Origin of the sequence: Micromonospora psammae (assembly GCF_036902725.1) — a bacterium.
Classification (GTDB): domain Bacteria; phylum Actinomycetota; class Actinomycetes; order Mycobacteriales; family Micromonosporaceae; genus Micromonospora.
Genome location: NZ_JBAKHM010000002.1, coordinates 451,681 through 508,429 on the forward strand (window position 1 = coordinate 451,681; position 56,749 = coordinate 508,429).

Here is a 56,749-nt window from a genome sequence, read left to right on the forward strand (position 1 = left end):
TGACCGTCTACCTGTCCTCCGAGGCGTATCGGGTCCAACCGCCGCGTCGACGGCAGGTGCCGGCCTCTCGTGACCTGTCCGGCCGCTCCGCGGCCGGACGCCTCTGACCGTTCCCAAGGAGTGAGTGTGCCCGTGGATCCGCGCAGGACGTTACCGCCGTACCGGATCAAGGTGGTGGAACCGATTCCCATCCTCGGTGCCGAGGAGCGCCGGCTGGCCCTTGAGCAGGCTGGCTACAACCCGTTCAACCTGCGCGCGGACCAGATCACCATCGACCTGCTGTCCGATTCGGGCACGGGCGCGACCTCGGCCCAGCAGGAGGCCGCCGCGGCGCTCGGTGACGAGTCCTACGCCGGGGCGCGGTCATGGTTCCGGTTCCTCGACGAGGTTGGCGACCTCACCGGGTATCCGCACATCCTGCCGGTGCACCAGGGCCGCGCCGGCGAGCGGATCCTGTTCACCAGCCTGCTCAAGCCGGGCCAGATCTGCGTCAGCAACACCCATTTCGACACCACCCACGCGAACGTCAAGCTGGTGGGGGCGGAGCCGCGGGACCTGCCGTGCCCGGAAGCGGCCGATCTCGACAGCTCCGAACCGTTCAAGGGCAACATCGACCTGGCCGCGCTGGAGAGCCTCCTGACCGGGCCGGACGGGCACCGGGTCGGGCTGGTCCTGATGACCATCACCAACAACGGTCTCGGCGCGCAGCCGGTGTCCATGGCCAACCTCGAGGCCGTCGGAGAGCTGTGCCGGCGCCACCGGGTGCCGTACTTCCTGGACGCGGCCCGGTTCGCCGAGAACGCGTGGCTGGTCGGTCAGCGGGAGGCCGCCTACCGGGACTGGACGCCGCGGCAGATCGCCAACCGCGCGTTCCAGCTCGCGGACGGATGCGTCGTGAGCCTGAAGAAGGACGGCCTGTCGGCGATCGGGGGATTCATCGGGCTGCGCGACGGGGACCTGCACGCCCGCTGCGAGGCGAACCTCATCGCCACCGAAGGTTTCTCCACCTACGGGGGACTGGCCGGCCACGACCTCGAACGGCTGGCGCAGGGGGTACGGGAGGTGGTCGACCCGGCCTACCTGGGGGCCCGTGCGGCATCAACCGCCCGGTTCGCCCAGCTCGTCAACGAGGCGGGGGTGGAAACGGTCCAGCCGGCCGGCATCCACGCGTTGTACCTCAACGCCGGCAGACTGCTGCCGCACCTGTCCGCGGACCAGTTCCCGGGTCACTCCCTGGGGTGCCAGCTGTACCTCGACGGCGGCATCCGCTGCGCCGAGCTCGGGTCGCTCTACCTCGGCGGCCTCGACGACCAGCACCGGCTGGTGACCCCCGCTCCCTTCGAACTGGTCCGGTTGGCCATTCCGCGCCGGGTCTACACCGACACCCACCTGGAGTACGTGGCCGCGGTCCTCGCCGACATCGCCAAGGATCCCGAGCGGGTCTCCGGGTACCGGATCGTCTCGTCGCCGCCTCTGCTGCGTCACTTCAAGGTACGACTCGAACCGCTCGCCGCGGCGACCGGACCGACCACGCGGGTCGGCCCCAAGCCCTGATCCGGCGGACGGGTTGACGGGACCCCTACCCACGCACCCCTGGCCTCGACGCCTCGCGCGTCGAGGCCAGGTGCGTTTCCGGCGACCCGGCCGCTCAGGTGCCGACCGGCAGGCGTGACATGGCGTGCCGCACCAGCGCGATCAACGCCGCCGTGCTGGACGACCTGTCCCTGGCGTCGCACCACAGCAGCGGAACGGCCGGATCCAGCTTCAAGGCCGCACGGATCTCCTCTTCGTTGTACAGGCACTCGCCGAAGAAGCGGTTGACGGCCGCCACGAAGGGGATGTCCCGTCGCTCGAAGTAGTCGATGGCGGCGAAGCTGCTGTCCAGCCTCCTGGTGTCCACCAGCACGATCGCGCCGATGGCACCCTGGGCGAGCTCGTCCCAGATGAACCAGAACCGGTCCTGCCCCGGCGTGCCGAAGAGGTACAGCACGACGTCCGGGCTGATGGTGATGCGTCCGAAGTCCAGAGCGACCGTCGTGCGCGTCTTGTCCTCCACGCCCGTCACGTCGTCCACGCCGACGCTCTCCTGGGTCAGGATCTCCTCGGTCGTCAACGGAGCAATCTCGCTGACCGACCCGACCAGGGTGGTCTTGCCGGTGCCGAAGCCGCCCGCGACAACGATCTTTACCGACCTGCGATCCACGTGTATCTGTCCCTCTTGTCTAGAGTCCCTGGAGACCTGCGAGAACCGCTTCCAGCAACCGGCGATCCGTGATCTTTTCCTGCGCCGGCGATCCGACCGCCAGGAAGCCCTGGTCAAGGAGCACGTCGACCATGATCTTGGTGATGGTGAGCGGCCGATGCAGGTAGGCGCCCACCTCAGCGATGGAGATCCACTTGTCGCATCGGCTGACGATCTCCCGGTACTCCGGCTCCAGGCGCGCCGTGTCGACCGGGAGGGCGATCAGCTGCGTGGCCAGGTCCAGGTTCGTGTTGCGCGGACTCGTGCGCCCGTTGACCAAGATGTACAGAGGCACGAGCTTGCCGGCCTCGACCTCGTCGTCACCGTCCCACACGTCGTAGGTCATGTCGTGCGCGCCTCGTACCGGTCGTCCGAGGCCAGGCCGGCCGCTCGCGCCTCGGAGCCGAGATACTCACCGATCCGGGTGACCAGGCGGCTCATCTCGTAGGCGACCGTGCCCATGTCGACGCCCTGCTCGCAGAGGACGGCCAAGCGCGCGTTCTGCCCGGCGGCGGAGACGAACAGGGTCTGACCGAGATACTCGATGATGACCTGCTGCACGACCCCGCTGTCGAAGCGCCTGCCCATTCCGGCCGCGACGCTGTGCAGGGAGGACGCGCCGGCGGCCAGCAGCTCCGCCGCGTCCTGCGGCAGCGACGTCGATTTCTGAACGATCAGCCCATCTGTGGACAGGACGACTGCGTAGAGGACGTCGGGCACCTCTACGAGGCCGTCCAACATCCAGGTCAGATCGTTTCGCCCAGTCGAGTTGGTCACGCTTTTCCACCTTGATCGTTTCTGGTTTTCGTTTCCCGACCCGCGGCCCAGGCCTGCTGGTACGCCGCGAGCCGGTCCCGAGCCTCCTCGGGAGACCGGGTGCGACCCGCCAGCCCGGGGGACGCGGTGCGCGCCTCGCCGTCATCCCGCAACTGCGGCACGATGTGCTGTTGCGGATCCCGCTGCGGCAGGGCCGGGCGGGCAGCGGCCTGCGGGCCGGGCGAGCCGGCGTCGACCACAGTGGCCGCCGAGGATCCTGACTGGCGAGGAATGCCGACACTGCGGTTCGCCTGGTGACCGCTCATCACACCGCCCGTCCTCTGTCGGCTCTCGCCGTCGCGTGGGGTAGGTAGTGCCGGGCGCGCCTCGGCCGGGCCGGCGCCGACGGCAGCGGGTGCCGGAGCCTGAACCCGGGGGCTGCCACCAGCGCCATTCGGCACGGTGCGCGCCGCTTCCGCCGCGGGACGGCGTACGCCGGCATCGGTGCTGTCCACCACCGGCCCGGCGTCCATGACGCGGTCGGGCAGCAGCACGATCGCCAACAGTCCGCCGTACGCCGAGGTACGGAGGCTCACCTGGACGCCGTCGCGCTTGGCCAGCTCCGCCACGACGTGCAGGCCGACCTGTGCCCCGTCCTTGAGCGCCGTCACATCCGGCGTGGGCGCGGTCGCCAGCAGCTCGTTCGCGCGCTCCAGAGCATCGGGTCGCATCCCCATGCCGGCGTCTTCGATCTCCACCGCGACCCCGCGCTTGACCTGGTTGCAGGTGACCCACACGGTGGTCGTCGGCGGAGAGAACGCCAGCGCGTTGTCCAGCAGTTCGGCCAGCAGGTGGATCGTTCCGGCGACCGCGTGCCCCGCCACCGCCATGTCGGGCGCGCTGCGCAGGGTGATCCGCTGGTACTGCTGCGCCTCGGCGAATGCCGCCAACAACACCCGCCGCAACGGCACCGGCTTCTGGAACCGCCGACCGATCTGCCCGCCCGCCAGGATGACCAGGTTCTCCAGGAAGCGTCGGGTCTGCGCGAGCTGGTGGTTGATGTCGAACAGGTCCGTCAACAGCTTCTCGTCACCGACCCGGTTCTGCAGGTCCTCGATGACCTTCAGGCCACGCTGCAGGGGACGCTGAGGACGGCGCGCGACGCCCATCAGCATCGCCATGCCGGCCGCCCGGGTCTTCGCCTCGTCGACCGCCGCGGCGGCCGCGGCCTGCATGGACCTGTTGATGACGTCCGCGACCTCGCCGATCTCGTCGCTTCCGTAGTCCTGGCTGGGAAGCTCGACGGCGAGGTCGACGCTCTCCCGTCGGCGTAGGCGTTCCATGATGGCGGGCAGGCGCTGATCCACGACCGCCGCGGCGTCGCGACCCAGTTGCGCCAGGCGCACGGACAGCGCCTGGTCCACCAGCACCTGCGACTGGCGCATCGCCCACACGATCGCGGCGATCGCGATGGCCAACGCGATCAGACTTCCCAGGGACGCGGCCAGCAGCTGGTTGTTGCCGGTACGCAGCGCCTCGGCGGAAACCTCGTTCGCCTGCGCGACGGTCAGGCCGATCAACTCGTCGGACACCTCACGGGTGAGGGTCTCCCAGGTGGCACTGTCGATGGGCAGGTTTCGGGGCACCTTGTTGTTGCGCCACTGGCCGGCGGAGACGATCGCGTCCTCCGCGACGGCGAGCCTCTTCCACGACTCACTCGCCACGAGCTTGTCGTAACGCGCGCGCGCGTCGGGCCGCAGGTGCGTAGCCACGTGCGACAGGCTGAAGTGGTAGGCGGACACCAGCCTGGCGAATTCCAGGTGGTCCTCCGGGGCCAGTGTCCGGGATCCGAAGGCGACGTCCATCGTCGACCCGGCCCGGGACATGAGGTCACTGGCCTGGAAGGTTTCGGTGGCCACGATGCCGCCCTGGGACGCCGTGGCATCGGGCACGATCCGCGCCTGGGTGTCGAAGAGGTCGGTCGCGGTGTTCAGCAGCCCGTTGTAGAAGTCGTAGACACGCTGCTGATCGGCCGACCGGGCGTCGACCCGGCTGCGAATGCTCGCGATCTGGTCCAGTTGGTCCGTCAGGGTCTTCCATTGGGTGGTGATGGACTGCGGGGCGTTGGCCAGCGCCGAGTCGGCGACCGCGCGAAGCGCCGCCAGCCGCTGATCGGTCTGCTGTCGCTGTTCGAGCAGGCCCTGCAGGTCTTTCGACGTCTGGGCCAGGTAGGCGACACTCAACCGCCGTTCCTGCTGGATCGAGGCCAGCGCGGGAACCGCGGGGATCGACACCTTGCGGACCCCGTTGGCCACTTCCCGGTTGTAGAAACCCTGGAAGACAAGGTATCCGGACGCCACGAGCCACAGCGCCAGGGCGACCACACTGGGGATGAGCACCAGCCTGATGATGCGCCGCTTGATGGATCGCTGCCGACCACGGCGTCCACCGGAGGTCCCTGTCCGAACGCCGCTGTCCGGGTCGCGCTGCACGCCCGCCCGGTCTGGCTGATTTTGCACTACTGGTATCCAATCACGGGCAGCCCAAAGTAGACAGCGAATCGATCCTGCCGTCGACGCCGTCGCGTACGCGACCATACCGGTGTGTCCGCTTTCGCACTACCCCGCCCGGCCCGGTGCTTGAAAGCCCTTTTCAGGTGCACTACTTGTCAACTTTCGGTCACCGCGTGCTCAGGTCGGTGTGTGCCGTCGCGGCGCACTTCCCGAGCCGCGTCGGGGCCGCCACTGTGGTCCAACTGCCCGACCAGGGTGGACAGTCGGCTCGCGCGGGTCTGGGCCGCCGGAGGGCCTGACGGGCCGTTCCGCGCGTACCACCGGCGCGGGCGGGCCCCCTGCTGCGCCGTGGCGGCAACAGGGGGCCCCGGGTACCGGTCAGGCGGGCAGGCGCCAGACCTGGTTGGCGCCGCCGAAGCAGTCCCAGATCTGGAGCCGGGTGCCGTCGGTGGAGCTGTTGCCGGTGGCGTCCAGGCACTTGTTCGCCTGCGGGTTGCGCAGCGTGCCGTTGGACTGGGCCTGCCAGACCTGGGCGCCGGTGCCGTTGCACTCCCAGAGCTGGACCTTCGCGCCGTTGACGGTGGAGCCGCTGGTCACGTCGGCGCACTTGCCGAGGGCGCGCAGGGTCCCGTCGGTCGCCACGGTCCAGTTCTGCGCGCCGGTGCCGTTGCAGGTCCAGAGCTGGACGGCGGTGCCGTTGGTGGTGCCGGCGCCGGCGACGTCGACGCACTTGCCGGCGATCCCGGTGATCGGGCCGGTACGGCCGCTGGGCGGCGGGGTGGTGCCGCCCATGACGGTGTCGTAGATCGCGCTGACCAGGGAGGTCGAGCCGGTGGTGTCCTGGGACAACTCCCAGTTCATCATTCCGCCGGCGTTGGCCAGCGCCCACTGGGTCTTGCGCTTGACGGTCGGGATGCCGTTGTAGCACTGCTGCGTCCCGGCGACCGTGGTGCAGTCCCGGTTGGCGTTGGCCGGGTCCATCGCGACCAGCGCCGAGTAGGTGTAGTAGCCGGGCCGGCTGTAGAAGGGGACCCCGAACACGGCCTTGCTGGCGGGCAGGCCGCGCGACTTCCAGAGGTTGATGCTGGCGACCGACCAGTCGTAGTTGGCGTGCGGGCTGCCGCCGTCGTACGCCATGATGTTCAGCCAGTCGACGTAGCCGAACACGGCGGTCGGCACGCCCTGCACGTAGGTGCCCTCGGAGACGACGGCGGCGGTGAGCAGCTTCCCCCGGCTGTGCAGGGCACTGCTCAGCTGCTGCATCAGCAGGCTGTAGTTGGTGGCCGAGGCGCCCGGGTCCGGGTACTCCCAGTCCATGTCGACGCCGTCGAGGTTGTACTGGTTGACGAAGTTGACCACGTTGGTGACGAAGTTGCCGCGGCTGCCGGCGTTGGCGGCGAGCGCCTCGAAGGCGGAGTCGTTGCCGTCGTTCCAGCCGCCGATGGCGATGGAGACCTTGACGTTGTTGGCGTGGCCGAGGGAGACCAGCGAGGAGAGCTTGCCGGGATTCTCCACCGGGCGCAGGCTGCCGTCGTTGTTGGGCAGTACGAAGGCGTAGTTGATGTGGGTCAGCTTGCCGTACTGGACGGTGTTGACGTCGCCGGCCCAGGAGGGCATGTAGCCGACGCTCTTGAAGTTGTTCGGCAGTACGACGGCCTCGGCGGCGGCCGGGGTCAGGACGAGGGTGGCAGCGGCGGTGACCAGCGCGAGCAGGCCGGCGGCGAGGGGAGAGCGGCGGCGGGGACGTGATGAGAACATCGAGGGCCTTCCCGTGGACGGGGCGCGGTGCGGTGCCGCCCGCAGGCGGCTGGCGCGGCCAGCCGCCGGACGGGACGTACGGCAGGAGACGGGGGACGGTCTTCCTCGAGGAAGCCAAATCTTAAAGAGTGTTAACTATCCGCGTCAACGAGGACGCTCGATGAAATGGGGAGGTCAGCCGGGCGGTCGGCCCTCGGCCCCGGCGCGCTTCCGCCTCGACGGCGGCCGACCGGGCCGGCCCCGAAGGGCCGCTACCCGCAGATGTCGACACCCAACGAGCCTGATACCTCGGTGAACCAGTGTGGCCCGGCGCGCCGGCACCGGGCTGGACGGGCCGTCTCGGGTCAGGAGTCCGTCGCGGGCCGGGCGGTGTCGTCGCCGCGGCGGCCGGTCGGCGGGTGGCCGGTCGGCTCCGATCCGGTCGGGGCGCGCAGGCCACCGACGAAGAGCGCGACGAGCTGCTGACCGACCTCGGCGAAGCTCAGTGGCCCGTCCGGGTGGAACCACGTGTGGATGTTGCCCAGGGCGCTGAGGAAGGTGTGCGTGATCACCGTGGCGGAGACGTCGGTGCGGACCACGCCGCTGGCCTGGCCCTCCCGGACCAGGTCCCGGAACAGGTCGTGGTAGCGGCGGCGTTCCCGGCGGGTGGCCTCGGCGTGCTCGCCGTCGAGCAGGTGCGCCGAGCGGGCCCAGACGGTGAGCTCGTCGAGGTGCTCGGCGGTGTGCGCGACGACGTCGAGGGCGGCGGCGCGCAGTCGCTGCTCCACCGGTCCGGCGCCACCGGCGATGTCGCGCAGCCGCTCGGTCTGCTCGGCGAGCAGCTCCCGGTAGATGCTGGCGAGCAGCTCCGACTTCGACCCGAACCAGTGGTACAGCGCCCCCTTGGTGACCGCCGCGGCCGCCACGATCTCCTGCACGCTGGTCGCCTCGTAGCCGCGCCGGGCGAAGAGTTCGGTGGCGGCCGCGACGATGCTCTGCCGGGCCGAGCCGCGCGGCGCCCGCCGCCGCACCGCGGCGGGGGTGGGTGGACCGGCGGTCGTGACGCTCACCGCGACTCCAGCTGGCGGCGGATCTCGCGCCGGGCGACGTCGCGTACGTGCACCTCGTCCGGACCGTCGGCGATGCGCAGGGTGCGGGCGCCGGCGTACATCGAGGCGAGCGGGAAGTCGTCGGAGACGCCGGCCCCGCCGTGCACCTGGATGGCCCGGTCCAGCACCTCCAGCGCGACCCGCGGCGCGATCACCTTGATGGCGGCGATCTCGGTGCGGGCGGCCTTCGCGCCGTACCTGTCGATCATCCAGGCGGCCTTGAGGGTGAGCAGCCGCGCCTGCTCGATCGCCATCCGCGACTCGGCGATCTGCTGCTGTACCACGCCCTGCCGGGCCAGTTCCTGGCCGAAGGCGACCCGGCTGGTCGCCCGCTGCACCATCAGGCTGAGCGCGCGCTCGGCCAGGCCGATGGCGCGCATGCAGTGGTGGATGCGTCCGGGGCCGAGCCGGGCCTGGGCGAGGGCGAAGCCGCCGCCCTCCTCGCCGAGCAGGTGCGACGCGGGCACCCGGACGTCGGTGAAGACCACCTCGCCGTGGCCGTGCTGGTCGTGGTAGCCGAAGACGGGCAGCGAGCGGACCACCTCGACGCCGGGGGTGTCCACCGGCACCAGGACCATCGACTGCTGGCGGTGGGTGTCGGCCGACGGGTCGGTCTTGCCCATCAGGATCATGATGGCGCAGCGCGGGTCGGCGATGCCGGTGGTCCACCACTTGCGGCCGTTGATGACGTACGAGTCGCCGTCGCGGACGATGCGGGTGGAGATGTTGGTGGCGTCGCTGGAGGCCACGTCCGGCTCGGTCATCGCGAACGCCGAGCGGATCTCCCCGGCGAGCAGCGGGCGCAGCCAGCGCTCCTGCTGCTCGGCGGTGCCGAACATGTGCAGGATCTCCATGTTGCCGGTGTCCGGCGCCGCGCAGTTGGTGGCCTCCGGGGCGAGTTCGATGGAGCGGCCCATCAGCTCGGCCAGCGGGGCGTACTCCAGGTTGGTCAGCCCGGAGAGGGCGGGCAGGAACAGGTTCCACAACCCCCGGCGGCGGGCCTCGGCCTTGAGCTCCTCCACCACGGCGGGCAGGTGGTGCCGCCGGCCGGCCGCCGCCAGCTCGGCCCGCTGGGCCGCGTAGACCGGCTCGGCCGGGTAGACGTGGTCGTCCATGAACTCCTGGAGTCGCTTGAGGTGCTCGGTGGCGCGGGCGCTCGGTTCGAAGTCCATCGCTGCCTCCCCATTGACGCGCGTGTCGGCGGCTCGCTACCGTCGCCGGACGCCGAACATACCGGCTGGTCGGTACGGCGTCCAGAGCATCGCGAGCGTGAGGAGCACCAGGGTGAGCGTGATGGACCGGTTCCGCCTCGACGGGAAGGTCGCCGTGGTCACCGGCGCCTCCTCCGGCCTGGGAGTGTCCTTCGCCCGCGCGCTCGCCGAGGCCGGCGCCGACGTCGTGCTCGGCGCCCGCCGCGTCGAGCGGCTGCCGGAGACCGGCGCGCTGGTGGAGAAGGCCGGCCGGCGGTACGCGGCCCGCGCCACCGACGTCAGCCGGCCCGAGGACTGCGAGGCGCTGGTCGCCACCGCGATCGAGCACTTCGGACGGGTGGACGTGCTGGTCAACAACGCCGGCGTCGGCACCGCCGTGCCCGCCACCCGGGAGACACCGGAGCAGTTCCGCGCCGTCGTCGAGGTCAACCTGATGGGCAGCTACTGGATGGCCCAGGCCTTCGCCCGGGCGGCCACGCACGGTGGGGCGATCGTCAACATCTCCAGCGTGATCGGCCTGCGCCCCGGCGGGATCCCGCAGGCCGCGTACGCCTCCAGCAAGGCCGGCGTCATCGGGCTGACCCGCGACCTGGCCGCGCAGTGGACCGGCCGCAAGGGCATCCGGGTCAACTGCATCGCCCCCGGCTTTTTCGCCTCCGAGATGAGCGACCAGCTGGAGCCGGGCACCTTCGAGCTGGTCAAGGCGCTGGCGCCGGCGGGCCGCCTCGGCGAGCACGAGGAACTCGCCGCCACGGTGATCTGGCTGGCCAGCGACGCCTCGTCGTACGTCACCGGGGTGACCGTCCCGGTCGACGGCGGTCTCGTGATGCCATGACGCCGCTGGGGGAGGGGAACGATGCACAGCGAGTGCAACAGCCCGGGCCCGACCGCAGTCCACCTCGCCGCCGAAGTCCTGACAGGACACGTCAAGCGTCACATCGCCGTAACGAAGTCATTGACCGACGCCGCTTGAAAAGTACACTCCCGGTGTAATAACGAGCCCCATGCTTCGCCCGAGCCGCCCAGCGAACCCTCCGTCGCCGCGTCCCCGCAAGAGGTGAAGATGAGCCCTCCACCCGGCATCGAGTTGGCCCTCCACGACGTCGGCGTACGCTTCGGCGGGCTGGTCGCGCTCGACGACGTCTCCCTGCGGGTGCCGCCCGGCCGGATCGTCGGGGTGATCGGCCCCAACGGCGCCGGCAAGACCACCCTGTTCAACGTGGTCTGCGGCTTCGTCGCACCGACCAGCGGCTCGCTCACCCTCGACGGCCAGCCGTTCCGGCCGCGCCCGCACCGGCTCACCCGGCTCGGCATCGCCCGTACGTTGCAGGGCGTCGGCCTCTTCCCCGGCCTCACCGTCTGCGAGAACGTCATGGCCGGCGCCCAGCACGCCGCCCGCGCCGGCTTCGCCGCCGCCCTGTTCGGCCTGCCGCGCAGCGACCGGGACGAGCGGCGGCTGCGGGCCGAGGCGCTCGACCTGCTCACCGAGCTGGGCGTCGCGCGGCACGCCGCCGCGGCTCCCGCCACCCTGCCGTACGCCGTGCGCAAACGGGTCGCCCTCGCCCGCGCGCTGATCGCCCGGCCCCGCCTGCTCCTGCTCGACGAACCGGCCGGCGGGCTCAGCACCGAGGACATCACCGAGCTGGCCGACCTCATCAGGGCGCTGCCCGACCGCGCGGACGGGGCCTGCTCGATCATGCTGGTCGAGCACCACATGGACCTGGTCATGACCGTCTGCCACCAGATCGTGGTGCTCGACTTCGGCCGGGTCATCGCCACCGGCACCCCTGAGCAGATCCGCGACGACCCGCTGGTGACCGAGGCGTACCTCGGCGCCGACGTGCCCGCCGAGGCGACCGGCACGGGGGTCGGGTCGTGACGGACATCCTCCAGGTCGAGCGGCTCAGCGCCGGCTACGGGCCGGTGCCGGTGCTGCGCGAGGTCACGCTCGACGTGCCCACCGGGACGATCGCCGCCGTGCTCGGCGCCAACGGCGCGGGCAAGACCACCCTGCTGCGGACCCTGTCCGGCCTGCTGCGGCCCACCGGCGGCCGGGTCCGCTTCGACGGCGAGGACCTGCGCGGCGTACCCGTCGAGCGACTCGTGCGGCGGGGCCTGGCCCACGTGCCGGAGGGACGCGGCGTCGTCGCCGAACTGACCGTCGAGGAGAACCTGCGCCTCGGCGGGCTGTGGCGCCGGGACCGGGCCGACGCCCGGCGCGCGCAGGACGAGGTGTACCAGCTCTTCGAGCCGCTGGCCCGGCGGCGGCGGCACGCCGGTCACCAGCTCTCCGGCGGGGAGCGGCAGATGCTCGCCCTCGGCCGGGCGCTGATCGCCCGTCCCCGGCTGCTGCTGCTCGACGAGCCGTCGCTCGGCCTCGCCCCCCGGGTCACCGCCCAGATCATGGCGCTGCTGCGCCGGCTCTGCGACAGCAGCGGCCTGACCGTGCTGCTCGTCGAGCAGAACGTGCGCAGCGCCCTCTCCGTCGCCGACCAGGGCGTGGTGATGTCGCTGGGCCGGGTCGTCATGGCCACCCCGGCGGCGCAGCTGCGCGACGACGAGCAACTCCGCCACGCCTACCTCGGGTTCTGACCGCCCGCCCCGTCCCGCAGGAAGGATCCGCGCTTGGACCGGTTCTTGTTCCTCACCTTCGACGGGCTCTCCACCGGCGCCGTCTACGCGGCGTTCGCCCTCGCCCTGGTGCTCATCTGGCGGGCGGCCCGTCTGGTCAACTTCGCGCAGGGCGCGATGGCGGTGGCGACCGCGTACGTCGGCTACGCCGTCGTCTCCGCGACCGGCTCGTACTGGCTGGGCCTCGGCGCCGCGGTGCTCGCCGGACTCGCGTTGGGCGCGCTCGTCGAACGGGTGCTGATGCGCTTCGTCGGCCACGCCAACCCGCTCAACGACGTGATCGTCGCCCTCGGCCTGGTGCTGCTGATCCAGGCGGTGCTCGGCATGGTCTTCGGCAACGAGTACCGGCCGACCGCGGTGCCGTTCGACACCGACGCGCTCACCGTCGGCGGGATCACCGCCGTGTCCCCGTACGACCTGTGGGTCCTCGGCGCGGTCGTGGTGGTCGTGGCGCTGCTGGCCCTGCTGTTCACCCGTACCCCGATCGGCCTGCGGATGCGGGCGTCGGCCTTCGCGCCCGAGGTGTCCCGGCTGCTCGGCGTGGACGTCTCCCGGATGCTCACCCTGGGCTGGGCGCTGGCCGCCGCGGTCGGCGCCCTCGCCGGCATGCTGGTCGTCCCCACCGGGCTGGGACTGCACCCGCACGCGATGGACCTGGTCTTCGTCATCGCGTTCACCGCCGCCGTGGTCGGCGGCCTGGACAGCCCCGCCGGCGCGGTGGTCGGCGGCCTGCTCGTCGGCCTGATCCTGTCGTACGTCACCGGCTACCTCGGCCCCGACACCACGCCGCTGGCCATCCTCGTCCTGCTGCTGGCGGTCCTCCTGGTCCGCCCCGGCGGGCTCTTCTCCAGCGTGAGAGCGAGGCACGTGTGACCGCGACCCGGCCCACCGACGTGTCCAGGACGGACCGGCCCTCCGGCGGGCCGTCGCCGCTGCGCCGGCTGCTGCCCGGCCCGCCGGGCATCCTCGCGCCGGGCGGGTCGACGCTGCTGCGCCACCTGATCCTGGCGGTGCTCGCCGGCACCCTCGTGGTGCTGCTGACCAACCAGCTGCCGCCGTACCAGAACCTCCAGGTGGCACGGGTCTGCGCGTTCCTCTGCGTCACCGCCGGCTACACCGTCCTGGTCGGGCTCAACGGTCAGCTCTCCCTCGGGCACGGGGCGCTGATGGCGACCGGCGCGTACACGGTGGCCCTGACGCGGCAGGCCTTCGACGAGCGGGCGGCGCAGGGCCGGTGGGTCCTGCCGCTGGCCCTGCTGCTCGCGGTCGTGGTGACCGCGGCGGCGGGACTGGTCATCGGGCTGGCCGCCGCCCGGCTGCGCGGGCCGTACCTGGCCGGCGTCACCCTCGCCGTCGCCACGCTGGTCCCGGCGATCACCACGATCTTCACCGGCGTCTTCAACGGGGAGCAGGGGCTGCGCTTCCCGGCCGAGACGCCGCCGGCGTTCCTCGGCCCGTACTTCCAGCCGGAGCGTTGGCTGGCCTGGGTGGCGCTGCTCGCCGCGCTGACCACCATGCTGCTGATGGCGAACCTGGTGCGCAGCCGGTTCGGCCGGTCGCTGCGCGCCGTCCGCGACGACGAGGTGGCCGCCCGGCTCGCCGGTATCCAGGTGGCCGGTATCCAGGTGGCCGCCTTCGTGGTGAGCGCCGCCTGCGCCGGCCTGGGCGGCGGCGTCTACGCGGTGCTGACCGCCACCGTCGCGCCCGGCAAGTTCTCCCTCGAATTGTCGCTGTTCCTGCTGATGGCGATCGTCATCGGTGGGCTGGGCAGCCTGGCCGGCGCGGTCTGGGGGGCGGTCCTGCTGGTGGCGTTGCAGGACCTGCCGAGCCTGCTCACCGAGACCTTCACCCTGCCGTCGGGCCTGGCCCAGCGGCTGGAGGGCAACCTCGCCCTCGCCGTGTTCGGTCTGATCCTCATCGTCGTCATGCTCGCGGCCCCGGGCGGTGTGCAGGGCGTCGCCCGCCGGCTCACCGCCCGTCTCGGGCCGCGTCGGCGGGCTCCGCGCCGCTGACCCGCCCCGGTTCCATCCGTTCGCACCGTCGCACCGGACAGGAGAACCAATGCATCCCATCACCCGCCGCGGTCTCGCGGCTGCCGCCGTCCTCGCCGTGCTGGTCGCCGCGTCGGCCTGCGCCAACGACGCGCAGCAGGCGGCCGAGAACGTTCCGGGCGTCTCCGACACCGAGGTCGTCATCGGCACCCACCAGCCGCTCACCGGCCCCGCCGCCCCGGGCTACTCGAAGATCTCCGCCGCCACCAAGGCGTACTTCGACCACGTCAACAGCAAGGGCGGGGTCAACGGGAGGAAGATCGTCTACAAGGTGCTGGACGACGGCTACAACCCCGCCAACACCGACAACGTGGTCCGCAAGCTGGTCCTCCAGGACAAGGTCTTCGCCCTGCTCGGCGGGCTCGGCACCCCCACCCACACCAACGTGCTGGAGTTCGTCAAGTCCCAGAAGGTGCCGGACCTCTTCGTCTCCTCCGGCAGCCGCAACTGGAACCAGCCCGACAAGTACCCGACCACCTTCGGGTGGCAGCCCGACTACACCGTCGAGGGCAAGATCCTGGCGACCTTCGTCAAGACGGAGTTTCCCGGGAAGAAGGTGTGCCACTTCGGCCAGAACGACGACTTCGGCCGCGACTCCCTCGTCGGCGTCGAGAAGATCCTCGGACCGGTGGCGGCCAAGCAGACCTACACCACCACCAACCAGCAGGTCGGACCCGCGATCGGGGCGCTGAAGGCGGCCGGGTGCGAGGTGGTGATCTCCGCGACCATCCCCGGCTTCACCGCCCTCGCCATGGGCCAGGCCGCCGGCCAGGGTTTCCGGGCCCAGTGGGTGGTGTCCAACGTGGGCGCCGACTACACCACGCTCGCCCGGCAACTGGGCGACAAGAAGGCCATCCTGGAGGGGTTGATCGCCGACAACTACCTGCCGATGGCGAACGACGCGAGCAACCCGTGGATCCAGGAGTTCACCAAGATCCACCAACAGTACAACGCGGCGAACCCGATCGACGGCAACGCCGTCTACGGCTACTCGATGGCGTACACGTTCGTGCAGGCGCTGCTGGCCGCCGGCAAGGACCTGACCCGGGAGAAGCTGGTCGAGGCGGTGCGCCGGGGCGGCTTCAAGGGGCCCGGCCTGACCCCGTTCCGGTACGCCGACAAGGTGCACGCCGGCTACAGCGGCGTCCGGATGAACCGGGTCACCAACGGCGTGCAGAGCTACTTCGGTCCGACCTGGACCACCGACGACGCCGACGGTGCGGTCAAGGAGTTCACCGAGGCCCCGAGCGCGCCGCCGGCCGACGCCATCCCGACCACCTGACCGCCGTGGGGGAGCGGACCACCCCGTCGGGGGTGGCCCGCTCCGCCGCAGGTCAGAAGTAGAGCCGGGCGAGCGTCCGGGCGACGCAGCACGGCTTGTCGCCACCTTCGCGTTCGAGGGTCACCTCGTTGGCCACCTGGAGGCCGCCCTGGACGGGCTGGACGTCGAGCAGGGTCACCCCGGCCCGGACCCGGCTGCCGGTGGGCAGCGGGGCGGGGAAGCGGACCCGGTCCAGGCCGTAGTTGACGCCCATGCGCACCCCGTCCACCCGGTAGACCTCGGCGCCGAGGGTCGGCAGCAGCGACAGCATCAGGAAGCCGTGCGCCACGGTGCCGCCGAAGGGGCCGCTCCTGGCCCGCTCGGGGTCGACGTGGATCCACTGCCGGTCCCCGGTCGCCTCGGCGAAGGCGTCGACCCGGTCCTGGTCGACCCGGTGCCAGTCGCTGTGTCCGAGGTGCTCGCCGACCGCCTTGGTGAGGTCGTCGGGAGTGGTGAAAACCCGCATCGTCAGTCCTCCGCTGCCGTCCAACTGGTGCACGTAGGGTGCACATTTACGACGTGCGCTGTCAACGGAAGGCGGTGGGCGACCGGCCACGGCCCCTCCGGTGGTGGGCGTCGATACACTGCCGGTGCAGATTTCTCCGGCGGGGCCGGTGTATCGACAGGGGGTCGTCACATGATCGACGTGGACGCCGAGGTGCCGACGCGGATGGACGGGCGGACGGCCCGCGCCGCGCGTACCCGCAGCGCCATCGTCGAGGCGCACCTGGCGCTGATCGACGAGGGCGACCTCCGGCCGACCGGGGAGCGCATCGCCGAACGGGCGGGGGTGTCGCTGCGTACCCTGTGGACCAATTTCAAGGACATGGAGGGGCTGTTCGCCGCCACCGGGCAGCGGGTCGACGAGCGTCAGGCCACGCTGTACCGGCCGATCCCGCCGGAGCTGCCGCTCGCCCGGCGGATCGCGGAGTTCTGCGCCCAGCGCGTACGGCTGCTGGAGGTGCTGGCGCCCTCGGCCCGCGCCTCCGCGCTCCGCGAGCCCTTCTCCCCGCAGCTGCGCCGCAACCGCGAGGCCGCCATCGCCCGGGTACGCGACGAGATTGAGCAGGTCTTCGCCCCGGAGCTGGCCTACGCGGGACCGGGACGCGGGCAGCTGCTCGACGCCCTCACCGTGGCCAGCACCTGGTCGACCTGGTCGATGATGCGCGACGCGATGGGGCTCGACGTCGACACCGCCCGGGACACCCTGGCGCGGACCGTCGGCGCGCTGCTCGTCGACGCCGTCGCCGCCGGCCTGCGCTGACCGGCCACCACCGATCGCGCCGGTGACCGCGGACCGGTCGGTGCTGGTCGACGCCCTCGAAGGGCCGCCGGGGAAGTGGTGGGCCGGCCCGGCGCGAGATGACCGGCCCGCTCGTTGCATGGTGGTAGTGGCTCCACCCGTGCCGGGCCGGCGACGCGGCGGTGCGCCGCGCACCAGGACCGTCTCTTTCGGAGGTCGCGTGTACCAGTCATCCGCCCGGGTCTTCGCCCGGATCGGCGCCACCGGGGGCACCACGGCCCCGTCGGTCGTCCTGGGCCGGGCCGTCGTCCTCGGCGCGAGCGTGGCCGGACTGCTGGCGGCCCGGGTCCTCGCCGAGCACGCCGACAGCGTGCTCATCCTGGACCGCGACGAGCTGGACGCGGGCGCCGGGCACCGCAGCGGGGTGCCGCAGGGCACTCAGATGCACGTCCTGCTCCCGGCGGGCATGCACCAGATCGAGCGGTGGTTCCCGGGCTTCTCCGGCCAGGCCCTGGCCGCCGGGGCCGCCCTGCTCACCGCCGCCACCCGCCGCAGCTACCTGGACGGCCGGCGCAAGGTCGGCGGCTCGGACGTCGACATGATCGCGGCCAGCCGGCCCTTCCTGGAGGAGCTGCTCCGGCGGCGCACGCTGGAGCTGCCCAACGTCACGCTGCGGCGCGCGCGGGTGACCGGCCTGACCTTCGACGGCGCGGCGGTCAGCGGGGTGTGCCACCAGAGCGCCACCGGCCCGGCCGTCGTCTCCGCCGACTTCGTGGTGGACGCCACCGGGCGGTCGAGCCGGCTCGGCGACTGGTTGGAGCAGGGCGGCTGGGAACGTCCGCCGATGCGCCGGATGCTCATCAACCTGCACTACGCGACGGCGACGTTCCGGCGTACCGAAACCGACGCGGTGCCCTCGGCGGTGCTGGCCGGGTGCACCGCGCGGCGCGGCGGCGACATCGCCGGCGCCGCGTTCTCCGCCATCGAGGGCGACCGGTGGATCGTGATGCTCGGCGGCTACGGCGACAGCCGGCCCGGCCGCGACGTGGGCGACCTGCTCCGCCGGTGCCGTGAGGACTTCCCTCCGGAGTTCGCCCGGGTGGTCGACAACGAGCTGCTCGGGCCGGTGCGGACCTACTCCCAGGCCGACAGTCGGCGGCGCGACTTCCACCGCCTCGGGCGGGTGCCGGGCGGGCTGGTGGCCGTGGGTGATGCGGTCTCCTCGTTCAACCCGATCTACGGGCAGGGCATGTCGTCGGCGGCGCTGCACGCCTCGTGCCTCTCGGCGTACCTGCGCTCCGGCGGTGACCCGCGGCGTCCCGCCCGGGACTTCCACGCCCTGCAACGCGTCGTCGTCGACGCCGCCTGGGGGATGTCGACCTCGGCCGACCTGGCCCGGCCCTCGGTGCCCGGCCCCCGGCCCCGGGGGCACCGGATCTCCCGGTGGATCTCCGACCAGATCGTGGCCGCGTCGGTGACCGATCCGACGATCGCCCGCCGCTTCGACGCCGTCGTCGAGATGCGCAGCCACCCGACCTCGCTGGCCCGTCCGGGAACCCTGGCCCGCGCGGTGCGGGTCAACCGGCAGGCGACGCGGTAACGGCGCCCGGCCGGCCGTGGCGGGCCGTGCGCTCCCGGGTCGGCGCGTATCCTCCGGCGGTGCCCCTGACGAACGAAGAGCACGACCAGCTGCTGGAGCTGTACCGCGAGCGGGTCGCCGGCTACGCGGGCGTGGACGACGACTATCCACGACGGTGGCGCGAGTGGTGCGTCCGGCTGCTCGACCTGGGCGGGGAACTGGTCGTACCGCCCGGGCCACCGGAGGCGGACCTCGACCAGCTCATCGCCGCCGCCCGGCCACACGGACCGGCCGCGCGGCAGGTGCCGGGCGAGGAGAACGGCTGCCACGCCAACGCCGCCATCCTCTGGACCGACGCGGCCGTGGCCGCGGTCGGCACCGGCTACGCCCTGTCCGCGGACGGGCTCTGGCGCCAGCACTCCTGGGGTGTCGACGCCGACGGAACGGTGGTGGAGACGACCTTCGAGCGGCAGCGGTACATGGGCCTCACCCTCACCGACATCCCCGCCCTGCAGTTCGCCGCGAGCAACGCCGGTAGGCACGTCGCGGCGGCACTCCGGGCACGAGGCCCGCGCGCCCGCGAGCTGGCCGCCCTGCTGCACACCGCACGCCAGGCGTGGCGGGAAGCCTGATCGGCGACCGGGGAGCGGGGTTCACCGGACCGGCACGGTGGCGGTGACGGTGGCCTGGTCGATCTCGCTGGTCCGGACGGTGAACCGCACCGTCCACTCGCCAGCGACCGGGAAGGTCACCTCCGCGCTGCCGTGATGCGGTTCCGGAGTGTCGACCGGCACCGTGATCGGTTCGATGCCCGCCGACGGCAGTGCCAGGGTGACCGTCCACTCCGCGACCGACAGCGCCTGCGCCTGCGGCGTGTAGACGTAGGCGTGCAGGGAGTTCGGCGCCCCCACCCGCACCGGGTACACGTCGAACTGGAGCGTGTACAGCTCGGTGGTCAGGGTCTGCGCCACGCCGTCGCGGACGGCCCGGGCGGCTTCGGCGCCGGCGGCCCGCCCGGGCGGGGTCTGCACCAGCGCGGCGGTGAGCGCCAGCACCACCGCCGTGGCGGCGAGCTCGACCCCGGCCGCCCGGGAGACCAGGCGGGGCCGCGCCGCCGCGACGCCACGGGCGACGAGGCGGCGCTGCCATCCGGCTACGGCGAGCACGCCCCCGAGCAGCGCCGCCTTGGCGCAGACCAGCAGCCCGTACCGGGTGTCGAGCAGGGCGGCGGGCCGGCCGAGTTCGGTCGCGGCCTGGGCCACCCCGCTGACGACCAGCCAGCACACCGCGACGGTCGCCCACCGCGACCAGATCGGCAGGATCCGCGCGAGCACCCGTTCGTGGGTGCCACGCAGCAGGAACACCACGAGGGCGAGCAGCCCGCCCAGCCAGACCGTCACCCCGGCGAGGTGGACGACCCCGACCGCGACGCTCACCGGCGGCAGGGGCGCGGCCATCGGGTGCCCCGCCAGCGGCCAGGTGACCAACGCGGCCAGCCCGACCCCCGCCAGGGCGGCCCGCCGCCGTCGACCGGCCCGGCCGGCCAGGACCGCGGGCAGCAGCGCCGCGGCGACGCCGAGCAGCGCCAGCCGGGCGGCGAGCGCCACGCCGACGGCGCCCGCGCCGACCGCTCGCAGGTCCGCGCCGGTCAGCGCGCCCACGGGTGCCCCGACCAGCTCCCCGGCCTGTCCCACCCAGGTCCCGGCCGTCGCCACCACCAGCAGACCCAACCCGGTGTACGCCATGACGGCCGCTCCCCGGCGGGACCGGCGTCGGGGCCAGATGGTGGCCGCCAGGAGCACCGGACCGACCGTGACCACCAGCCCCAGGTAACCGAGGTACTTGGCCACCGGCACCAGCGCGTCGCGGGGCGCGTCGTCCGCGTCGGCCCGGGGCTGCGGGGGTGTCGCCGACGGCGCGCCGGCCGAGTAGGTGAAGCTGCCCGCGACCGGGTGTCCGTCGGCGGAGACCACCCGGTAGCTCACCAGGTAGGTGCCCAGTGGCCGTTCGGGCACCCGCACCGGGATCCGCATCGTCGCGCCCTCGACGACGGGTTCACCGGTGTGGACCTGCCTGCCGTCGGGGCCCAGGACCCGTACCCGTCCCGACACGGGGGAGACCCGTTCGGTGAAGGTCACCAGCACCTCGCGCGGCGCGGCGCCGACCACCGCGTCGCGTACCGGGCTGGTGGCGACCAGCACCGCGTGCGCGGCGGCGGGGCGCGCCGGGGCCAGCGGCACGCAGAGCACCGCGAGCAGGAGTCCCAGCAGGACGGCGGTTCGGCTTCGCACGACAGATGGTTCGGACGCGGAGTCCGGAAGGTTCAACCGAGCCGGATGTCGGTGCCGTCGACCGACACGGCGGCGGGGGGCAGCGGCTGCCGGGCCGGCCCGCCCTTGACCGAACCGTCGTCGATGTCGAAGGCGCTGTTGTGGCAGGCGCAGACGATCGCGCCGTCCCGGACCTCGGTGACCGTGCAGCCCTGGTGGGTGCAGGTCGCCGAGAACGCCTTGACGCTGCCCTCCGTGGGCCGGGTCACCACCACGCCCTCGGCGGCGAAGATCTTCCCACCGCCGACCGGGATGTCGGCCACCGTGGCCAGCGTCCGGGGCTGCCCCGCCGCCGGCGTCGCGCCGCCGCCTCCCGCCGAGGGCGGCGGGCCGCCGGCGGCCGGGCCGGCCGGTTCGCCGTAGGTCTGGCAGCCGGCGAGCAGGGCGGTGACGCCCGCGCCGGTCCCGGCCAGCACCGCGCGCCGGGACGGGCAGCGGACGCCGCACTCGTCGGCCATGCCAATTCCTCCGTTTCGTTCCGTCACGTCCCCACCCCGAAGGTGGTGAAGTACCACAGCGACGAGGTCAGCCAGATGCCCGTCAGGGTGGTGAAGACCAGCCCGCCGACGACCGGCAGGACCCAGCCGGCGAGCCCGGGTCGGGGCAGGGCGAGCATCTTGGTGGTGAAGGCGCCGAAGAAGAGGCAGCCGAGCAGCGAGTGGGCCAGGGTCCGCGGGTCGTGGTCGGCGAAGCCGAGCGCGTACAGGCAGTGCACCGCCACCGGCACGGTCAGCAGGAACGCGACCCGGCCGGACCAGCGGTGCACGGTGCCGGCCCAGGACGGCGAGAAGCCGCCGAGCCGGCCCCACATGGCCAGCGCGGAGAGCAGTTGGACCGTGGCGAGGACGGCGGCGCCGCTGCCCAGCCACGCCTTCACCGCCAGCGGACCGGAGAAGCCGGCCAGGTTGACCGCGATCCCGGTCGGGGTGTGCAGCCGCCCGTACACCCCCATCGCCACGGCGACCGCGGCGCCGGCCAGCAGCGGGACCACCAGGCTCGCCGGTGGCGCCGCCACCGCGAAGCGCGGGAACTCGACGGGCGGGGTCCCGGCGGGCGGCCGGTCGGGCAGCACGGTCACCACCGGCACGGTGAGTTCCGGTCCGTCGGCGTCGGCGTCGGGTCTCGTGTCGGTCCCGAACCTCCGGCGGGCCGTCATCACTCACCCGCGCCGGGGTCGGTGACCACCGGCTCGGCCGTGACGGTCGTCCCGTCGACGATGGTGGTGCCGAACGCGGGGTCGAGCGGTGGCGCCGCCGCCGGGACGCCGTCTCGGGTGACGACGCCGATCTGCCCACCGTCGGGCAGCATGATCCAGCCGCCGTCCAGGCCGGCTCGGCGCTGCGCGGCGGTGGCCCGGTAGAGCACCGGGGCGGGCCCGGCGCTCGCCCTGGCCGTGAAGCTCCACCGCTTGTCGCCGACGACCAGCTCCCCGGAGGCCGTCCCGTTGGCGAGGTCGCCGGTGAGGGTGGCGTCCTTCTTGCCGGTCAGCTTCAACGTGCCATCCGTCGCGGTGCCCCGCAGCCAGATCTCCAGCCGTCTGCCGTCGCACACGTACGCCACGGCCTGGCCGTCCTTGGCGGTGATGGCGATGGTGGCGCCGCCGTCGAGCCGGCCGGTCCAGTTCCCGGTCACCTTAGCCGGGGCGGGCGCCGTGGACGGCGGGGCGGGCGCTGTGGTCGGCGGGGTACCCGCCCGTCCCCGCTCCTGCGACGGCTCGGCGGGGGTGGGCGGTTGGCCGGAGCCGGCACCCGGTGGGGCCGGGTCGGCAGTGGTGGGCGCGGCGGCGTCGGCCGCCGGCTTCGGTGCGGCCGTACGCGGCGCCGCCTGGGCGCTCATCGCGAACAGCACGGCGGCCGTCCCGGCCCCGGTCAGCAGCGTGAGCAACGGGGTGATGCGCTTCATGAGCAGCTCCCTTCTCCCGGTCGTACGGCGCGCGGGCTCCGGTCGTTCAATTCCGGGCGACATCGGTGTGACTTTCGCCGGCGGGCGCGGTGCGCCGGTCCGGGCTCCGGGCCGCCGTCGACCCGATGCGGCCGCGCCCCGCCGGTCCTGTCGGCGGTCGCCCACCCACCGTCATGCCAAGGCTTGATTCATGGCATAAATCGTGGTGTTGATGCATCCTGGGTGGGGCCGCCGGCCGGTGGCGCCCAGGAGAGGACGGCGGCGGACATGGACGCCAGACGCACCACCGTGCGCGACATGCGCCGCGCGAACCGTTCGGTGCTGCTCACCCGGATCTGGTTGGACGGCCCGCTCAGCCGGCACGAGCTCGGGCAGACCACCGCGTTGAGCCTGGCCAGCGTAAGCAACCTGGTCGGCGAGATGATCGGCGAGGGGATCGTCGAGGAGGCCGGCTCGGTCGAGTCCGACGGCGGACGCCCCCGGGTGCTGCTGCGCGTCGCCCCCGGCTACGGCTACCTCGTCGGCGCCGACGTGGGCGAGACGCGGGTGCAGGTCGAGCTCTTCGACCTGGCGATGACCGCGCTGGCCAAGGCCGAGTACCCGATCGCCGCGGCCGAGCCCGACCCCGACGACGTGGCGGCGCATCTGCTGCACGGGCTGCGGGCGGTCATCGAGCAGGCCGGCGTGGACCCGGGCGCGGTGCTGGGCTTCGGTGTGGCGGTCTCCGGCACGGTGGAACGGACCGCCGACGCGGTCGTGCACGCCCAGACCCTCGGCTGGGAGGGGGTGCCGCTGGGGGCCATGCTGCGGGCCGGGACCGACGTCCCGGTGCACGTCGACAACGGCGCGAAGACCCTCGGCCAGGCCGAGATGTGGTTCGGCGCCGGCCGGGGCGCCCGGCACGCGGTCATCGCCCTGGTCGGCTCCGGGATCGGGGCCAGCGTGGTCGCCGACGGGGTGGGCTACCGGGGCGCGCACAGCAGCGCCGGCGAGTGGGGCCACACCACCATCGTGTACGGCGGACGCCGCTGTCGCTGCGGCAACCTCGGCTGCCTCGAGGCGTACGTCGGCGCGGAGGGGGTGCTGGACCGGTTCCGGCAGGCCAACCGGGGGCGCCCGGCGGTCGGCGGCGACGAGGAGAGCGCCTTCGGTGAGTTGCTGCGCTCCCCGACCCGCACGGCGGCGAAGGTGCTCGACGAGACCGTGGGCTACCTCGGCGCCGGCGTGGCGACGCTGGTCAACCTCTTCAACCCGGAGCGGGTGGTGCTCGGCGGGTGGGCCGGTCTGGCGCTGGGGGAGCGGTTCCTGCCGCAGATCCGCGAGGCCACCGCGCGGCACGCGCTGCGCCAGCCGTACGCGCAGACCTCGATCGAGCTGTGTCAGCTCGGACCCGACGCGGTCGCGATGGGCGCGGCCACCCTGCCGATGGCCCGGCTGCTGCGCCAGGGCGGCGTGCCGCGCGGCGCCGTGGCCCGGGTGACCACGACGGTGCCGCCGCCGGCGCGCCGTCCCCGGTCGCGGGCCCGCTGACCCGCCGCGCCGGGCCGGCGGCGTGCGCCGCCGGCCCGGCTTCGGTCACGCCGGCAGGGTCCACTTCTGGTTGGCGCCGCCGGTGCACGACCAGATCTGCAGCTTGGTGCCGTCGGTCGAGGTGTTGCCGGTGACGTCGAGGCACTTGTTCGCCTGCGGGTTCACCAGGTCCCGGCCGGTGGTCCAGGTCCACCGCTGGGCGGGGCTGCCGTTGCAGGTCCAGAGCTGGACCCTCGTGCCGTCGGTGGTGCCGCCACCGGCGACGTCCAGGCACTTGCCCAACGCGCGGAGGGTGCCGTCGGTGGCGCGGGTCCACTGCTGGTTGGGGCCGACGTAGCAGGTCCAGATCTGCGCCGGGGTGCCGTCGGTGGTGTTGCCGTCGGTCACGTCGAGGCACTTGCCGCCCAGACCGGTGACCGCGCCGGTCGGCGCGCCGCCGCCGGACGGGGTGCCGGCCCAGGTGAAGGTGGCGGTGGTGCGCGCCGGCAGCGTGTAGGTGAAGGACTGGTTGCCCCAGACGACCTTGACCGACTGCGCCGAGGTGCCGCCGTTGTGGGCGATCAGCGCCTTGGTGCCGTCCGGGTTGCGCCAGGCGACGTTCTGCACGGTGCCGTTGGCGGTGGAGGCGATCCGGTACGCCCCGGGCCGGACGAACTTGGTGAGGTGCCCGGTGGTGTAGTACTCCACGGTGTAGTCGACCTGGCCGGCGCGGGCGCCGCCCTCCTGCACGCTGATCAGGCCGGTGCAGACGTCGCAGCCGCCGTTGTGCGGGCCCAGGTACTGGTTGAGCGCGAGGCTCCACTTGACCAGGCTGCGGCTCCAGTTCCGGGCGTAGCCGACGATGTCGGCCATGTCCTCGTTGTGCTGGTTGCCGATCCAGGTGCCGCCGGAGTGTTCGGTGCTGAACTGCGGCACGGCGGGGTAGTCGTTGTGGACCTGGGTGCCGACGGCCGGGTCGCCCCAGTAGCCGTGCCAGGCGATGCCGCCGAAGAGCGGGTCGGTGCGGACGGCGGCGTCGGCCAACAGCCCGGAGCCGATGGTGGCGTAGTCGCCGTAGTTCCAGTCGTGCACCATGACCTTGGTGGTGATCCCGGCGGCCCGGAAGGCGGGGTAGACGAAGTTCTTCGTCAGCTCGGCCAGGCCGGAGGAGTTCCAGCTCATGCCGGGATAGTTCATGGCGGTGGGATTGCCGGCCTGGCAGCAGTTCGGCTCGTTCTGCACCGAGAGGTAGTCGACCTTCACGCCGCGGGCCGCGTACGCCTGGATGGTCTTGACGAGGTACTGCGCGTAGGTGGCGTAGTGCTCGTACTTCAGCCAGCCCATCTGGTCCATCCGGCCGTTGTCCTTCATCCAGCCGGGGGCGCTCCACGGCACCACCTTGACCCGCAGTGCCGGGTTGAGCTGCCGGGCCTGCGCGGTGAGCAGTTCGACGTCGGTGTTGTAGCCGTTGGCGCCGAAGTCGCTCAGGTCGCAGCAGGTGTCGTCGAGGGAGACGTTGCCGGGCCGGGACAGGTCAGAGGCCCCGACCGGGTTGCGCACGAACGACAGCCCGATGCCGTCGGTCGGGCTGAACAGCCGGCGCATCACCTCGTCGCGGGTGGCGGCGCTGACCGGCCCGCCGCGCAGCAGGTAGGCGGTGGTGTCGGTGATCGAGGCGCCGCCGCCCTCGAACTGCTGGTAGCGGGTGTTTTCGTCGACGGTGACGGTGTGGGCGGCGCCGGCGGAGGTGGCGGCGAAGCTGATCGGGCTCTGCTGTTGCAGTCCCCGGGTGACGGTGCGGCCGCCGGCGTCGGAGGTGGTGGTGAGCCAGACGCTGACGCTCTCCCCGGCGGCCTGGGCCGGCGGTGCTGGGAGGGCGACGGTGCCGGCGGTCAGGCAGAGCGCCAGGGCGGCGGCTGCCGTCGCGCGGCCGGTGGTGGGGGCGGGGTACGGGCGATGTTGCCCTGAATCGACGACCATAACTGAGAAAACACCGATCGCGGTCTTGTGTCAAGACGTGAAAAAACTCCTAGGGCGCGGAGCTCTACGAGTGCTGGTTCGTCAGAGGCCGGGCCCACCATGCACGGCGCAACCCAGTGTTGTGCGGGTCCCCGGCTCAGCCGGGAGCCGGCACGCCCCACCACTCGCATACCGGGGTCCACCCACACTTGGCGGTGATCGACATGCCAGACAGGCGTTGGCCCCGCGCAAGCTGCGCGGGCGGCCGGAAAGTGGTCGTCACATGGCGCGTACCGACGTTCACCGACCCGAGCGAGTCCAGCAGCGACCCGCAGACCGTCGCTGGTTTACCGACATCCATGAACCCGGCTGCGGCCCCTGCGACCTTGACGAGTTCCTCGCCTCGCCCGATCGGAGCCGCACTCGCTGCTACCGGCAGCCGTCGACTCAGGCTCCGAACCTTCGCGGCTGTCAGCTCTGCACCTTCCAGTCGCACCGCAAGCTCGCCCGCCGGCAGGAGCGCGTCGCCTGGCGTTCGGTCCGTCGGCAGCGCTACTCGCCGAGCACCGCGGCGGCGAGCGCGACCTCGACGTGCCCCCGAGCCGCGGAAGGCTTGGTAGCAGAGGAGTGGCAAGCGGCACCAGGCCGCAGGTGTGATGGTCCGTTCCCTGTCCGGCCCGAAGGCGGACAAGCGCCCGTGGGTCGCCCGCGCTCGTTCGCCACCCCGGCCGGCCCTCGCGGGAACCCGTTGACCTCGCCAGACCACACAGAAATTGCTGACATTGCTTCCGCTTGGTGTACCAGCGTCAGCCCATGGTGACCCGCGACTGCTTCCCAAGCAGGCGCACTCGCCCGCTCCGCCCTCTCAGCCCGACGGCATCTGCTCAGCCTGGAGTCGGCATCAAACGATGCGATTGATCGACGTTAGGCGACGTGAATGATCCAAACGGTTGGCCCAAACTCGAAGTTCAATGGATATGGTCTCTTCGCAATCTATTCGCCGCAGGTGCCTTGAGCCCACAAGGAGCGTCATATGAGCGACGAATCCGACAAGGTGGATGGCCAGCGCAAAGCAATCCGTGAACACATCGAGAAGTACAAGCGCTTCAAGGTGCCCTACGAGCAGCAAACGGCACGTAAGACGATTGAACTGGCCCAGCGGGAGATCAGCAATCTGAGGAGGCGCAAGCCGAGCATCAAGGAATCATGGGAGGACAGCTGGCGCCCGTGATGGGTGATCGCGGCGTGCCGGCCGTCGCTCAGTCAGGCTGCGCCGGGCAGGTCCATCCGTCGACACGACCGTTACCGGGTTTGAGACCGGGACGTTGCACGCGCCCACTGGGGAAAACGACAAGGGGATGAGCAAGATGGGGATTTTCAGCAAGAAGAGAAGTGCCGCGATCAGCGCAGGCGAGATCGGCACCTTCACCTCACCCCATTCCCTCGCCGATACGCTGGCGGTGGCCTATGCAGGAATTGCCTCCCAACTGAGCGTCGCCGAGCGCGAGGTCCAGGCGCCGGGGATCGCCGCGTCCATCTATCTCAGCCGCCTGGACGCAACAGGTCTCACCGTGACGGCAGGTAACAAGATCGAGACCTACTTCCAGTTCCGCGTCGATCTGCAAACACACGGCAACGGCTGCAAGGGCCACGCCTCCTACGACCGGCCCATGTCAGAGATCAACAGATGGATGGGTAACGCGATCAAGCTATCGTTCGGCCTGCGGAGCGCAGTGACCGAATGCAGCATGCAGGTCGAGGATTGGCGGACCGGCTGACGGCAGGGCTTCCACCGGGGTCCGCGGCTTTGCTTTTGCTCTGGTGCGGCGCCCTCCTTGAGGTCGGCATCCAGGTGCGGGGGGCAGCGCGTGGGTGAGGCTCCCAAGGGTGCGGCGCTACGCGAGGTCCGCGAAGAGACCGGTCTGACGGGCTTCACCGTCGTCCGCACGCTGGGTGAGGTCGAGTACGACATCAGCCCGCTCCGGTTCGTGATTTGCCGTCGTCACGTCTTCCAGTTGGCGCTGCACGGGTGGGCGCCCGATCGGTGGGCGAGCCAGGAAGACCACGACGGTGAGCGGGAGCCGACCCGTTTCGAGCGTTTCTGGATACCTTTGGATGCCACGCGCATCCGCGGAGTTCGATCTCCTGCAATGGCGGACCTGCTGGTGTCCGGCGGGGACGGCCAGGGGAGTGCGTCGAAGATCGCTTATGTTCGCAACCTCGTTCAGGCTGATATGGCGGTCACTCCTGCGGTGAGGATCGGCCGGGCCGGTGGCTCGGGCCCAGGAGGCATGGGTAGCGTCCGTGGCATGCCTGAAGACACCTTCCGCTCGGTGGAGATCGAGCGCACCAGTGTGGGGAAGTACGTCGTGCGGAATGTCCGCGGCGGATCGATGTCGATGGGAACGGGCGAGGACGGCAGCTTCACGCCGGTGGAACTGCTTCTGGCTGCCATCGGTGGCTGCACTGCGGTAGACGTGGACCACATCACCAGCCGGCGCGCCGAGCCGACCCAGTTCTCCGTCGAAGTCACTGGCGACAAGATCCGTGACGAGACCGGAGGGAATCGGATGCAGAACCTCAGGGTCGAGTTCACCGTGACGTTCCCGGCGGGGGCGGACGGCGACAAGGCGCGCGAGGCGCTGCCCCGGTCGCTGCAGCAGTCGCACGATCGACTCTGCACCGTCTCCCGTACCGTCGAACTGGGCACTCCCGTCTCGATCGTCGAGGCTGCCGGTCCCGACGGGGACTGAGCGGTACGTCGAGCGGACGGTGCCCGTGGCGCGGTACAGGCTTTTCGCGTCGATCGGCTCTGCGCCACCGCCCGCCCGTGCCACTATCGGAGCAGAAGGGGCATAAGGGCAGGTGACACGCGCGCCGGACGGGACGGGGTGGTCGTGGACTCAGAGAGGCCAGGGTCACTGATCGGAGCCGCTGCGGAGGACAGCCAGCCGCGCCGCATACTGCGCATCGCGCTCGCCCTGCGTGGCGGGGTGAGTCTCGCCGTGTGGATCGGCGGCGCGATGAGCGAGATAGATGTCCTGCGCCGGGTCCGGCTCGAAGACGACGGCAGGGCGACGCTGCGCCGCCCGGAGTGGACAGGCACGCGTCCCGGCCAGACGAAACGGGCTGAGATCTACGGCGACCTGCTCAGGCTCGCCGGCTACCACCAGGTCGACGTCGACATCCTGGCCGGCGCCAGCGCCGGCGGCCTGAACGCCGTCATCTACGGGGTGGCGCAGAGCGTCGGCGCCACGATGGACAGCATGGAGGCGGTCTGGCGTGACGCTGCTGGCATATGGAAAATGCTGCGCCCTACCCTGCCCACCGGGCGCGTGCCGTCACTGCTCAGCGGCGATCTGTACTTCTACCAGGAGATCCGCAAAGAGTTGAGCAGCCTCGTCCGGCGTGGTGATCCGGACGTGGCGGCCGAGGAGGTGACCATCGACCTTTCGGCGACCCTCCTGGCGGATGAGGGCGTGGTCGAGCGGGCGCTGCGGGAGGGACGGGCCCAGTTCCATTTCGTACGCCGGCAGGCCCCCCTCGAATCGGGTTTCACCGACCTCCCCGGGCCGTCGGACGTGACCGACAACGCAGGCGAGCTTCCGCCGCCCGTGCAGTTCCAACTCGACCGGCTGGCACTGGCCGGACGCTCGACGTCGTCCTTTCCGGGCGCGTTCGAGCCCGCTTCCATCCACGCCGTCGCCGGCCGCTCCACCGCATACGCCGAAGGGACGGACGCCACGAACGTTCCGGAGATGTCGGGAACATTCTCGGGCACCCGGCCCGCCGGCACCCCACTGCACGGGCCGGGGGCCCGCCCGTTCCACGTCATCGACGGCGGCGTATTCGACAACATACCGATCGACCGTGCGTTACGGGCCATCAACATCGCCCGGTCGTCCGCACCAACCGAGCGACGGCTCATCTACCTCGATCCGGATCCACCGACGCCGGTAGCGGCGCACACTCGAGGCTCGGACTACCGCAGCGCGCTGCACTGGTTGAGAACCATCACCCGGGCCATCGCCATGAAACAACGGTCGGAGACGGTAGACGACGAGCTCGGCCTCATCCGGGAACACAACGACCGGGCGTTGGCGGCGCGCGGCCGACAGGAGGCCCTGGCACGGCAGCTCAGCCGGACCGAGAGGCTGACCGACGCTCAGCTCGATGACAAGGCCTACGCCACCTACCGGCTCGCCACCGACACCCCACGACTCACGCTACTGCTCACCCGGCCGGCCCAGGCCACCATCGGTCGTACGCCGTTGGCCGGCCCGTATGAGGTGCTCGGCGAGCCCGAAGCCCTCACCGTCGAGAACATGCTGGCCACGGCCTACTACGACCGCGACGTGTGTCCCCGACTGTCGTGCGACATCCACGCGGTCAACGACACGGCCACCCTCCTCATCGCCTGGATACGGGAACTGGAGGCCAAGCAACTCCGCTCCGAGCTCCCCGAGCCACGGGACGTCTCCCGGCTCAAACGTCCCCTCTACCGGCTGCTGCGCATCGCCGTCCGGATACGCGATCTGGCCGATGCCGAATTCCTGCGCGACTTTCGGGGCCCGACCCGGCAGCGATCCGAGCCGCCCGACCTCGCCACCGCCGTCCGCCGCAGCCTGAACTACCAACACGCGTTGGCCCCCTTGGGTGAGCGCCTCACGGAAGCCCTCGACGTCAACACGAGCGTGGACGAGATCGACTTCTACCGGCGGCTCGCGGAGCGCTACCCCGTCCGGGGCGTGGTCATCGATTCGCCGGAGAGCACCGCTGACTGGCGGCTACTGAACGACCTGTGGTGCTGCCTGGAGAACATACGCAGGGAAATCCAGGAGCGCGGTGCTGCGATAGCCGACGCAAGATACCGCAGCGGCGTGAGCCCGGCTGAACAAAAGCACTGGGACGATTCCCTCTTCCACGTGCTGCACCACAGCCCGCTGCAGTTCGTCGAGATCACGAAGCTCCACACCGTTTTCGCGGCCGCCGGGGGCGTCCCCGGCACCACCTCGACCATCCGCTACCACCAGGTGACCGGAAACCAACCGACACCATTCGAAGCACTGTTCACCAAGCTCGTCCGAGCGGAGCGGGAAACCCGACTCCTGGCTCGCCTGCACAAGAGTCCTGTCGATCCCACCACCCCGCTGCTCAGCTCCAAATCCAAACTCGCCGGCAACACCGCCCGCAACTTCGGCGGCTTCATCGCAAGTCGCTGGCGGACGAATGACTGGGCCTGGGGACAACTCGACGCGACCGGCGGCCTGGTCGACATGCTGCTGAACGACGCGAACCTGCGTAACAACTTCGAAGCGCTGCAACAGGCGTGGAACCGCTACGTGGAGAAATTGCCGCCAGAGCTGTCCCTCAGCGAGTGGCAGGGAATGCTGACCCCCGTGTACGCCACCGTCCCGCCGCGTCCGGTCAAGGACGCACCGGTCTCCCGGCAGCAGCTCGACTGCCTGAAGCGGGGCGCGCAGGCGTGGTTGCAGTACTGGCTGCTCACCGACTCGGACACGGCGGACGGTGTGGCGACCCCAACCGCGCGCCAGCGGGCCGAAAGCTTCGTAGCCGGCAGCGAAACCGTCAGGGACCTACGCCCCGCCTACCGATTCGGCCTGGCCAGCCGCCTGACCCAGCTGCTCTACCGTGCGTTCTGGCCGTCGACGTGGACCTGGTACACCGCCATGGTGCGAGTCCTCATGCTCGCCGGACGGCCGCTGTGGGTGCTCCTGCCGCTCGCCGCCGATCCACTGCGCGCCACCGCGACCGCCGTCCTGCTGCTCCTGGCCGCCGCCGTGACCGGCCCGGACGCGGACGGAACTTCCCGGTCCGGATTCACGCCAACTTCCGTCGCCGCAGTGACGGCCCTGGCCGTCGCCGCCATCATGTGCGGCTGGCAGCTCTCGGCCTGGCTGGCGTGGCATCGACTCCGACATCAGGCCCGCCAGTGGGGGGAAGACTGGGCAGCGTCCGCCGAGCGGCTGTGGCGAAGAGCCCGCCTCCGGGCGTGTATCGGCTGGGCGATGAGCGTGGCGTTCGCCGTGCTGGGCTTCTGGCTCCTCCGCGCTCCCCGTTCCGAAAGTGGAGCGCGTATCGGCCCCGGCCTCGCCTCCTGGCCGGAGACCATCGCGTGCTCGGCCGCTCTCATCGCCATCGCGGTCGTCGTGTCGAAGTGGCCGTTGAGCGTCAGGGGTCCGCGCAGGAAACGAGTGCCCGCCCGCATGCTCGGCTGGCTCCTGGTGGCGATCGGGCTTGCGCTCACCGTTTCGCCCCGCCTCCGCCGCTTGTGCGTCACGGCGATCGAGGACCTGCCAATCCTCGGAACCGACGATCCCGCCGTCGGATTGCTGCTGCTCGTCGGCGCATTGTCCGGGCTTCTGCTACTGGGCTGGTCGCACAAGTGGTGGACGCTGGGGGCGGTCCTGGCCACTGCGGTCGCCGTAACGACAGTCGCAGAAGTTGCCGCTCACCGCCACCCAGAGATGCCGCCAGCCCAGTCGCTCGGCATCGCGCTCCTGGGTTGGGTGATCGCCATGGCGCTCGTCACCGCGGTTCTACCGACCCGGAAAGAAATGGTCGAATAGGAATCGCCGAACATGGTGGGCAATTCCATGTTCACCGTGGCGCTCGGAAAGTGGATCTTCCCAGTTGAGGGGGTGATCGCTGGCTGGATGTTGGCTGGCGCGTCGGTCCCGGGGCAGCGATGCGCAAACGCAGCCGGAGGCCGATCTTGTGTCACCGTTCGCAGTGAACTTCTTCGCGTACCCGGCCAGATCGGTCATCGGCGCACCTGATAGCGCAGGTGAAGCACCCGGTTGCCCTGAATCACCACGTCAGGATCCTCCAACAGGTGCTGCGCGTGGACCGACCCGAAGTAGCGCTTGCCGGACCCGAACACGACGGGTACGACGTCCATGCGCACCTCGTCGACCAGGCCCGCGGCAAGCACCTGGCCACCGACCTCGCCAGCGGCGACCTCGACCATGCGGCCACCCGCAAGTTCCTGCGCCTTGGCCACGGCTGCCTCGACGCCGTCGACGAAGTGAAACGGCGCCTCGGGGTCCCAGCCCTCGGGCTCCGGCCGGTGCGTCACGACGACCACGTGGTCGATCCCGCTCGGAGGCTTCCCGCCCCAGCCGTCCGTCATGTCGAAGACGTGGCGGCCGACGATTGTCGCCCCGATCTGGTCCCAGTACGGCCGGATGTAGTCGTAAGACGTCTGCGACACCTTCAACTCTCCGCTCTCGTCCAACGGGACGTCACCGCTGGACAACCAGTCGAACAGCGGTCCGGGCTGGTCATTCTCGTCCGCGACGAAGCCGTCCACCGACACCGAGCTGTACATGACCACTTTGCCCACGGGGCTCTCCTCTGCTTTGGGATGCCCCCATATTGGCGTGTCGTGAGCTGTCGCTCTTGTAAGAAATCAATCGGCCGGCAGCGGCCAGCTGTCCAGCGCGTGGCCGGGATGCTCGCGCAGGAACCGCCGCCGGACTTCGACGTACCGGGTCGGCGTGAGCCCGGTGAACGCCCGGAACTCGTGGCCGAAGTGGGCCTGGTCGAAGTAGCCTGCGCGACCGGCGAGGTCGCCCCAGTCGATCGGTTCGGCGGGGTTGATCGCGAACACGGTGGCGGCGAAGCGGTAGGTGCGGGCCAGCCGCTTCGGCGTGACGCCGATGAGCTCCTTGAACCGCTGTGCCAGATGAGTGCTGCTGACACCGGCTGCCACCCTCAGGTCGCCGATCGCCACCGCCCCGCTGGTCGCCGCGATGACGCTGCTCGTATGGCGGACCAGTCCCAGGCCGGCGGTCTCGCACAGCCGTCGTGTCAGCTCTTCCTCGAGCAGCGTCAGCATCTCGTGCGGTCCGTCCGCCGTGGCCAGCCGGTCTCGCAGCTCGGCGATGGCGGGCCGGCCCCACACCTGCTCTACCGTCACCGGCCGGTCACACAGCTCGGCCGCGGGCATCGGCAGGAACGGCGCCAGCCCCCACGGCTTGAAGTGCACGCCGACGGACCGGGTCCGGAGTGGGTAGCCGAACTCCAACGCGCGGGTGGGCATGGTGACCACGCAGCCGTCGGCGTACTCGGCCGGCTCGATGTCGGTGCCGGCGCGGATGCGGAACGGCGCCCCGAGGTTGACGATGAGCAACGCTGCCGGCATCGGCGGCAGCGTCAGCCGGGCGTACGGCGACGCACCCTCCAGGTAGTAAAGGTCGTCGATCAGCCCGTCCAGCGGCGGTCGCGGCACTCTGGATACGTACTCCACGCCCACAGCATCGCCGACGCCCCGCCGGCATCGCCCTCGGCTTCCGCAACCTCACCCACTACATCGCCAGGGCACTCCTCGAAACCGGCGGATTCAGACCCCAACTACACCCCGCTTTGTGAAGAGCCCGGAGAGTCACCACAACGAGCCCACCAGCTGGCGGACATCGATCATCTAGGCCACGCCGGACAGGTACTCCCTGCGTCGCTGCGGTTCGAACTTCTCGATCGCGTACCGCAGCATGACCCGTGGCATGACCCGGTAACGTCGAGCCAGAAACTCCTCCTCCGCGGCTCTGTCCCGGTTACCCACCTCGCGCAGCATCCAGCCCACCGCCTTCTGAACGAGGTCGTGCGGGTCGCGCAGGAGCCGTTCACTGAGCCGGAAGGTCCAATGGAAGTCACCGGCCCTGATGAAGGCGAAAGTCGCCATGATGGCGATGCGCCGGTCCCACACCAGGCTCGACTCGGCCAACCGGTCCAGGACGCTCCGGTCCTTGTCGACCAGCCAGGGGCCGACGATGTACGGCGCGGATGAGTCCACCAGGTCCCAGTTGTTGATGCGGTCGGTGTTGGCCAGGACGATGCCGAAGATCTTTCCCCGTTCCTCCTCGTCTGCCTTGGTGAACTTTCGCACCAGGATGAACAGCGACGTCAGCCTCTCCTCGTGCACGCTGCTGGTCAGCAGCTTCGCCGTTTCCGGCAGGGAGAGGTCGCGCCAGTACCGGGCGGCCACCCTGCGCTGTTCCGGCACCGGGACACCAATGGCCGTGTCGCCCTCGCCATACCCGCCTGGAGTCATCTGCAGAAACCGGCTCGATGCCGCTGCCCGCTGCGGGTCGGCGAGGCTGGCGAGTTCGTGACGCACGTCGGCGATCGTGGCCATGACTGTGCAACCTACCCCGACCGCCGACCTACCGGCATGCCGCCGACCGGCTGTCACCGGCGACGCGGCGTGACCAGCCCCGACTCGTACGCCCACACGACCAGCTGGGCACGGTCGCGGCAGTGCAGCTTCGTCATCGCCCGGTTGACGTGTGTCTTGGCGGTCAACGGACTGATCACCATGCGCGCGGCGATCTCGTCGTTGCTCAGCCCCCGGGCGACGAGCTCGACGATCTCCTGTTCGCGGGCGGTCAGCAGGTCGCGCCCGGCCGCCGGCTCGGCCGGCGGTGGGCCGGTGACGAACTCGCTGATGAGCGTGCGCGTGACCGCCGGGGCGAGCAGCGCGTCGCCGCGCGCCACGACGGTGACGGCCTGCAGCAGGTCGGCGGGGTCGGCGTCCTTGAGGAGGAACCCGCTGGCGCCCGCACGGAGTGCGGCGAAGACGTAGGTGTCGAGCCCGTAGTTGGTGAGGATGAGGACGCGGACGGCGGCGAGGTCGGGGTCGGCGGCGATGCGCCGGGTGGCTTCGATGCCGTCGAGTCCCGGCATCTGCACGTCCATCAGCACGACGTCCGGCCGCAGGCGTCGCGACAGTTGGACGGCCGATGCGCCGTCGGCGGCCTCGCCGACGACCTCCAGGTCGTCCTCGGCGTCGAGCAACGCCCGGAATCCGGCCCGCATCAGCGCCTGGTCGTCGACGAGCAGGACCCGGATCACCCTTGACCGTCCAGCGGGATGGTGGCCCGGACGGCGAACCCGCCGCCGTCGCGCGCGACGGCCTGCAGCGTCCCGCCCAGTCCGGTGACCCGTTCCCGCATGCCGCGCAGGCCCACCCCCGGTGTCACCGGCCCGGCCGGCGACGCCCGGCCGTCGTCATCCACCGAGACGGTCAGCTGCGCCGGGGCGTACTCGATGTGGATCTGGGCGGTGGCGGCTCCGGCGTGGCGGGCCACGTTGGTCAGCGCCTCCTGGACCACCCGATACCCGGCCTGGTCGACCTCGGCGGGTAGGTCCCGCGGCTGACCGGTGACGGTCACCTGCACCGGTACGCCGGCCGCCCGGGTCCGCTCGGCGAGCTCGCCCACCCGGGCCAGTCCGACGCGGTCCGCGTCGGAGGGCGAGCGCAGGACGTCCAGCGTCGCGCGAAGCTCCCGCATCGCGGCGCCGCTGGCCTCCTGGATCGCCAGCAGCGCGGCGGACGGTTCCTCGTGGTGCTTGCGGGCCAGGTGTACGGCGATCCCGGCCTGCACCTTGATCACGGAGATGCTGTGGGTCAGCGAGTCGTGCAGGTCCCGGGCGATGCGCAGGCGCTCCTCCCCGGCGCGGCGCAACGCCATCTCCTCGCGGGTGCGTTCGGCCTCGACCGCCCGCTGCTCGACCTGTTCCAGGTACGCCCGGCGCTGCCGTGCGACGAGTCCGGCGACGTTGGCGGCGAAGAACCAGCCCAGCAGCAGGGCGGTCCGCTCGACGATCTGCTGGCTGGGCCGGTCGGCGGGCGCGACCGAGACGTCGCGGGCCAGGAAGCCGCCGAGGAAGACGAGACTGGCCAGGGCGGCCGCCGCGCGGTGCCCCCGCCAGGCGGCCAGGTAGACCGTGCCGAGGACGGGGAACGCGGCGGACACCCCGGCGTGTACCCGGACGTGGAGGACCAGCATGGCGGCGGTCGCCACGCCCAACGCCACCACCGGGTAGCGCCGGCACACCGCCAGGGCCGCCGCCATGACCAGGAGCAGGGCGACGTCGGTCGCCCCCACCGGCGCGGCGTCCGGCGCGAGCGCGGCGTTTCCCAGCAGGAGGCCGCCGAGGGCGAGGCCACTGAGGGCGTACGGCAGATCGCGCATGGTCGAACTGTAGAACCGGCCGTCATCAGGGAGCATCCGGCGCCTGCGGTAGAAGGGCGTACCACGGAGGTGGTATCGGCAACCGGCCAGGTGCCTGCGGCGGCACGACGTTTTTCCGGCCCGCCGAGGCAAGCATCGAGCCCATGACATACCGCTTCTTCACCCCCGATCCCGCGAAGGCGGCGACCGGTCTGACCGCACAGGTCTACCGGCAGTTGCGGGACGACTTCCTCGGGCCGGTACCCACCTTCCAGGCGCTCGCGGCCGTGCCGGAGGTGCAGGCCGCGACGTGGGCGCTGATGCGCGAGGCCCTCCTCGCCGGGGACGCGTCCCGGGTGGATCGCGAGCTCGTCGCGGCGGCGGTGTCCCGGGCCAACCGCTGCCGGTTCTGCGTCGACGCCCACGTGCTGCTGCTGCACGCCCTGGGCGAGCACGAGCTGGCCGAGGTCATCGCCCGGGGCGGGACGCCACCGGAGCCGCGGCACGCCGAGCTCGTCGCCTGGGCCGAGGCCAGCCGGAGCCCTCGGGCCGCCGGCTGGACCAGCCCGTACCGCATCGAGGTCACCGGCACCCTGCTCGCCTTCCAGTTCATCAACCGGATCGTCTCGGCGCTGCTCGATGCGGATCTGCTGCCCGGCGGCCTGCAGCGCTCCCCGCTGGTGCGGTCCGTCGGGGGCCGGCTCTACGCCAGGAGCGCCCGGGAGCCGAAGGAGCCCGGCGGGAGCCTTCCGCTACTCGACGCCGCCACGACGGTGCCACCTGCCTGGGCCGGGGACAGCCCGGTCGCCATCGCGTACGGGGCGCTGAAGGACGCCGCCACGCGCGGCGGGGACCTCCTGGGCGAGGTGGCTCGCCAGACCGTCACGGCCACCGTGCGGTGGGAGGACGGACGGCATCCGACCCGGCCCGCGGACTGGGCCGTCGATCTGGTCCGGGACGTGCCCGCCACGGACCGCGTCGGCACGCGGATAGCGCTGCTGGCGGCGTTCGCGCCCAGCGCGATCAGCCCGGGCGACGTCGCCCTCTGGCGGCTCTCCCATCCGGACGACGCCGACCTCGTGCGGCTGGTCGCGTACGGCGCGATCACGGCCACCGATCACGTCGCCCAGGCCCTGTCCCCGACTCGTCACTAGGAACTCACCATGCGCAAGGCCTTCGTCATCGTCAGCACTCTGTCGCTCGCCGCGTTCGCCCTGCAGTTCATCTTCGCCGCCGTCGGCGCGTTCACCGAACCCGCCGGCGACGACGCGTACACGCTGCACAGCATCACCGGAATGGCGGTCATCCCCGGTCTCACCCTGCTCACCATCCTGTGCGCCGTGCTGGCGAAGGCGCCGGGCCGGATCGTCGGACTGGCGGCCCTGCCGCTCGGCCTGGTCGTCGTGCAGGCGCTCCTCGCCGGGCTCGCGAACGGGTCCACCGACGCCGCGGGCGCCAGCACCCCGTTCGGCCTGACCATCGCCGGGCTGCACGCGCTCAACGGCATCATCGCGGTGCACGTCGTGGTCAGCGTCCACCAGGCGGCGCGAAAGCTGGCCAACCCGCCGGCGGCCGACGCCATCCCGGTGTCCGTCCGGGCAGGGGAGCCGGCATGACCACCGGCTCGCTGCTCGCAGCCGACCTGGTGATCGCGGTCCTCGCGGCCGCCGGCTGGCTGGGCGGCGGCGCCGCGTCGGCCGCCCGGCGTCGGCCGCTCGCCCTGGGACTGGTCGCCTTCGCGCTGCTGGCCACGCTCGCCCGGGCGATCACGATCATCGCGCTCGCCCGCGCCGGCTGGTGGTTCGCGGCGGAGAAGGTCCTCATCGCCGCCCCACTGTCACTCGCGGCGGTGGCCGTCGCCGGGCCGCGGCTGCTGCGGGCCCCGGGCGACATCCGCTCCGTCGCGGTCCCGCTTCTCTTCGCCGGGTACGCCGCGAGTGGCGGCCTGCTCGTGACGGTCCTGCACGGCTATCCGGCGTCGGCGGGAGTCGGACTGCTGGCGGTCGCCGGGGTCCTCGCCGCGACCACGGTCACGTGGCGGGTCCTCGGTGCACGCCCGTCGCCGACGGTGTCCCGGGCGGCCCTCGCGGCGGCGGTCGCGGCGCTGGTGACCGGAACCGGGCTGGCCGTCACTCCGGACGCCGTCACCGGCGTAGCGCATGATCATGGATATCGGGATGCGCGGACCGCCGGTGAACCGACCCGGCGGTTCACCCTGACGGCCGGGACCGCCACGGTGGACGTGAGCGGCCGGGACGTCGCGGCGTGGGCGTTCAACGGGCAGGTCCCCGGACCGGAGTTGACCGCCACCGTCGGCGACGTCCTGGAGGTGACGCTGCGCAACCGGAACATCGCGCGGGGGGTCACGCTGCACTGGCACGGGTACGACGTGCCGAACAGTCAGGACGGGGTGCCCGGCGTGACGCAGGCGGCGGTGCTGCCCGGACAGGAGTTCGTCTACCGGTTCCGCGCCGACCAGGTCGGGACGTACTGGTACCACACGCACGCGGCATCCGACGTCGGCGTGCGGAAGGGGCTCTACGGTGCCCTGGTGGTACGCCCGGCGCCGGTGACCGGCGTCGACGTCACCGTGCCGGTGCACACCCTTGCCGGGCTTCCACTGCCCGCACCGAGAGTGGAGCCGGTCGAGGCGGGAGTGCGCGTGCGGCTGCGGCTGATCAACACCGACAGCACGACACACCGGTACGCGTTGGCCGGGACCCCGTTCCGGGTCGCCGCGATCGACGGATCCGACCTGCGGAACCCGACGCCGCTCGTCGCCACCGCCGTGCTGATTCCGGCCGGGGGACGTTACGACCTGGTGTTCACCGCGCCCGCCACGCCGGTGGCGCTGTCCGTCGACGGACGCGAGGTCTACGCGACCGGACCGGTGTCGGCGGCGACCGGCGCGTGGCCGGTGCTGGATCCGCTCACCTACGGCGTCGCCTCGCCGGTGCCGTGGGCCCGGTTCGACAGGGAGTTCACCCTCGTTCTCGACCGCGGCCTCGACCTGCGCGGACTGCTTCCGCGGTACGCCCACACCGTCAACGGCGCGGCCGATCCGGACATCCCACCTCAGGTCGTACGCCTCGGCGACATCGTCAAGTTCACGATCGTGAACCGGTCCCAGGTCGTGCACCCGTGGCACCTGCACGGGCATCACGTCCTGGTGTTGACCCGCAATGGAAGACCGGCGACCGGGAGTCTCTTGTGGCTGGACTCTTTCGACGTCCGCCCGGGCGAGGTCTGGGAGGTGGCGTTCCGGGCCGACAACCCCGGAATGTGGGCCAACCACTGCCACAACCTGGCCCACGCCGACGCTGGGATGACCCTGCACCTGTTGTACTCGTGATCCTCGGCCGTGAATACGAACGACCGCCCAGCGGCCTACAGCCCCGACGTGCGGTCTCGCGTTCCGCAGGTCAGGCAGGGGTGTCTGAGGCGCTAACCTTTTGCTTCGCGGGTAGCTGCTAGGAATTCGTCGACAGAAAACGTTGCGTGCGAGATCAACGGATACCGTAGGACCATCGCGTCGTATGCCGCCCTACCACCTGCGGCGGCGGTGGCGTCAGTGATCGTTGTGACGTGGTAGCCGCGTTCCATCGCGCTGCGCGCGGTCGACTCGACACACATCGTTCCGATCATTCCGCCGATCGCCAGATACTCGACGTTGTGCTGCCGTAGCTGGACGTCCAGATCAGTGTTGGCCATGACATCGATGTTCTTGTGGGGGGAAATGACCACCTCATTCGGTTCGGGCGACAACTCCGGATGGAATTGCGCACCCCAACTTCCGGCCTCGAACATGCGGTTGTCGTACATCTCCTGGTGAATGCCGGACAGATGTTTCCAAGTGGTGTAGTCGCTTTCGGTGTATGACATGGGAGCGAAAAATACTGGAAATTCTTGTGCGCGCGCTCCGGTGAGAAGACGCTTGATGTTGGCGAACGTGCCGATCCGGTCGAACTCCTCCTTGAATTCAAGGTATCCCTTGCCGCCTTCAGCGAACAATTCGTTGACGGTGTCAATGAGAAGCAGCCCGATGCGCCCAGTCTCGTACGCGTTGGTGGACACGAAACTTCCTCTCGACAGCGCTGGCGGTCTACCTCAACGTAGCCCACACCCTGCCGATGGTTGTTGTGTTCTGCCAGATGGTATTGGCCACGACGGCGAGACGGTCTGCGCCGGTCTCGTGCTGCGCTTCGATGACGACGACCTCACTATCCGCATCGAGGGCGACGAGTGATTCCTGGCCGTCGGCCGGGTGCCGCGCCGGTGCTGGCAGCTCACTGCCGCCTACGCCCGAGCCTTAATCCGCCGGATGGGTGACGCGACGGCGGTCGGTGCCAAGGATGAGCGATGCCGCCGCGGCCGCCAGTGCCCCGCCGAGCATCGGAAAGGTGATGAACACCCAGAGCTGCTGCAGCGCGTTGCCACCTTCGAACAACGCCGGCCCGAGTGATCGTGCCGGGTTGACCGACGTGCCGTCGAGGGCGACGCCAACCAGGTGTGCTGCAGCGAGGGCGAGTCCGATGGGGAGGCCGGCGACGGCGGCGTGCTCGGTGCGGCTGGACACCACCAGGACCACCAGCACGAACAGGAAGGTAAGCACGGTCTCCAGCAGGATGGTGCCGCCGAGGTTGATGGTCTCGCCGTATCCGTTGCTGCCCAGCGATTTCGTTTCGTCGGTGACGCCGCCCCAACGGGTCAGTGTGAACAGCAGAAACCCCGCTACGGTGGCGCCCGCAAGCTGGGCGATCCAGTACCTCACGGCGCCGAGGACAGAGATCTTTCGCGACAGCAGTACGCCGAGGGTGACTGCCGGGTTGACGTGGCTGCCCGACAGCGGACCGATCGTGTAGACCAGCGCCAGCATGACGAAACCGAAGGCCAGCGCGACGACGACCACTCCGCCTTGCTCCCTGGCAGCCACGGCGCTGCCCACACCGATGAAAACCAGCAGCAGCGTGCCGAGGAACTCGGCGCTGACGCGGCGGGCATCGTCCATGCCGTCAGCCTAGGCACAGTGATCCCGGCCGGTAGGCCTCTGGCGAAATCGCCCTGCAAGGGGTTCAAAGAGGCGCCTCTGTCTGCTCGTAATGCGAACGACCGGTACTACGACGGCTGCTGGCCCCGCCAAGGCGTGGCATCCGGCTTCAGCAGCGGGCGCAGGGAGCTGATAGATCGACGCGATATGATCTTGAAGTCGCCTCGGGTGCTCGATGGCCCGCATCAGAGGTTGCACAGCGAAGGTCCCGAAGATTGAGGACGAGGTCACCGACCGCGAGTTCCCAGGTGCTGATACGGGCGCGTCGGGCCATCCGCAGGTACTCCTCAGTTCTTGCGGCGGCGTCGGTAGGTCACCCGACGGAAGCCGCAGTACCTCGCGATGGTGAGAGGGCACCGAGCTGGGTGGGCTGGTCGACTCTGCGGGCCGAGCGGTCGGCGCTGGGCAAGGAGCAGGTGGCCCCTCGAGGGTGGCCGCTTGGCCAAGGACGGGGTGGTTCAGGACCAGCCGGTCCACGATCAGGTTCGCCACGAAGAGGTTGAGGCGAACATCCTGAGGCCCAGCCGCCGACGGCGGTATCGAGCTCTAGGCCAGCCGTGACTCGCGTTGCTGTGCCGGGAGTTCGCTGAAGGCGGGCGGGTCGTGAGGACTCGCCCGCTTCGCCTGTAGGTCGGGTACGTTCAGGTTGCGCTTTCATCCGGCTTGTTCGATACGGCGTCGTGGCTGTCCGCAGGGCTGTTCGTCATCGGGACCGGCGGCGACGATAGGCGAGGACCGCGAGGGCGCCCACGGTGCCGGCGGCGGCCAGGACCGGTACGGGTTTCGTCCGCACCTTCATGCCGATTCTGGTTGTCGCGGCGCGGACGGAGGTGACCAGGGTTGAATCGGCTTTGGCGGTGGTCTGCGGGCTGGCCCGCATCAAGCTGCGTACCGCATCGGCGCTGTGTTGCGCCTTTTGCTGGATCGCCGTGACGCGCTGGGAGGTCTTCTGAGTCACGGTCCGGGTCAGCTGCACCGCTGTTGTCCTAGCCGACTGGCCGACCCGGTCGGCACGCTGTCGGAGTCCGTCGGCGGCGGTGGTGACCTTGGTGCCGACCTGGGCCTTGACGTCGGTCTTCGCAGCCAGGGCGGCAACGGTCTCGCCGAGTTCCGCGCGTGTGCGCTGGATGTCGCGTCGGGTCTGGTCTGGGTCGCTGCTTCCCGCTGGCGTGCTCATGACTCTCTCCGACTCGCTGCGCCGCGTATCGTCTCGGCGTCGGCGCGCACGCTGTCTCTGGTCGCCGTCGGGGTGACGGGCATGGCTTTGGTGACCTGCTTCTTGCCGCGTTGCGCCGCGATGGCGGCGGCGATGGCCAGGATCACCGTGACGATGAGGGCGGCCAGCGCATCGGGCATGATCGCGGCCAAGGCAAGGACGATCGTGGCGACGGCGCTGCCGCCGGCGTAGAGGCCGAGCGCGGCGCCGCCACCGAGCAGCCCGGCGCCGGTGCCGGCGTGTTTGCCCTTCGTGATCAGCTCCGCCCGAGCCATCGTCAGCTCGTCGCGCACCAACTTGGTGATCTGTTCGGTGGCGCGCTGCACCAGTTCAGCGACCGGCGCGCCAGTAGACGCAGCATCGGGGCTGCTGCTGGGACGTTCTGCCATGAGTACTCTCACCTTTCCGCGGGTCGGAGTGCCCGGAGCACTGCTCGGATCAGCTGTGCTGCGCGGCCGACGTACTCATCGAGCCCGGCGACCGGCCGTCCGAGCGTCCGCTCAGTGAGGGGATGAAGGTCTCGTCCAGATGCCCGGCGGGGAGGCCGCTGCCCTGCTGGCGACGTCGCAGGGCCAACGTTCCCGCGGCTCCGGTCAGCGCCCCGGCCGCAAAGGCAAGGATGAGCGCTTGCCGAGCGGTGGAGTTCCTCTTGCGGGTCATGACTGCCTCCTGAACCCAACGTGTCTGCCTGTCCTGATTGTCGGGCTCAGTTGCAGGCGTTAGGTCCTAAACGGCGGACTTGCATGGAATGTGAGTACGACTTGCCTCCCGGTCACCGATTGAGCTGTCGTCTACCTGTGAGCAGGCGTGACATGAGCAAGACTGGCAGCACCAACGTGCTTCGCTCGCTCGGTCTCTGCGGCACGGTCTGGATCGTTTGCGCCTGCGCGGGCGAGGGAGCCGGCGAGGTGATCGGCGTGGCTCAGGGGTGGCGAGGGTGAGCGATACGGATCTGGGCGCCCGCAGCGAGCGGGGCAGTGAGTACGCCGACCTGTCTCGCCTGGTCCGGGCAGCGGGTCTCCTCGACCGGAGGCCGGCCCAGCGGTATCGCGCAGACGCTATCCGCCGCCCGCCGGTTGGTCGACCGGGCAGGCGTACGCCGTGCGGCCACCGAGCTGCCAGGTCCGTACGGGGCTGCCGCACCGCCGACAGCGCTCCCGCTTGTAGACCCACCGCTCGTCCGGCACGGCCGGGTCGCTGACCACCTGGCCCGCGTCACGTCCCAGGGCCAAATGCTTCACGGCCAGCTGCCACAACCGCCTCGCCCTGGCATCCCCTACGCTGACAGCGCCGGGATCCAGCTCCGCCAGGAAGAGCAGCTCGGCTCGCCAAGCGTTTCCGATCCCGGCCCAGACCCTCTGGTCCAGCAGTGATGTCCCCACCGGCGCGCCGGCCGCCGAAAGCCGGCGGACGGCCTCCACCGGATCGGCGTCGTCGCGCAGCGGGTCCGGTCCGAGCGAGGCCCTCAGGGCGCGTTCCGCGTCCGACGATAGCGGCTCACAGCGAATCGGCGCGATCAGGTCGTACGCCACCTCCGGTCCGGCCAGCCGCAGCCGGGTCCCGCGCCGAGGCGGCACGGTCGGGTCGGCGATCCGCAGGAACAGCCCCCGCATGCCGAGGTGGACGTGCAGCACCGGTGCGTGGGTGAAGTGATAGAGCAGATGTTTGCCGTACGCCTCGACCGCCGTCAGGGACTGGTTGGCGTAGGGGCGCGGGTCGAAGCGACCCTGCGGGCTGGACATTTGTACTGGCTGACCGGCGAGGGCGGCGTGCTGCTCGCGGGCGTGTCGGTGGATGAGGTGCCCCTCGGGCATGGCCGTCATCTACCCGGCCTGCCGGTGGGAAAACCGGTGCGGCGGTCGCACCGGCACCGTCCCGAAGGCATTGATCGCGCGTTGCCCGCCATTGAAGCAGCCTCTTCATATCGCGGGCCCGCTCCGCCGCGCCCGTCAGCTTAGCGGGCGCAAGGACACCACCGGTGCTGGCCGCCTCGTCGTCCGGGTGGGCGTGCACCGCCATCAAGGTCGGAGATCCCTCAGCCATGCCCATACGCCACGAGGGGCGGTCGCCGCCGCGCGGCACTCACCGCGCGGCGCCAGTCCGCCCCGTGGTCGATCGGGCGCCGGCTCGTCGAGCGGTGATCAGAGCCAGGAGCAGTCGAAGTCACTGAGGCGGTTGCGGAAGTAGCCGGCGTGCATCCATCCCCAGTTGGTGTAGGTCCAGTAGTTGCCCGGTGGAGGCATTGGACCAGCTGCACCACTTGTAGACGGTGGTGCCGTAGGGCACGTAGTCGATGGCCGTGCAGGCGGCAACTCCATACCGAGCACTTGAAACCCGTTACCTGGTGATGTCGCCGTCCGGGCCTGGACGGGCGTCCTCGCTGTCCTGGCGGTCGGCACCCTGGGCTGGCCGTGGTCACGACCCGCCCAGGGCGAGCCCCGACCGAACCGCTCGGGATGCGGCGGTTTTTGGAAGGTTACCTTCTTGACGGCCAATCGAGATGTAGCTAAGTTTCAGCCACCCGGACTGAGAGGCCGTCGTCTATGCAGACCCGACTCGCCACCGCGACTGTCCTGTTGGCCACCCTGACCACCACACTCGCGCCCCTTCCCGCCCAGGCCGCCGCCGCACCGGTGCATCCCCCGTCGGCCGAACACGGCTGGGTCACCTCGACGCTGCGGCACATGAGCCTGGAGCAGAAGGTCGGCCAACTCTTCGCCACCTACGTCTACGGCGGTGACGCCACCGAGCCCACGGCCGCCGACCGCGCCGCGAACCGGGCCGCGTTCGGCGTCGAGACGCCGGCCGAGGTCATCGACCGGTACCACCTCGGCGGTGTCTGCTACTTCTCCTGGTCGCACAACCTGGACGATCCCCGCCAGATCGCCACCCTCTCCAACGGACTCCAGCGAGCCGCCCTCGGCGACGGCGCGAAGGGCCGGGCGCCCCTGCTCATCTCCACCGATCAGGAGCAGGGCGTGGTGCTGCGGATGCCCGCCCCCGCCGCGCAGTTCCCCGGGGCCATGGCGCTGGGAGCCGCGCGGTCACCGGGCGCCGCCCGGACGGCGGCGGAGGTCACCGGACGCGAGCTGCGCGCGGTCGGCATCCACCAGCCGTACGCGCCGATCGCGGACGTCAACATCGACCCGGGCAACCCGGTGATCGGCGTACGATCCTTCGGCGCCGATCCCACCCTGGTGGCAGACCTCACCGCCGCGCAGGTCACCGGGTTCCAGGACGGTGCCGGTGCGAGCGCGGTCGCGAAGCACTTTCCCGGGCACGGCGACACGGCCACCGACAGTCACACCGGTCTGCCGGTGATCGACCACAGTCGGGCGGAGTGGGATCGGATCGACGCGCCCCCGTTCCGGCGGGCGATCAACGCCGGTGTCGAGTCGATCATGACCGCGCACATCGTGGTCCCCGCGCTCGACCCCTCCGGTGACCCCGCGACGCTGTCGCCGACGATCCTCACCGGCGTGCTGCGCGGCGAACTCGGCTTCCGGGGCGTCATCGTCACCGACGCGTTGAACATGGCCGGCGTGCGGGCGAAGTACGGCGACGACCGGGTGCCCGTGCTGGCGCTCAAGGCCGGCGCCGACCAGCTCCTGATGCCGCCGGACCTCGCGCTGGCGCGGGACGCGGTGCTGCGTGCCGTCGCCACCGGCGAACTCACCGAGCGGCGGATCGACGAGTCCGTTCGGCGCATCCTCGGCCTGAAGTACCGCCAGGGGCTGGCCCGCTCACCGCTGGTCGACGTCGAGGAGGCGGTACGCACGGTTGGCGCGCCGGAGCACCTCGCCGCCGTCACCCGGGTCACCGACCCGACCCTCACCGCCGTCCGCAACGACGCCGGGCTGCTGCCGCTGCCCCGCGCCGACCGGTCGGTGCTGGTCACCGGCTGGAACAGCGCCGCCTTCGCCCCGATCACGACGGTCGCCGACGGGTTCAGCGCTCGCGGCGCCCGGGCCACCGCCCGACCGGCGACCCTGCCCTCGGACGCGGTGATCGCCGCGACGGCCAGCCAGGCCGCCGCGCACGACCTCACCGTCGTCCTGGTGAACAAGGCTTGGGACACCGTTGTCACCGACCCGCGCGGCACCCAGCGGCGCCTCGTCGCGGCGCTGCTCGCCACCGGGAAGCCGGTGATCGTCGTGGCGGTCCGCGATCCCTACGACATCGCGTACCTGCCGGGGGTGACCACCTACCTGGCGACCTACTCGTACACCCGGGCGGCGATGGACGCCCTCGTCCGTGCGCTGCACGGCGAGCTGTCCCCGAGTGGACGGCTGCCCGTCACGATCCCCACGGCCGAGGGGGCGGGCTCCGTGCTCTACCCCTACGGTCACGGCCTGAGCTGGTAGGAGGCAACCCAATGCAGCGGAGGAAATTCCTTGTCGGCGCGGTCGGTACGGGCGCGCTGGGGGCGGGAGCTGGAGCGCTCGGCCTCGGCGGGGCCCTGGCGCCCGCCGCGGCCGCCCCCGGTGTCCGTCGGGTCGGCACCGGTCTCGACCAGCTGGTGTCCTCCGGGTTCGCCGAGCTTGCCGGCGAGCGGGTCGGGGTCATCTCCAACCCGACCGGCGTCGACGCGGCCTACCGGCACCTGGTGGACCTGATGCACGGCTCCGGCCAGGTCCGGCTGGTCGCGGCGTTCGGCCCCGAGCACGGCTTCCGCGGCTCAGCGCAGGCCGGTGGCAGCGAGGGCACCGGCGTCGACGCCCGCACCGGCATCCCGGTCTACGACGCGTACGGCGCCTCGCTGGCCCGGTGGGAGAGCATGTTCACCGAGGCCGGGGTGGACACGGTGGTCTTCGACATCCAGGACGTCGGGGTCCGCTTCTACACCTACATCTGGACCATGTACACCTCGATGATGGCCGCGGCCCGGGTCGGCAAACGCTACGTCGTGCTGGACCGACCCAACCCGATCGGCGGGCGGGCCTACGGACCGATGATGACCTCGCCGTACACCTCGGGCGTGGGCCTGAAAGAGATCATCCAGCAGCACGGGATGACCGTCGGGGAGCTGGCCCGGTTCTTCAACGCCACGTTCCTGCCGGCCGAGGCGGGGCGACCGGTCGACCTGGACGTGGTGCGGTGCCGGCACTGGAAGCGCGACGACCTCGCCGCCGACACCGACGTGCCCTGGGTGATGCCCAGCCCGAACATGCCCACCCCGGACACCGCGCTGGTCTACCCGGGCACCGGCCTCTTCGAGGGCGTCGCGTCGATCACCGAGGGGCGCGGCACGACCCGCCCGTTCGAGCTGATCGGCGGGCTGGCGACCGACTTCGACCACCACTGGGGCGACCGGCTCAACGCCCGCAACCTGCCCGGTGTCGAGTTCCGCGAGGCGTACTTCTCGCCGACGGCGGCGGGGCACAAGCCGGCGTTGCTCAACAAGCTCTGCGCCGGCGTCGAGGTGAAGGTCGTCGACCGGGCGGTGTACGACCCGATCCGCACCGGGGTGGCGATGCTCATCGAGGCGCACAAGTACCCGGCGTTCGCCTGGCGGCGCGACTCGTGGGACGCCGTGCGCCCGTACTGGATCGACAAGCTCACCGGCTCGCCGCGGTTGCGTACCCAGATCGACGCGGGGGCCGACGTGGACGATGTCGTCGGCGCCTGGGCCGACGAACTGGCGGCCTTCAACCGGCAGCGCCAGCCCTACCTGCTCTACTGAGGAGCGCGATCATGACCGGTTCGTCCCGTCGTCCGCTCCGCCCCCTCGCGCTCGGCCTGGCCCTGGTGGTCCTGGGCACGACGGCGCCGGCCACCGCCGCGACCGCCAGCCCGAGCGGATCCGGGCCGCCGAGCGTCACCCCCGCCGACATCCGGTTCCGCGACGACACGCTGCGCACCGGCGGCGCCCGCGAGGTGGGCCTGCTGCCCGAGCAGGTGGACCGCCTCCCGGTCGACCTGGCCGGGTATCTCCAACCGACGCCGGACCACCCCGGTCACCCGGCGTACGCCGGCGCGGTGGTCCTGGCCGCCAAGGACGGCGTGATCGTCCAGCACGCGGCGGTGGGCACGGCGGTGCGGTACGCCGCCGTCGGCCCGCCGCCCGGGCTGGTCGGCGTGGAACTCCCCGCCGACCAGCAGCTTCCGACCCGGCCGGACACCATCTTCGACCTGGCGTCGGTCTCGAAGCTGTTCACCACGATCGTCACCATGCAGCAGGTGGAGCGCGGGCGGGTGGAGCTGGACGCGCCGGTCGCCCGGTACGTCCCGGAGTTCGCCGCCGGCGGCAAGGCGGCGGTCACCGTCCGGATGCTGCTCACGCACACCTCGGGTCTGCCCGCCTTCACGCCGCTGTGGAGCAGGTACCCGACGCCGGCTGAGCGGTTCGCCGCCGCGCTCGCCACGCCGCTGGCGGCCGGGTCGACGCCGGGTTCCCGGTACGTCTACTCCGACCTCGGACTGATCGCGTTGGGCGTGCTGGTGGAACGGGTGACCGGCCGCCCGCTCGCCGAGCTGGTCCGCGACGGGGTGACCGGGCCGCTGGGCATGACCGACACCGGCTACAACCCGGCCCCGGAGCAGCGGTCCCGGATCGCCGCGACCGAGTACCAGCCGTACGCCGGGCGCGGCATGGTCTGGGGCGAGGTGCACGACGAGAACGCCTGGTCCCTGGGCGGGGTGGCCGGGCACGCCGGGGTCTTCTCCACGGCGCCGGACCTGGCCGTTCTCTGCCAGTCGCTGCTCAACGGCGGCGAGTACCGGGGGCGACGGATCCTGCGAGCGGACACGGTGCGCGCGATGCTGGTCAACCACAACGCGCCGCTGGAGTCGGACTACCCGGAGAGCGATCGCGGGCTCGGCTTCGAGCTCAACAAGCACTGGTACATGATGGGCCTCTCCTCCCCGGTGGGCTTCGGGCACACCGGCTTCACCGGCACGTCGATCGTGATCGACCCGCTGTCGCACTCGTTCGTCGTCCTGCTCAGCAACCGGGTACACCCCGATCGTGGCTGGGGCAGCAACAACGTGGCCCGGCGCGCGATCGCGCGCGACCTGGCCGAGGCGATACCGGTGCGGCCGCGCTCCGACAGCGCCTGGCGGGCCGACCCGCGCGACCTCGCAACCGGCACGCTCACCGCGCCGCTGCGCCGGGCCGCTCGGGGCGGGACGGCGAGCTTCCTGCTCTGGTACGACACCGAGCCCCGCTACGACAGCGCGCGGTTGGAGGTCTCCACGGACGGCGGCCAGACCTGGGCACCGGGGCGCATGCTGCTGCGCCACGCCGACCGGCGGTGGACCGCCGACGGCACGGTCACCGGCTACGGGGGCCGGGTCTGGTGGCAGGTCTCGGTGGCCCTGCCCGACCAGGCCACCCACCTGCGGTGGAGCAGCAGCACCGACGGCTCCGGCCAGGGGCGCGGCGTCTACGTCGACCGGGTCGTCGCGGCCGACCGGGACGGCGTGCTCTTCGGCGGGGAGGGCGGCGACGCCTCCCGATTCGTCGCCGACGGGTGGTCACCCGCGCGCACCTGACCGGAGGGCGAACGAGTCCTGCCTCACCCGTGCCGGCGCGGGTGAGGCAGGACGGTCTGGCCGTCGCGTTCCCACCACCGTCGTTCCGTCAACCGAAATGGATGCGGCGCCACCTGCCGTCCGCGGCGGTCGTTTTTCGTTCGACGTCATCTCCGCCGCGGTCGTCGGTGGGCTCCTGCTGCTCTGCTGCTGCGGCGAGTCATCTGCGCCGTTGGCGACGACGATGACGACCAGCCCGGCCGACCGGTAGTGAACACGTCGGCCATCGCCAGCACGCCGCCACCGTCCACGCCGGCGCAGAAGGTGGCGCCGTCGCCGACGAAGAGCACGGTGGTGAAGGCGTCGGCGACGCCGAAGCGGACCACCAGCGCACCGAAGCCGTCCCGACCAGGAAGCCCCTACCAGCGTCGAAGAACGACTCGCGGGCACGTGCGCGGAGGCCAACGCCAACGGGTGCGGCCCGTACGTGGAGGGCGACGACCCGGAGTACGACTGGTACCGCGACCGTGACGGTGATGGCATCGTGTGCCGGCCCCGCTGACCCTGCACAGCATGAAAGCGGCCCCGCACTCCCGAAGGAGAGCGGGGCCGCTGCACGTTGGTCGGTGCCTGACCGGGACGTCACCGGCAGCACCGCGCCTTGCTGTCCGGCCGGGAAATCTCCCCTTGAAGAAATCATGATCGGCAGGACACGCCCTAGCCGTGTGGTGAGGGCGGCTCGGGTGGGCGCCCTCGGGCGCGGGCTGCGTCGGATGCGGCGATTGCCGCCAGGACGAGGGCAGGTGCCACGGCGACCAGCAGCGGCGGCAGGATGGACGCCGCCGGCGACAGGGCGGCGAGTACGAGGACCCCGATCGGCCGGGAGCGGGACACCCGGCCGAACACCTCGTACTCGAACATGCCCCGTCCGACGAGGAACAGCGCGGGTCCGCCGAGGATGACGATGACCCAGGCCGGTTTTGTGTGCCCGAATGGGTGCTCGATGACAAGCTCGTCGCCGACTGCGATGGCGACGATGCCGGCGACCATGAACAAGTGGGCGTAGATCGCCGGGATGACCGCGCGGTGTGGGTCGGGGTCGGCGTCGATGACCTCCGCCAGCAAACCGCCGGCGCGGTGGATGTAGATCCGCCACAGCAGCACCGTGGTAGCGAACGCGATCGCGACCGCGGCAACCCGCTCAGGCTCGAACCTGCCGCGGCTGAACGTCAGTCCGCTGATCAGGATGAGCTCGCCGAGCGCGATGAGGAAGAGCAGCCGGAAGCGTTCGGCTGCGTGCTCGCCGTAGATGCCGAACTCGGCTCTGCGTGGGGACGCACGACCCAGCCGCGGTGTGGGCAAGCCGAGCGAGACTGACACGTACTCCACGGTCACGGCCAGCGCCCACAGGACCGCACGGGCCGTGTCGTGAGTGACAGCACCCGCGATCCACGGCACTGCGGACACGCCGAACCAGAAGAGTTGCCGCAGGAAGGCGCGCTGCCCTTCGTGGCCCCGCAGCAGGAGCGCGGCACCGGCGTTGCGACCGATCTGGGTGGTGACGTAGATGCCTGCGAAGATCAGGCCCTGCTCGCCGAACGCCTCCGGCACCGCGGCGGCCATCAGCAGCGTGGCGAACATGGTCGCGATCACCAGTAGCTGTATCGGTGTCCGCCGCGGGCTCAACCTGTCCGTGAGCCTCGCCGTGTTGGCCCAGACCGCCCACAGGGCCAGCAGCAACACCAGCAGCTGGAACGCGCCGCTCCAGTTCAGCTGCTCCAGCAGCTGCTGCGAGAGTCGTGCGAGCCCGAAGACGAACACCAGGTCGAAGAAGAGTTCCAGGTACGTCGCTCGTGGTTCCTCGGGTCGTCTCAGGAGCCCGGCTGCCCCACTCCTCATGTGCCCGCCGTTCCGCCGTTTTGTACCACTTCCGGTAGTTCGTACCACAGGACGACGCCGCCGAATCAGGGATGCGCTCCAGTGGTTCGGGTTCGAGCGGCTCTGTCACCCCGCCGGGCGGCGATAGAGGTCGGCGAGTTCCTTCCAACCGAAGGTCGGGACAGTTCCGCGCCGAGGCAGCGCGTCATCGGCCCGGAAATCAGGCGCAGCCTGCTGGAGCACGGGTAGCGGCGGCAGGTACGAGCTTCACGCCAGCGTCCGCGCGGCACTCCTCTGGCACTCGTTATGCACTGCCGCCGCATAGCTTGATCGTCGCGTGAGCGGTTGCCCGCAACGGGCGTCCGAGGCCAACCGGGTCGTCAGCCCGCACGCACCACTGAAGATCATTCACCGATCCGGCGAGGTCGCTGCCGTGCTGGCTGACTACCGGCGGCACCACGCCGCCAGATGACGGAGAACACACCATGCCAAAACTCGACACATTCGTCATCGTCGGAGCGAGCCTTGCCGGGGCCAAGGCCGCCGAGGCACTGCGATCAGAACACTTTGCCGGCCGGATCGTTTTGATCGGCGACGAAACGCGGCGGCCGTACGAGCGGCCGCCACTGACCAAGGGGTTCCTCCTCGGCACGGCTGATGCCGAGAGCCCCTTTCTTCACGAGCCGGACTGGTACGCCACGCACGACATCGACCTACGCCTGGGCGCACGGGTCACCGAGGTGGACGTGCGCAACCGCATCGTGCGAACCGGCGCGGAGGCGATCGCGTACGACCGGCTGCTGCTGGCCACGGGGTCGGCTCCGCGGCGGTTCCCCGGCCCGGGCGGGGACCGCGAGAACGTTCTGTACCTGCGCAGCTATGACGACTCACAGCGCCTGTCCGGCGTGTTGCGCGACGGGGGACACCTCACCATCGTTGGCTCCGGCTGGATCGGGTTGGAGGTGGCGGCCGTGGCCCGGCAGCGCGGAATCGAGGTCACCGTGGTCACGCCGGACTCCGTCCCGCTGGGCCGCGTGCTGGGTGACCAGATCGGTGGGCTCTTCACCGAACTGCATCGCAGCCACGGGGTCGACTTCCGGTTCGGCAGGCGAGTGCGGGAGTTGCGCGGGGGCACCCGCGTGGAGCAGGTGCTGCTGGACGACGGCACCACCGTGCAGACCGACAACGTGCTCGTGGCCATCGGGGCCGAGCCGAACGTGGACTTGGCGGAGCGGGCCGGGTTGGCCGTTGCGGACGGCGTACTCGTCGACGCCTATCACCGCACCGCCGACCCGAGCGTCTTCGCCGCCGGCGACATCGCCAACGTCGACCACCCGCGGTACGGCACCCGGATCCGGGTCGAACACTGGTCCAACGCCCTGCACTCCGGTCCGGCCGCGGCGCGCTCCATGCTCGGCTTCGGCACGCCGTGGACCCGCGTACCGTATTTCTTCACCGATCAGTACGACCTGAGCATGGAGTACGCCGGGCGGCTGACGCCCGGCGCGGACCTCGTCGTGCGCGGTGAGCTGGACAAGCGCGAGTGCATCGTGTTCTGGACCGTCGGCGGGCAGGTGGTGGCCGGCATGAACGTCAACGTCTGGGACGTCAACGACCAGATCCAGAACCTGATCGAGGCGGGGTTCTCCGGTCATCGGGTGGACTGGGCCCGCCTGGCCGACCCTGCGGTGCCGCTCGCCGAACTGTTGCCGTGATGGCATCAGCTGTCGCCGGGATGGTGACGAACCTCCTCGGCCGAATCGTCGTGCGACCTATCGAGGCACGCACTCGTTCGTAACTGGAAGCGCACTGCGGCTCACTAGCGTGCCCTGGAGCGCGGCGCGGCGGTGCCGGTGGACGAGCCGAAGTGGCTCGGCGTTCGCGGGGGCCTCCCACACCGGCGATCTGCGGCGCTCGACGAGTTCGCGGCGCAGAACAATGCCGTGCCCCAACCCGGAGCACGGCATGTCCGACAAAGGAGACAACAGTGAAAATCGTGGTAGTCGGCGGTACGGGCATGGTCGGCCGTAATGTTGTGACGAAGCTGCAAGAGCGAGGGCACGAGGTGATTGCCGCGGCCCCGCAGACCGGTTTCAACACCCTGACCGGTGAGGGTGTCGACGCGACGCTCGAGGGCGCGGAGGTCGTACTGGACGTGACCAACGCGCCGAACATGGAGGAGGGGCCCGCCACCGACTTCTTCCGCACCTCCGGCCGCACGCTGCTGGCCGCGGAGAAGAAGGCGGGAGTACGCCATCACGTGACGCTGTCGATCGTCGGCGTGGACCGTCCGCACGACCTTGGCTACTACCGGGCCAAGGTGGCGCAGGAGCAGGTGGTACGCGACGGCGATGTCCCATTCACCATCGTGCGCTCCACGCAGTTCTTCGAGTTCATGAAGGCGGTCGTGGACGGCAACGCCGACGGCAACACGGTCCGGCTGCCCACCACGATGGTCCAGCCCATCGCCGTCACGGACCTGGCCGCGGAGCTGGCCTCGATCGCGGTGGAGGCGCCTGTCGGTGATGTCGTCGAGGTGGCGGGACCCGAGGCGATGCCGCTGGACGAGTTCGCCCGCCGGCTCACGGCGGTGATCGGTGACGGCCGGACGGTGACCACCGATCCCAGTGTGCGGCCCTTCTTCGGGGTGGAGCTGGACGGACGGCTGCTCGTGCCCGGCCCCGGCGCCCGGCTGGCGGCCACCGACCTGCCCGCCTGGGTCGCCGCCTGAACCGGGAGATCGGCGTGCCCGGGCTGCGCGCGGCGTGCCCGGCACGGCTGCTGCTGGCGGGCGACGGCCGCCGCCGCACCTGATGGTGCGGCGGCCGGCCCCGCTGGTCATCGACGTGGTCCGGCTGCGCAGAACCAGCGGTCGGTGGTGGGCAGCCTTGCGTGAGTCGCGCGGCTGCCCACCTCCGACGGCAGCACCGGGACGGCCCGTCGATCGATGAGAGTCTCCTTCACCCGGCTCAGCGGACGTGCACCCGCAGGTGTGCCAGGCGGTCGCGTTGCCGCGACCTGTTCGGTGAACCAGTGACGGCGCGCACGCACTCGTTCGCCACCGCTTCTGCACTGGGCCTCCCTAGCGTTCCTGAGCAGAGACGACCCCGACCTGGGAGGCATGTCATGCGCGAAGAACCCGCCGTCGTGCTGGTGCACGGCGCATTCGCCGACTCGACCGCGTGGAATCCGGTCCTGGCCGGGCTGACCCGGCAGGACGTTGACGTGATCGCCGTCGCCAACCCCCTTTGCAGCCTGCAGGGGGACGCCGAGTACCTGCGGGACGTGATCGAAGGACTCGACCGGCCGGTGATCCTGGTGGGTCACAGTTACGGCGGCATGGTCATCACCGAGGCGGCGACGGACCTCGACGCCGTGCGTGGCCTGGTGTACGTGGCCGCGTTCACCCCGGACCAGGGTGAGTCCGCGTTCGAGCTCGCCGGGAAGTTTGCCGGCAGCACCCTCGGGTCGACGCCGCTGGCGTACCCGGTCGGCGGCAACGAGGTTCGCATCGGCCCGGCGAAGTCCCACGTGCAGTTCGCCGCGGACCCCGAGTTCGAGGACGCGAGCCGGCCCGGCCGCACCCAACGTCCGGTGACCGAAATGGCGCTGACCGACTGCCTGTCTACCGCCAAGCCCGCCTGGCGGACGCAGCCGACCTGGCAGGTGTTCGGTGACGTCGACCGCAACATCCCGGTAGAGCTGTTCCGGTTCCAGGTGCGCCGGTCCGCGCCGTACGGCGTGTACGAGGTGCCCGGGGCCTCACACGCCATCGCGACCTCGCAGCCCGAAGCGGTGACCGCGACGATCCTCCAAGCCATCGCCTACGCCACAGCCTACTGAGCCGGCCGCGCCTCCGCGCCGAGCGTGCCGCGTCGTCCACCCCGGCCCGACAACCAAGGAGCCCCGAGATGCCCGCCATCACCGTCGACGACGTCCTCGTCCTGCCCCGCCTACCCGAGCTGGACCAGTCCACCACCTACCGGCCGGTCCACCGGCTGACCACCGCCCCCAGCGGCTACGAAGGCGAAGGCTTCCCGGTCCGCCGCGCCTTCGCCGGCGTCCC

General features: G+C 71.1%; 51 protein-coding genes and 1 pseudogene (2 of these 52 running past the window's edge). 27 read left to right on the forward strand and 25 right to left on the reverse strand.

Annotated features, from left to right (window positions below; all coding sequences use genetic code 11):
* On the forward strand, window positions 1–107 hold the 3' end of the coding sequence (locus V6U79_RS05450) for a tryptophan dimethylallyltransferase family protein (RefSeq protein WP_334613717.1). Its footprint begins 1,021 nt before the window's first position; the window shows 107 of its 1,128 coding nt (coding positions 1,022–1,128); the start codon falls outside the window, past its left edge; the stop codon is at window positions 105–107.
* Between the two features lie 19 nt (window positions 108–126).
* Window positions 127–1,554, forward strand: a complete 1,428-nt coding sequence (locus V6U79_RS05455; RefSeq protein ID WP_334613718.1) for a tryptophanase — start codon at window positions 127–129, stop codon at window positions 1,552–1,554.
* Window positions 1,555–1,648: 94 nt separating this feature from the next.
* Here V6U79_RS05455 and V6U79_RS05460 read toward each other — a convergent pair whose 3' ends face one another.
* From V6U79_RS05460 to V6U79_RS05490, 7 genes are all read right to left on the reverse strand, one after another.
* Window positions 1,649–2,209, reverse strand: a complete 561-nt coding sequence (locus V6U79_RS05460; protein ID WP_334613848.1) for a GTP-binding protein — start codon at window positions 2,207–2,209, stop codon at window positions 1,649–1,651.
* Window positions 2,210–2,222: 13 nt separating this feature from the next.
* Window positions 2,223–2,588, reverse strand: coding sequence for a DUF742 domain-containing protein (locus V6U79_RS05465; protein WP_334521642.1), 366 nt, complete (start codon window positions 2,586–2,588; stop codon window positions 2,223–2,225).
* The gene (locus V6U79_RS05470; RefSeq protein ID WP_334613720.1) at window positions 2,585–3,019 is read right to left on the reverse strand and encodes a roadblock/LC7 domain-containing protein; all 435 of its coding nucleotides are present in this window, start codon (window positions 3,017–3,019) and stop codon (window positions 2,585–2,587) included. Before V6U79_RS05470 ends, V6U79_RS05465 begins: the two co-directional genes overlap by 4 nt.
* On the reverse strand, window positions 3,016–5,397 hold the full coding sequence (locus V6U79_RS05475) for a sensor histidine kinase (RefSeq protein WP_334613722.1): 2,382 nt from the start codon (window positions 5,395–5,397) through the stop codon (window positions 3,016–3,018). The genes V6U79_RS05470 and V6U79_RS05475 overlap by 4 nt, the downstream gene beginning before the upstream one ends.
* A 492-nt stretch (window positions 5,398–5,889) precedes the next feature.
* On the reverse strand, window positions 5,890–7,269 hold the full coding sequence (locus V6U79_RS05480) for a glycosyl hydrolase family 18 protein (RefSeq protein ID WP_334613724.1): 1,380 nt from the start codon (window positions 7,267–7,269) through the stop codon (window positions 5,890–5,892).
* A gap of 344 nt (window positions 7,270–7,613) precedes the next feature.
* Window positions 7,614–8,318 (reverse strand): TetR/AcrR family transcriptional regulator, encoded by a 705-nt coding sequence (locus V6U79_RS05485; RefSeq protein ID WP_334613725.1) that lies wholly within the window; start codon window positions 8,316–8,318, stop codon window positions 7,614–7,616.
* On the reverse strand, window positions 8,315–9,529 hold the full coding sequence (locus tag V6U79_RS05490; RefSeq protein WP_334613726.1) for an acyl-CoA dehydrogenase family protein: 1,215 nt from the start codon (window positions 9,527–9,529) through the stop codon (window positions 8,315–8,317). Before V6U79_RS05490 ends, V6U79_RS05485 begins: the two co-directional genes overlap by 4 nt.
* Before the next feature lie 97 nt (window positions 9,530–9,626).
* Between V6U79_RS05490 and V6U79_RS05495 the strand changes: the two genes are divergently transcribed.
* The 6 genes from V6U79_RS05495 (at window position 9,627) to V6U79_RS05520 (ending at window position 15,532) form a co-directional block, all read left to right on the forward strand.
* Window positions 9,627–10,403 carry an SDR family NAD(P)-dependent oxidoreductase gene (locus V6U79_RS05495; RefSeq protein ID WP_334613727.1) on the forward strand — a complete coding sequence of 259 codons (777 nt, stop codon included), beginning with the start codon at window positions 9,627–9,629 and terminating at the stop codon, window positions 10,401–10,403.
* A gap of 228 nt (window positions 10,404–10,631) precedes the next feature.
* Window positions 10,632–11,447 carry an ABC transporter ATP-binding protein gene (locus V6U79_RS05500; protein ID WP_334613729.1) on the forward strand — a complete coding sequence of 272 codons (816 nt, stop codon included), beginning with the start codon at window positions 10,632–10,634 and terminating at the stop codon, window positions 11,445–11,447.
* Window positions 11,444–12,160, forward strand: a complete 717-nt coding sequence (locus tag V6U79_RS05505; protein ID WP_334521620.1) for an ABC transporter ATP-binding protein — start codon at window positions 11,444–11,446, stop codon at window positions 12,158–12,160. Before V6U79_RS05500 ends, V6U79_RS05505 begins: the two co-directional genes overlap by 4 nt.
* 33 nt (window positions 12,161–12,193) lie before the next feature.
* On the forward strand, window positions 12,194–13,072 hold the full coding sequence (locus tag V6U79_RS05510; RefSeq protein WP_334613731.1) for a branched-chain amino acid ABC transporter permease: 879 nt from the start codon (window positions 12,194–12,196) through the stop codon (window positions 13,070–13,072).
* Window positions 13,069–14,211: a branched-chain amino acid ABC transporter permease gene (locus V6U79_RS05515; RefSeq protein WP_334521615.1), complete on the forward strand. Its 1,143-nt coding sequence runs from the start codon at window positions 13,069–13,071 to the stop codon at window positions 14,209–14,211. The genes V6U79_RS05510 and V6U79_RS05515 overlap by 4 nt, the downstream gene beginning before the upstream one ends.
* 49 nt (window positions 14,212–14,260) lie before the next feature.
* Window positions 14,261–15,532, forward strand: coding sequence for an ABC transporter substrate-binding protein (locus V6U79_RS05520; protein ID WP_334613733.1), 1,272 nt, complete (start codon window positions 14,261–14,263; stop codon window positions 15,530–15,532).
* A gap of 52 nt (window positions 15,533–15,584) precedes the next feature.
* On the opposite strand, the gene V6U79_RS05525 is transcribed toward V6U79_RS05520, so the two are convergent.
* Window positions 15,585–16,037: a MaoC family dehydratase gene (locus V6U79_RS05525; protein ID WP_334613735.1), complete on the reverse strand. Its 453-nt coding sequence runs from the start codon at window positions 16,035–16,037 to the stop codon at window positions 15,585–15,587.
* 171 nt (window positions 16,038–16,208) lie between these two features.
* Between V6U79_RS05525 and V6U79_RS05530 the strand changes: the two genes are divergently transcribed.
* The 3 genes from V6U79_RS05530 to V6U79_RS05540 all read left to right on the forward strand — a co-directional run bounded on the left by V6U79_RS05530 (window position 16,209) and on the right by V6U79_RS05540 (window position 19,025).
* Entirely contained in the window at window positions 16,209–16,835 is a 627-nt protein-coding gene (locus V6U79_RS05530; RefSeq protein ID WP_334521609.1) for a TetR/AcrR family transcriptional regulator, read from the forward strand.
* 199 nt (window positions 16,836–17,034) lie between these two features.
* Complete coding sequence (locus V6U79_RS05535) at window positions 17,035–18,414, forward strand: FAD-dependent oxidoreductase (protein WP_334613737.1); 1,380 nt, start codon at window positions 17,035–17,037, stop codon at window positions 18,412–18,414.
* Between the two features lie 59 nt (window positions 18,415–18,473).
* Window positions 18,474–19,025, forward strand: coding sequence for a hypothetical protein (locus V6U79_RS05540; RefSeq protein WP_334613738.1), 552 nt, complete (start codon window positions 18,474–18,476; stop codon window positions 19,023–19,025).
* 21 nt (window positions 19,026–19,046) lie between these two features.
* On the opposite strand, the gene V6U79_RS05545 is transcribed toward V6U79_RS05540, so the two are convergent.
* From V6U79_RS05545 to V6U79_RS05560, 4 genes are read right to left on the reverse strand one after another with little or no spacing between them, the layout of a single operon-like run.
* Window positions 19,047–20,684 carry a copper resistance CopC/CopD family protein gene (locus V6U79_RS05545; protein ID WP_334613739.1) on the reverse strand — a complete coding sequence of 546 codons (1,638 nt, stop codon included), beginning with the start codon at window positions 20,682–20,684 and terminating at the stop codon, window positions 19,047–19,049.
* Window positions 20,685–20,716: 32 nt separating this feature from the next.
* Entirely contained in the window at window positions 20,717–21,181 is a 465-nt protein-coding gene (locus V6U79_RS05550; protein ID WP_334613740.1) for a Rieske (2Fe-2S) protein, read from the reverse strand.
* Window positions 21,182–21,204: 23 nt separating this feature from the next.
* Window positions 21,205–21,879: a DUF6529 family protein gene (locus tag V6U79_RS05555; protein ID WP_334613741.1), complete on the reverse strand. Its 675-nt coding sequence runs from the start codon at window positions 21,877–21,879 to the stop codon at window positions 21,205–21,207.
* Window positions 21,879–22,625, reverse strand: coding sequence for a hypothetical protein (locus V6U79_RS05560; protein ID WP_334613742.1), 747 nt, complete (start codon window positions 22,623–22,625; stop codon window positions 21,879–21,881). The genes V6U79_RS05555 and V6U79_RS05560 overlap by 1 nt, the downstream gene beginning before the upstream one ends.
* Before the next feature lie 267 nt (window positions 22,626–22,892).
* Here V6U79_RS05560 and V6U79_RS05565 point away from each other — a divergent pair, with 267 nt between their 5' ends.
* Entirely contained in the window at window positions 22,893–24,155 is a 1,263-nt protein-coding gene (locus V6U79_RS05565) for an ROK family protein (RefSeq protein ID WP_334613743.1), read from the forward strand.
* A gap of 45 nt (window positions 24,156–24,200) precedes the next feature.
* Here the strand turns inward: V6U79_RS05565 and V6U79_RS05570 are convergent, their stop codons facing one another.
* On the reverse strand, window positions 24,201–26,114 hold the full coding sequence (locus V6U79_RS05570) for an RICIN domain-containing protein (protein ID WP_334613744.1): 1,914 nt from the start codon (window positions 26,112–26,114) through the stop codon (window positions 24,201–24,203).
* 1,012 nt (window positions 26,115–27,126) lie between these two features.
* On the opposite strand from V6U79_RS05570, the gene V6U79_RS05575 reads away from it, so the two are divergent.
* The 4 genes from V6U79_RS05575 (at window position 27,127) to V6U79_RS05590 (ending at window position 32,683) form a co-directional block, all read left to right on the forward strand.
* Window positions 27,127–27,324 carry a hypothetical protein gene (locus tag V6U79_RS05575; protein WP_334521575.1) on the forward strand — a complete coding sequence of 66 codons (198 nt, stop codon included), beginning with the start codon at window positions 27,127–27,129 and terminating at the stop codon, window positions 27,322–27,324.
* A 127-nt stretch (window positions 27,325–27,451) separates the two neighbouring features.
* Entirely contained in the window at window positions 27,452–27,871 is a 420-nt protein-coding gene (locus tag V6U79_RS05580) for a hypothetical protein (RefSeq protein WP_334521572.1), read from the forward strand.
* Window positions 27,872–27,961: 90 nt separating this feature from the next.
* A complete protein-coding gene (locus V6U79_RS05585) occupies window positions 27,962–28,846 on the forward strand; it encodes an OsmC family protein (RefSeq protein ID WP_334521569.1) in 885 nt (294 codons plus the stop codon).
* 144 nt (window positions 28,847–28,990) lie between these two features.
* On the forward strand, window positions 28,991–32,683 hold the full coding sequence (locus V6U79_RS05590; protein ID WP_334613745.1) for a patatin-like protein: 3,693 nt from the start codon (window positions 28,991–28,993) through the stop codon (window positions 32,681–32,683).
* Between the two features lie 194 nt (window positions 32,684–32,877).
* Here V6U79_RS05590 and V6U79_RS05595 read toward each other — a convergent pair whose 3' ends face one another.
* The 5 genes from V6U79_RS05595 to V6U79_RS05615 all read right to left on the reverse strand — a co-directional run bounded on the left by V6U79_RS05595 (window position 32,878) and on the right by V6U79_RS05615 (window position 37,090).
* Entirely contained in the window at window positions 32,878–33,459 is a 582-nt protein-coding gene (locus V6U79_RS05595; RefSeq protein ID WP_334521565.1) for a dihydrofolate reductase family protein, read from the reverse strand.
* A gap of 66 nt (window positions 33,460–33,525) precedes the next feature.
* Entirely contained in the window at window positions 33,526–34,365 is an 840-nt protein-coding gene (locus V6U79_RS05600) for a helix-turn-helix domain-containing protein (protein WP_334521562.1), read from the reverse strand.
* A 174-nt stretch (window positions 34,366–34,539) separates the two neighbouring features.
* Window positions 34,540–35,250 (reverse strand): DNA alkylation repair protein, encoded by a 711-nt coding sequence (locus V6U79_RS05605; protein ID WP_334521559.1) that lies wholly within the window; start codon window positions 35,248–35,250, stop codon window positions 34,540–34,542.
* Window positions 35,251–35,303: 53 nt separating this feature from the next.
* A complete protein-coding gene (locus V6U79_RS05610) occupies window positions 35,304–35,966 on the reverse strand; it encodes a response regulator (protein ID WP_334521556.1) in 663 nt (220 codons plus the stop codon).
* Window positions 35,963–37,090: a sensor histidine kinase gene (locus V6U79_RS05615; RefSeq protein WP_334521554.1), complete on the reverse strand. Its 1,128-nt coding sequence runs from the start codon at window positions 37,088–37,090 to the stop codon at window positions 35,963–35,965. Before V6U79_RS05615 ends, V6U79_RS05610 begins: the two co-directional genes overlap by 4 nt.
* Window positions 37,091–37,233: 143 nt before the next feature.
* Between V6U79_RS05615 and V6U79_RS05620 the strand changes: the two genes are divergently transcribed.
* From V6U79_RS05620 to V6U79_RS05630, 3 genes are read left to right on the forward strand one after another with little or no spacing between them, the layout of a single operon-like run.
* Window positions 37,234–38,223, forward strand: a complete 990-nt coding sequence (locus V6U79_RS05620) for a carboxymuconolactone decarboxylase family protein (protein ID WP_334521552.1) — start codon at window positions 37,234–37,236, stop codon at window positions 38,221–38,223.
* A 9-nt stretch (window positions 38,224–38,232) separates the two neighbouring features.
* Window positions 38,233–38,685, forward strand: coding sequence for a DUF6220 domain-containing protein (locus V6U79_RS05625; RefSeq protein ID WP_334521550.1), 453 nt, complete (start codon window positions 38,233–38,235; stop codon window positions 38,683–38,685).
* Window positions 38,682–40,421, forward strand: coding sequence for a multicopper oxidase family protein (locus V6U79_RS05630; RefSeq protein ID WP_334613746.1), 1,740 nt, complete (start codon window positions 38,682–38,684; stop codon window positions 40,419–40,421). The genes V6U79_RS05625 and V6U79_RS05630 overlap by 4 nt, the downstream gene beginning before the upstream one ends.
* Window positions 40,422–40,513: 92 nt before the next feature.
* Here the strand turns inward: V6U79_RS05630 and V6U79_RS05635 are convergent, their stop codons facing one another.
* The 6 genes from V6U79_RS05635 to V6U79_RS05660 all read right to left on the reverse strand — a co-directional run bounded on the left by V6U79_RS05635 (window position 40,514) and on the right by V6U79_RS05660 (window position 45,155).
* On the reverse strand, window positions 40,514–41,143 hold the full coding sequence (locus tag V6U79_RS05635) for a cysteine hydrolase family protein (protein ID WP_334521544.1): 630 nt from the start codon (window positions 41,141–41,143) through the stop codon (window positions 40,514–40,516).
* A 235-nt stretch (window positions 41,144–41,378) separates the two neighbouring features.
* Window positions 41,379–42,077 carry an MIP/aquaporin family protein gene (locus tag V6U79_RS05640; protein ID WP_334613747.1) on the reverse strand — a complete coding sequence of 233 codons (699 nt, stop codon included), beginning with the start codon at window positions 42,075–42,077 and terminating at the stop codon, window positions 41,379–41,381.
* Between the two features lie 742 nt (window positions 42,078–42,819).
* Window positions 42,820–43,293 carry a DUF3618 domain-containing protein gene (locus tag V6U79_RS05645; protein WP_334521540.1) on the reverse strand — a complete coding sequence of 158 codons (474 nt, stop codon included), beginning with the start codon at window positions 43,291–43,293 and terminating at the stop codon, window positions 42,820–42,822.
* Entirely contained in the window at window positions 43,290–43,721 is a 432-nt protein-coding gene (locus V6U79_RS05650; RefSeq protein WP_334521537.1) for a phage holin family protein, read from the reverse strand. The genes V6U79_RS05645 and V6U79_RS05650 overlap by 4 nt, the downstream gene beginning before the upstream one ends.
* Before the next feature lie 49 nt (window positions 43,722–43,770).
* Window positions 43,771–43,992, reverse strand: a complete 222-nt coding sequence (locus tag V6U79_RS05655; RefSeq protein ID WP_334521534.1) for a hypothetical protein — start codon at window positions 43,990–43,992, stop codon at window positions 43,771–43,773.
* 398 nt (window positions 43,993–44,390) lie between these two features.
* Window positions 44,391–45,155: an Fpg/Nei family DNA glycosylase gene (locus V6U79_RS05660; protein WP_334521531.1), complete on the reverse strand. Its 765-nt coding sequence runs from the start codon at window positions 45,153–45,155 to the stop codon at window positions 44,391–44,393.
* A 720-nt stretch (window positions 45,156–45,875) separates the two neighbouring features.
* Here V6U79_RS05660 and V6U79_RS05665 point away from each other — a divergent pair.
* From V6U79_RS05665 to V6U79_RS05680, 4 genes and pseudogenes are all read left to right on the forward strand, one after another.
* On the forward strand, window positions 45,876–47,696 hold the full coding sequence (locus V6U79_RS05665) for a glycoside hydrolase family 3 protein (RefSeq protein ID WP_334521528.1): 1,821 nt from the start codon (window positions 45,876–45,878) through the stop codon (window positions 47,694–47,696).
* Window positions 47,697–47,707: 11 nt separating this feature from the next.
* Entirely contained in the window at window positions 47,708–49,015 is a 1,308-nt protein-coding gene (locus V6U79_RS05670; protein WP_334521525.1) for an exo-beta-N-acetylmuramidase NamZ family protein, read from the forward strand.
* 11 nt (window positions 49,016–49,026) lie between these two features.
* Window positions 49,027–50,826, forward strand: coding sequence for a serine hydrolase domain-containing protein (locus V6U79_RS05675; protein ID WP_334613748.1), 1,800 nt, complete (start codon window positions 49,027–49,029; stop codon window positions 50,824–50,826).
* 439 nt (window positions 50,827–51,265) lie between these two features.
* A pseudogene (locus V6U79_RS05680) lies at window positions 51,266–51,367 on the forward strand (excalibur calcium-binding domain-containing protein); the annotation flags it as partial.
* Window positions 51,368–51,522: 155 nt separating this feature from the next.
* Here V6U79_RS05680 and V6U79_RS05685 read toward each other — a convergent pair.
* On the reverse strand, window positions 51,523–52,704 hold the full coding sequence (locus V6U79_RS05685) for a low temperature requirement protein A (RefSeq protein WP_334613749.1): 1,182 nt from the start codon (window positions 52,702–52,704) through the stop codon (window positions 51,523–51,525).
* Window positions 52,705–53,168: 464 nt separating this feature from the next.
* Between V6U79_RS05685 and V6U79_RS05690 the strand changes: the two genes are divergently transcribed.
* The 4 genes from V6U79_RS05690 to V6U79_RS05705 all read left to right on the forward strand — a co-directional run.
* Entirely contained in the window at window positions 53,169–54,398 is a 1,230-nt protein-coding gene (locus V6U79_RS05690; RefSeq protein WP_334613750.1) for an NAD(P)/FAD-dependent oxidoreductase, read from the forward strand.
* Window positions 54,399–54,679: 281 nt separating this feature from the next.
* The gene (locus V6U79_RS05695; protein ID WP_334613849.1) at window positions 54,680–55,414 is read left to right on the forward strand and encodes an SDR family oxidoreductase; all 735 of its coding nucleotides are present in this window, start codon (window positions 54,680–54,682) and stop codon (window positions 55,412–55,414) included.
* A gap of 395 nt (window positions 55,415–55,809) precedes the next feature.
* On the forward strand, window positions 55,810–56,526 hold the full coding sequence (locus tag V6U79_RS05700) for an alpha/beta fold hydrolase (RefSeq protein ID WP_334613751.1): 717 nt from the start codon (window positions 55,810–55,812) through the stop codon (window positions 56,524–56,526).
* 68 nt (window positions 56,527–56,594) lie between these two features.
* On the forward strand, window positions 56,595–56,749 hold the 5' portion of the coding sequence (locus tag V6U79_RS05705; protein WP_334613752.1) for a pirin family protein. It continues 832 nt past the right edge of the window; the window shows 155 of its 987 coding nt (coding positions 1–155); its start codon is at window positions 56,595–56,597; its stop codon lies off the right edge, out of view.

What these genes read in the sequence shown, in the direction of transcription:
- V6U79_RS05570 (WP_334613744.1), bottom strand. Translation starts at nt 26,114, where the DNA reads ATGGTCGTCGATTCAGGGCAACATCGCCCGTACCCCGCCCCCACCACC.
- V6U79_RS05685 (WP_334613749.1), bottom strand. Translation starts at nt 52,704, where the DNA reads ATGAGGAGTGGGGCAGCCGGGCTCCTGAGACGACCCGAGGAACCACGA.
- V6U79_RS05700 (WP_334613751.1), top strand. Translation starts at nt 55,810, where the DNA reads ATGCGCGAAGAACCCGCCGTCGTGCTGGTGCACGGCGCATTCGCCGAC.
- V6U79_RS05655 (WP_334521534.1), bottom strand. Translation starts at nt 43,992, where the DNA reads ATGACCCGCAAGAGGAACTCCACCGCTCGGCAAGCGCTCATCCTTGCC.
- V6U79_RS05670 (WP_334521525.1), top strand. Translation starts at nt 47,708, where the DNA reads ATGCAGCGGAGGAAATTCCTTGTCGGCGCGGTCGGTACGGGCGCGCTG.
- V6U79_RS05640 (WP_334613747.1), bottom strand. Translation starts at nt 42,077, where the DNA reads ATGGACGATGCCCGCCGCGTCAGCGCCGAGTTCCTCGGCACGCTGCTG.
- V6U79_RS05580 (WP_334521572.1), top strand. Translation starts at nt 27,452, where the DNA reads ATGAGCAAGATGGGGATTTTCAGCAAGAAGAGAAGTGCCGCGATCAGC.
- V6U79_RS05625 (WP_334521550.1), top strand. Translation starts at nt 38,233, where the DNA reads ATGCGCAAGGCCTTCGTCATCGTCAGCACTCTGTCGCTCGCCGCGTTC.
- V6U79_RS05650 (WP_334521537.1), bottom strand. Translation starts at nt 43,721, where the DNA reads ATGGCAGAACGTCCCAGCAGCAGCCCCGATGCTGCGTCTACTGGCGCG.
- V6U79_RS05605 (WP_334521559.1), bottom strand. Translation starts at nt 35,250, where the DNA reads ATGGCCACGATCGCCGACGTGCGTCACGAACTCGCCAGCCTCGCCGAC.
- V6U79_RS05550 (WP_334613740.1), bottom strand. Translation starts at nt 21,181, where the DNA reads ATGGCCGACGAGTGCGGCGTCCGCTGCCCGTCCCGGCGCGCGGTGCTG.
- V6U79_RS05660 (WP_334521531.1), bottom strand. Translation starts at nt 45,155, where the DNA reads ATGACGGCCATGCCCGAGGGGCACCTCATCCACCGACACGCCCGCGAG.
- V6U79_RS05630 (WP_334613746.1), top strand. Translation starts at nt 38,682, where the DNA reads ATGACCACCGGCTCGCTGCTCGCAGCCGACCTGGTGATCGCGGTCCTC.
- V6U79_RS05575 (WP_334521575.1), top strand. Translation starts at nt 27,127, where the DNA reads ATGAGCGACGAATCCGACAAGGTGGATGGCCAGCGCAAAGCAATCCGT.
- V6U79_RS05690 (WP_334613750.1), top strand. Translation starts at nt 53,169, where the DNA reads ATGCCAAAACTCGACACATTCGTCATCGTCGGAGCGAGCCTTGCCGGG.
- V6U79_RS05565 (WP_334613743.1), top strand. Translation starts at nt 22,893, where the DNA reads ATGGACGCCAGACGCACCACCGTGCGCGACATGCGCCGCGCGAACCGT.
- V6U79_RS05615 (WP_334521554.1), bottom strand. Translation starts at nt 37,090, where the DNA reads ATGCGCGATCTGCCGTACGCCCTCAGTGGCCTCGCCCTCGGCGGCCTC.
- V6U79_RS05555 (WP_334613741.1), bottom strand. Translation starts at nt 21,879, where the DNA reads ATGACGGCCCGCCGGAGGTTCGGGACCGACACGAGACCCGACGCCGAC.
- V6U79_RS05620 (WP_334521552.1), top strand. Translation starts at nt 37,234, where the DNA reads ATGACATACCGCTTCTTCACCCCCGATCCCGCGAAGGCGGCGACCGGT.
- V6U79_RS05490 (WP_334613726.1), bottom strand. Translation starts at nt 9,529, where the DNA reads ATGGACTTCGAACCGAGCGCCCGCGCCACCGAGCACCTCAAGCGACTC.
- V6U79_RS05480 (WP_334613724.1), bottom strand. Translation starts at nt 7,269, where the DNA reads ATGTTCTCATCACGTCCCCGCCGCCGCTCTCCCCTCGCCGCCGGCCTG.
- V6U79_RS05530 (WP_334521609.1), top strand. Translation starts at nt 16,209, where the DNA reads ATGATCGACGTGGACGCCGAGGTGCCGACGCGGATGGACGGGCGGACG.
- V6U79_RS05520 (WP_334613733.1), top strand. Translation starts at nt 14,261, where the DNA reads ATGCATCCCATCACCCGCCGCGGTCTCGCGGCTGCCGCCGTCCTCGCC.
- V6U79_RS05560 (WP_334613742.1), bottom strand. Translation starts at nt 22,625, where the DNA reads ATGAAGCGCATCACCCCGTTGCTCACGCTGCTGACCGGGGCCGGGACG.
- V6U79_RS05525 (WP_334613735.1), bottom strand. Translation starts at nt 16,037, where the DNA reads ATGCGGGTTTTCACCACTCCCGACGACCTCACCAAGGCGGTCGGCGAG.
- V6U79_RS05675 (WP_334613748.1), top strand. Translation starts at nt 49,027, where the DNA reads ATGACCGGTTCGTCCCGTCGTCCGCTCCGCCCCCTCGCGCTCGGCCTG.
- V6U79_RS05645 (WP_334521540.1), bottom strand. Translation starts at nt 43,293, where the DNA reads ATGAGCACGCCAGCGGGAAGCAGCGACCCAGACCAGACCCGACGCGAC.
- V6U79_RS05465 (WP_334521642.1), bottom strand. Translation starts at nt 2,588, where the DNA reads ATGACCTACGACGTGTGGGACGGTGACGACGAGGTCGAGGCCGGCAAG.
- V6U79_RS05665 (WP_334521528.1), top strand. Translation starts at nt 45,876, where the DNA reads ATGCAGACCCGACTCGCCACCGCGACTGTCCTGTTGGCCACCCTGACC.
- V6U79_RS05500 (WP_334613729.1), top strand. Translation starts at nt 10,632, where the DNA reads ATGAGCCCTCCACCCGGCATCGAGTTGGCCCTCCACGACGTCGGCGTA.